Raw genomic sequence first — 49,885 nt, 5'->3', positions numbered from 1 at the left:
ATTTGAGTAACAAACTCAATTTAGATACCTCCACTGCATTTACGTCAATATCTACCCCGAAAATCTTGTTTATCAGAATTCGTTTTTTTTCGGCTGTGTTCAGGTTGCCCTCTGGGGTTAGTGTATTGTCTTTAGTGCCTTTTGAAATCTTACCATTTCCTGTATAGTAGTTTTTATGATAGTCAAGTAAATACTGATACGCTCCCAATAAAAAGCTGCCACTACCACAAGCCGGATCAACTATTTTTATTTTACTTATTTCTTTTGGTGTTTTTCCTTCAATCAATTTTCCCACTGTATTCTTTACGATATAGTCAACAATGTATTGAGGTGTGTAATATACTCCACCTGCTTTTCTCACTTCAGGCTTTTCCTCAACTTTCGCGTGATGACCTGCCGTAATACGGATTACTTTTCCAAGAAACTGCTCATAGGCCGTTCCAAGAATTTCCACAGGCATTGCATCAAAAGCATAAGGACTTGGGAAATACAAATCAGTTATAATATTCTTTATAACCTTGTTATCAATTTTAAGATGCTTACTGATTTTATCTTTATTGAAATCAAAAATCCCGGAATTATACTTTTCATCTGCCCTGTTAAACTGTTCAAAAAGATTTTTGTAATAATCCCCTTGCTTAGTTGCATCTTTTAAATTGCCATATGGTTCAACGCTTCTATCCTCGGCTATTCGCAAAAAAATTATCCTGTCAATTGTTTGCTGAACGGCAAAATTTATTTCATCCTCGTCAAGCTGTTTGTTATTTATAGCTATGCTTGTTGCAAGATATGTACGCCAACTGTCGAGTGATTGAAGAAACTCCTTATCTACGGTGGCTGTACCCTTCTTATGAGTATCGCTTTGTACGAACTTGTCAAAGCTGCCTTTTAAAACTCTCTCTTTGCTGAAAGTTTCCCAAATAAAATCAAACTCTTTGAGGTATTCCTTAAAGGTTAAATATTTAATCCTTGCGATTGACGCTTTGTCTGTCGGGTTCGGCTTTTTTGTGCAGTCATAAATAGAGAACTCCTCAAAATCTGTAATAATTGAAACAGGAAGTTTAGCACTCCAACCGTATCTGCGTATTTGGTATGCAGGTGGTATTTCTTCCTTAACTAAAACATTGGGTTTCTTTGCCTCAACAAAAAATAGGCGTTTGCCACCAACTAAGCGAAAGGAATAGTCAGGTGCTTTTGTCGCTCCGCCAACTTTTACTTTGTCTTCGTGAATTACTTCCCGATAGCTTTCAGCATAGCCTTGTTCATTGTCAATATCCCAGCCAAGAGCCTTGAAAAATGGGTCAATAAAATCCCTACGGGTAAGAGTTTCATTATAATCAGAAAGTTTGTATGAGTGGTATTGTTCTTCAAAACGGATAACAAGGTCAGAAATCTTTTGTTGGGCAGCTTCTTTATTATAAGTCATTCGCTTTTTTGTGTTTGGTAGCCACAAAAAAATCTGCGTGGGTCATTTCAACTTACTCCAGCGAGGTACTACCAATACCAACAGAGGAAATAAGAGAAAGCCCACGCATTACGTGAGCGTTTCGCTTTTCTCTCCTCTGTTTTGAAAAATTGGTAGTTTTCGCTGGAAGAAATTGCTTAACGCAAATCCTTATATGTCTTTAATTTTATTTTTTACATTCTAATTTTCTTATCTTTTACAAAGATACCGGTTTCCGGTTAAATCTCAGGCTTTAGCCCCCTCATTTAGAGTTTTTTGTTTTGTAAGCTCGTTTTGAATCGTAGCCTGGATAACCCAAAGGATATGGGAAGTCCGGTTTCTCTGATTACTTTTTTACGTAGTTCCTTTGTCCATTTTAAACTGCCGTAAAACTTGTCCATTCCTGATATATCAATGTAATGTTCATCAATGGAGGTTTTTTCTACCGCAGGGGATTCTTCTTCAATTATATCTGTTACCATGCGGGAGTAATTGGAATAAGATTCCATATCTCCCTTTATATAGATACCATGTGGGCATAATTGTTTTGCCAGTCTTATAGGCATAGCAGAATGAAGCCCGAATACTCTCGCTTCATACGAACAACTTGCGACTACTCCTCTGTCGGATGTGCCACCCACAATAACAGGTTTGCCTAACAGGGTTGAATCTTTTAATCGTTCTACGCTGATGAAAAAGCTGTCTAAATCCAAATGCACTATTTGCCTATCCATGTGATGATGATTAGCGATCGCTAAATTACTAATTTTTGTAGCATATAAATACTACATTTTATAGCAATTGTAAATAATAGATAAATGTCATTCCCTGTCAGTAGATCTGGACAGGTACAGTATATAGAGGAATTTTCCTGCTATTGCCATAACCCATCCTTCAGGGCAACCTTACCCTAAGTGATCAGGATCGGGAATTACCAGGAGGATAAAAGAGAGTTAGGATACCTGATATACACTTACTCGATTATCCTGAGAGCAGATTGCTTTTACAGTTTTAGTTTTCTTGCAGGAAGTGAATAAAAAGTATCAAAATAAAACGCCAGATCATTACCAAAATAGGGTGATATCAGTGAAAGATTTATAGATGATGTACCGGAGATCGTGGGTCAAATCCCGCCATCCGACTAAATTATTTTGAATGCTACTTTAACAAGGCTGCTTAATGGCAGCCTTAGTATTTAATAAATTATGTTGATTAAACTATTACATTTGTAAGTATGATAAAACAAGTACTCAAAAGCTATACTTTACCCTTGTTAGTTATATTGTTTTGCCATAATGTTAGCACAAATGCGCAGGACAAAAATCTATTTAAGAAATATTTTAATGAGGGCGACAAGTTGTTCCTTGAAAAAAACTACAATGAGGCTATCAATAGCTATTTAAATGCCTTTAAACTCGATTCCAATAATGCCAATATGCGTTACAAATTGGGCCTGGCTTATATGCACTCCCCGAATCAAAAAGATAAATCTATAAAATACCTTTTAAAAGCAAGTAAAAATACCACCGAGCATTATCACGAATATGATGCCTCTGAAGACAAAGCTCCCTTAATGGTCCATTACTACCTTGGACTCGCCTATCAACTGAACTACCAGTTCGATCAGGCCGGATTAAAATTTCAGTATTGCGTTGATCTTTTTAATGATAAAAAAATGCCAAAAGAATTAAAGCTTCATATTGACCAATGCAATTCAGGAACAACCTTATTAAAAAATAAAGTCGATATCAAAATAGAAAATATGGGACCCATATTTAACACCATCTACCCGGATTATTGTCCTGTTATTAATGCTGATGAATCGACCCTTATTTTTACATCGAGACGTCCGGGTGGAATTACGGATGACAAAACCCCGGATGGACAATACTTTGAAGACATTTACATCAGCTATAAATTCTCTGACGGCAATTGGTCGAAACCCAAATTAATAAGCCGGTACATCAATTCTGACGAAAGCGATGCAGCTATTGGCCTTTCAGCTGACGGCACTCAACTTTTTATTTTCAATAACGAAAATGGGGGAGATATTTATTACAGCAACTATGATGGAAACAGCTGGAGTATTGGCTTGCCTGTGGGTTCCGATATCAATACTAAACATTGGGAAACTCATGCCTGTGTATCGGCCGACAACCAGCATCTTTATTTTGTTAGTGACCGCCCGGGAGGATACGGAGGTCGTGACATATACAAATGCGTTAAGCTGCCGAACGGAAGCTGGAGTCTTGCTACAAACCTGGGCCCGACAATAAACACTGAGTTTGATGAAGATGCTCCCTTCATCCACCCGGATGGTGTTACCCTCTTTTACAGCAGCAACGGTCCTAAAAGTATGGGAGGATTCGATATTTTCTATTCGGTCAAAACTGAAGAAGCCGGCAAAAAGCGGACAAATATGAAATGGTCAAAACCAGTAAATCTGGGTTATCCTATTAACACTACAGGTGACGACATCTATTATGTTTTGTCTACTGATGGGCGACGGGCTTATTTTTCATCTGAAAGAGAAGGCTCGATCGGCGAAAAGGATCTCTTTAAAATGACACTTGCTTCAAGTGTGGTTGACCCTGTTACTTTATTGGTTGGTTATTTAACTTTTGACGGAAGCACTGCTAAAATCCCACGCGGTGTTATGATCACCGCTACAGATGATGAAACCGGGGAGGTTGTACAGGACATCAAACCTAACGTTAAAACAGGCAAATACCTTATGGTGCTTAATTCCGGGCCACATGGTAAAACGTATACGATAAAGTACGAAGCCGATGATTATCTACCCTCAACTGAAACAATAAAAATTGAACCGGGAAGCGCTTATCAGGAACTTAAGCGGGAAGTCCGGTTGAACCTGATGAATTTCGAGACCAAAAAGTCGGGCTACATATCTGTAAGCGGAGTAGTAAAGAACGCCGAAGGAAAATCCTTGTCCGATGTAAAAGTTATCATTAAAGACAATGCAACGGGTCAGATCGTAAAAACATACCAGGCCCTGAACGATTCGGGTCTGTATTACGCTTCACTGGAGAGCGGAAAAAACTACAATATGTCTTTTGAAGTAATTGGATATTTATTTCATTCTGAAAATATTGATATTCCAAAACAAGCTGACTTTTCCGAGATCAAACGTAACGTGCAGTTGGAAAAAGTTACCGCCGGATCCACAATAGTTTTAAATAACGTTTTCTTTGATACAGGATTAGCCACATTAACCAAGGAATCGAAAACAGAATTGGAAAAAGTATATGATATTTTAAGCCAGAACCCCGCAATAAGGATCGAAATATCCGGCCATACCGACAATTCCGGAAGCGAGGATGTCAACCTGCGTTTATCCCAAGCCCGTGCGCAATCTGTAGTTAACTACCTGGTAGAAAATGAAAGAAGCTATTATATTGCACCATACTATTATAAAGGTATCGACAAAAAACGCCTGGTTCCGCTGGGTTATGGTTCAACTAAACCTATTGCGGACAACGATAGCGCTGAAGGCATGCAAAAAAACAGGCGCGTGGAACTGAAGATCATTGGAACAAAATGATTTTGTTTAATTTCAGGAGTACTATTTTTTCTCGCCTGGTGTATCTTATGTATTTTGGCAATATTATTGCACAATTGGCATTACAACCCATGACACGGACAATTAACAATAGTATAAGATCGTTTTCCTCCCTCCTTTTGGTGGTTATAATGACCTGTAATGCCTACGCACAAAAGCCGGGTGGTCCATTCCTTGACCCGCGTGAAGCCAATGAACATTTTGAGCATCACAATTATCTGACAGCATTGCGCTCATACAAAGAATTGCTTAAACGCGATCCGGATGATATTGATTATAATTACAAAGTGGCACTCTGTTATCTGAATACACACCTTGATAAAACCCAGGCTATACAATACCTGGAGAAGATCACAAAAAAAGGAAAAGGTGATAATGAAGCCTGGTTTTACCTCGGCAATGCTTATCAGTATGCCAATCGTTTCGATGATGCGATCAAAGCTTATTCAACATACAAAGAAAAAGCCTCAAAAAAAGACATTCAACGGGCCGACCACGCTATTGAAACCTGTTATAATGGAAAACAATTTGTAAAATTTCCGTTGAATGTAACATTCGAAAATCTTGGAAAGGATTTAAACTCGGAGTTTGCCGACTATTACCCGTTTGCAACTCAAAACGAATCGTTTATGGTGTTCACAAGCAGAAGAAAAGGCGGCAAAAGCAGTGTGCTTGAAATGGATGGGTTGTATCCTTCGGATATTTATATGTCAACTGTAAAGGATGGCAACTGGGTAAAAGCAACAAACATCGGCGGACCCGTGAATACCCCCTTTGACGAACAAACTGTAGGACTTTCACCTGATGGCTCAAGCATGACTGTATATATCGATCATATAGACAGCCTCGGTAATATTTATGTTTCGAATTATGTGAATGGTAAATTTCACAAACTTTCTAAATTAAATAATAATGTTAATTCAGGATTTGAAACTTCCGGATGTGTAAGTGATAACGGACAGATCATTTTTTTTACAAGTGAACGTTCCGGAGGACTCGGGGGAACAGATCTGTATATGGCTAAAAAACTACCCAACGGACAATGGGCCACACCTCAAAACCTGGGCAAAACCATTAACACGCAGTACAACGAAGACTTTCCCCACTTTTCTGAGGATGGACAAACCTTATATTTCACTTCACAGGGCCACTCCAGCATGGGCGGGTACGACATATTCAAATCCGTTTACAATAATGAAAATAATACCTGGACAGAACCAAAAAACCTGGGTTACCCCATTAACACTAGTGATGACAACTACACCATTTCATTCACTGAAAAAGAAAGATTTGCATATATGTCAATCTCCCGACCAGGGGGAATGGGAGACCTCGACATCTGGCGGCTGCGCTTTAATGATTCTGATCAACTTTATACATTAGTTTCGGGCTTTGTTAATTTAAGTGACAGCCTGGCTCCCAAAAACGACCTTCTGATTACGGCAATTAATCTTTCAACCAAAGAAGAATTCCGCTATACGCCAATACCTGCAAGCGGAAAATATGTAATGGCACTGGAGCCGGGAAGATACAGCGTTTCTATTGAAGGAAAAGGATTTGCAACCTTAACAGAAAATATTACAATACCTGGCAAAGGTTCTTTTCAACCGGAAGTAAGAAAAAACTTTTTATTGATCAAAACCCCCTGATGCCCCTTTTGTATTTGTATTATAACATTATAGCATTTTTCTTTACTTTTATCCCGGTTTCAATTATTCAGTGATAAACCCCGTGAAAATAAAACACTTTATTCTCTGCTTTCTCTTTTCTCTTTTTTTACTTCCTTTTTCTCTTGCTCAAAACCGTAAGACCGCAGATCCTGCCCTGGCAAAAGAACACTTCTCCCACAAAAATTACATAATGGCTCTGCCGATCTACAAAGAGCTTGTGAAACAACAACCAAAAAATGTTGACTATAACCTTAAGACCGCCTTGTGTTACCTCAATACAAATATCAATAAAGCCGCTGCAATTCCTTTCATTGAATTTGTTTGCGCCGTACCCAATCATCCTGATGAAGAAAATATTTTTCAGCTTGGAAAAGCGTATCAGTATGCTTATCGTTTTGACGAAGCTATAACCGCTTATGAAAAATGCATGACCAATTCCAGGGGCGATTTGACGGAACAAGCCAGGCGCCAGATCGAAACCTGCAATAACGCCAAAGAACTTATTAAATATCCGCTGGATGTAAACTTTATAAATCTTGGCAAACAGATCAACACTGAATTTCCTGATTATAATCCGCTTATTCCTGCAGACGAATCATACATGATCTTCACCACAAGGCGGCCCAAAGGAGCCGGCGAACCTGAAATAGACGGGTATTACGCTTCAGATATATTCATTTCACTCCCGAAAGACGGCGTTTGGCAAAAACCAAAGGACATCGGAGTACAGGTAAACACCAGGTTTGATGAACAGGCCGTTGATATTACGGCAAACGGAAAAACAATGGTGGTTTATATTGACCATGTTGATACTGTTGGAAATATTTATTTTTCAGAGAACAATAAAAATTTGTTCTCCAGACTTGTAAAGTTCGGTCCCGATGTAAATTCGGGGTTTGAAACTTCCGGAACCACCACGCCTGATAGGGATGTAGTGGTTTTTGCCAGCAAGCGCGGAGACGGATTTGGGGAAACCGACCTCTACATGATAAAAAAATTACCGAATGGGAATTGGGCTCTGCCGCAAATTTTTGGCAACCAGATCAACACCAAATACAAAGAGGACTATCCGCACATCAGCGCTGATTGCAAAACACTTTACTTCGCTTCACAGGGGCATTCGTCAATGGGCGGGTTTGACATTTTCAAATCGGTTTACAATACCGAAACCAATACATGGTCGTATCCTCAAAACCTGGGGTATCCCCTTAATACACCTGACGATGATCTGAGTATATCATTTACAAACGACAGCTGTTACGCCTATATTTCTGCCTCAAGAGAGGGAGGCAGTGGTGACCTGGACCTTTACAAAATAAAATTCAACAAAGGGAAGAACAGGTATAGTATTGTAAGCGGTTATGTTACAACAACAGATACGCTGAGTCCCTATATTAAAAAACAGATCATAGCTGTTAAAATAGATTCGAAAGAAACACAGAAATTCACACCCGTAAAATCGACCGGTAAATATGTTATGGCACTCACACCCGGAAAATATACCCTTACAGTAAAAGCTGATGGCTACCAGGATTACAACCTGATCCTTACTATCACTGACGTTCCTTTCCTTCCTGAACAAAAGCAGGACTTCCAGTTAACTAAAGATCCTAACCCTAAATAATTCATCTTGTGCAATTAAATCTGACACGGCCAATCGCCTTTTTTGATCTGGAAACTACAGGAGTAAATGTAGCCTCCGATCGTATTGTAGAGATCTCCATACTAAAAATCAACCCGGACGGATCAAAAGATATTAAAACAAAAAAAATAAATCCTACCATCCCGATACCGCCTCAATCCAGCGCTATACATGGTATAAAGGATGAAGATGTTAAAGATTGTCCGACCTTTAAATCCGTTGCGCGTGAACTAAACACCTTCCTGGAAGGATGTGACCTGGCAGGATATAACTCAAACAAATTCGACATACCATTATTAGTTGAAGAATTTTTGCGTGCCGAAATCGATTTTGAAATGGCCGGGCGTAAATGCATTGATGTGCAAAATATTTTTCACAAAAAAGAGCAGCGAACACTTTCCGCCGCCTATAAATTTTACTGCAAAAAAGACTTGGAGAACGCTCATAGTGCCGAAGCAGATATCATTGCAACACAGGAAATACTGGAAGCGCAGCTTGATAAATATCCCGACCTGAAAAATGATGCTGCCTTCCTGCACGATTTTTCCATGCAAAATTCCGCAGTTGACCTGGCTGGAAGAATAATTTACAATAAAGAAGGCGTTGAAGTTTTCAATTTCGGAAAACATACTGGAAAATCGGTGGAAGTTATTTTTAAAACAGAACCGTCGTATTATCAATGGATGATGAACGGAGATTTCCCATTGTATACAAAAAAGATCATTACTCAGATTCGTTTACGGGGAGTGAGCAGTAAAACTAATTAGTTGTTGGTTGTTGATCCAACAAACCAACAACTGACAACCAATAACCGACAACATGAAAATCATCTGCATCGGCTTAAACTACGCCAATCACATTAAAGAAATGCAATCATTTAAAACAGACGCAGAACCTGTATTCTTTATGAAACCAGATACTGCGCTTGTCGTCGACAATAAACCCTTTTATCATCCTTCATTTTCGAAAGAGATACATCATGAAGTTGAGCTGGTATTAAAGATCTCGAAAACAGGTAAATATATTGATGCTGATTTCGCCAAAAATTATTACGATGAGATTGGTATTGGTATTGATTTTACAGCCCGCGACCTGCAGGCCAAATGCAAAGAAAAAGGCCACCCATGGGAAAAAGCAAAGGCATTCGACAGCTCCGCTCCGGTAGGAAAATTTTTACCTAAAAAAAAATTCGGTGACATAAACAATATTAATTTCCATTTAAATATTAACGAAACAACCGTTCAAAAGGGCAATACAGCCGACCTCCTGACTTCGTTCGATAATATTATTGCTTATGTATCCACCTTTGTAACACTCCGCCAGGGCGACATGATCTTTACCGGAACGCCTGAAGGTGTTGGCCCTGTAAAGATCGGCGATAAACTGGAAGCCTTTATTGAAGGTGAAAAGATGCTGGAATTTGAGGTGAAATAGGATTGGATTATTGTATGTGAAACTTCCTGCTGATAATCAATTCGCCATTCTGTAGCTGCAACAGGTAAATTCCCGAATTTAATCCGGCGAGATCAAATTCATCCATAAATTCGGTTTTGGCTCCATTATTCAGCACTTTACCAAACACTTCGCGACCGGAAAGATCGAATATATGTGCCTGAAAATTTTCCAGTGGCCTTTCGAAACTCATTGAAAGCTGAAATCTATCATTTCCCGGATTAAAAAACCGCAGGTTGCTTATAAACTCACTTTCCTCAATACCTGTAACTCCCTCAAAACATATATCATCAAACCATGCGTTAATACCGCCTGTATTGTGATTATTCAAAACCATCATTATAGCGAACGAATCGGGAATTGCGGCCGATTTGTATTTAAAATCAATACTAAACTTGGTATACGTACTTACTGATGATTTTTGCAACATTATAGCACTCGCTAATGCCTGACTTGTATCACCTCCAAAAATAAAATCCTCCGATGAGCCATTAACCAGGTACGCAAATACAGACAACGAGTCGGAAGCACCTCCATTATATTTAAAATATCCGGTGATCTTTTTGGGACGGGAAGTCATTGCTCCAAGTCCTATAAGATCCCCGTCATTATCCTTTGTCGCGATCATTTTCATCGCGTAACTTCCGCTGTTCTTATCAGTTGTTTTATTCAAGACAGGAGTTCCTGTACCTGAAAATAAAAAGCCAAATACATCTGCCATGGAGAACCAGGTATCTTTTGGATGCTCATAAACAAATGGCTGGCCAAACATCGTTGTATCGTTTTCAATTACCCAATTCTCAAAACTATTCTCAGTAAATGAAATGCATTGGGCGGGGGCAATGATAGCTGATGTTGAAATAAGTAAAAAGAGTATAGATTTTTTCATTGTAGCTAAGATATTTTGGTAATCGCTATATATATAGAATTAATGACTTACAAAAACAGTTATTGCACAATCAATTTATTTACCAAAGATACTCCATTGATCGTAAGCCTCGTGAAATATATCCCTTTAGCGATATCCGCTTCCTTTACATTAAACAGGTATGAATACGGTCCGGCTTGTTTTTTATCGTCAAGAAGTATTTGTATTGATCTGCCATATACATCAATCAGGTCGAGCCTTACAGAACAAGCCTCAGCCAGGATATAATTTACAGTTACACTTTCATTGGCCGGATTGGGGTACACCAAAAAATTACTACTCTCTGTTAATTCATTAATGCCGACTTTTGGAACTCCCGGACGAATACTATCACGATAAGCGACGCGTGTATTTGCAGATCCTGTGACATCAATTTCCAATACAGGGACCCTTTTGCCAGCCGCTAACCACTTGTATTCATATTGCTTTGGCAAGGGCAATGAAAGACCAAAACTTAATGTTGAATAATAGATAGTATCAGTAATATACAATGTTGATTTAACCTTAAGTGCCGGGAATGTACCATAGGGAGTTTTAACTGTCCCCCATCCTTCTACTTCATTAACGCGCTTTTTACGCTGTCCGAAATAACCGATCCCGGGAATCGAAAACACATATTTAGAAATGGTGGAATCCTTATTGCCGTAATTTATCGGAAACTTATAAACCACATCTACAGAATCATATTTCACTGACATTGGAACACTGTTGATTGTTGAACCAAAACCAACAATGGAATATTCAGCAGTACTGTTCTTAAAAAAATTGTATGAATTTTCAAGAGTAATCTGCGAAAAAGCATTAAAATCCGGCGCCTTTTGAGCAAAGTTGGCCTTATATTTCGGACTAAGTGGATTGTTAAAATACAACTGATAAGCAAAAAGAGTTGAAGTCACTTTTACAAAAGTATCAACGTACTGGATGGTTGGGTTCAATAAAGAATAATCCCAGGTATAGTTTGTTCCTGTAAGCGCCGGATCAGGGATCCCGCTAACCGTAGCGTTACTCATCCGAATAGTATCATCTTTAGATAAAAGATCGGCCGTTGTAATTGTTATTTGTGAAACACCGGTAAAAGCGACTAATAGCAACAATATAGTTACCTTAAAGTAATTTTTTTCCATATGATTTTGGGGTTACCGACAAATAACTAATATAATACTTTAAACACAAATTTCAAAACACACAAATCACCCCATTATCATGCAAAATGCCTTTAACATTGATAATTGAAGATTGATTTAGTAGGTTTGTACACGTAGCAATATATAGATTATGCGGGAATTAAATAAGTATAAATTGTGCGTATGGTAGTACACTGAAAAAAACAAAGGTTTTATGGCACAAACAGGTGAAAATAAAAAGACAGGTACCCGGGAAGAGTTATCGTTTGAACAATTCAAAAAAATAGTTCTCGATGATTTCCGGATTGTTAATGAAAGCCGCGAAGCGAGTTTAATGGGTCGCAAAGAGGCTCTTACCGGAAAAGCAAAATTCGGAATTTTCGGTGATGGAAAAGAAGTGCCGCAGATAGCAATGGCAAAGGTGTTTCGTGACGGAGATTTTCGTTCTGGCTATTACCGTGATCAAACCTTTATGTTCGCAACCGGCAATCTTACTTTACAGGAATGGTTCGCAGGCCTGTATGCGCATGCGGATTTAACCGCAGAGCCCATGAGTGCCGGGCGTCAGATGGGAGGACATTTTGGCACACAAAGCGTTAACCCGGACGGAACATGGAAAGATCTGATGAAAATAAAAAATTCTTCTTCGGATGTTTCTCCTACTGGCAGCCAGATGCCGCGTTTACTCGGCCATGCAATGGCTTCCAAATATTATAAAATAAATCCCGAATTACAGGCAGGTAAATTCAAACTATTCTCTGACCAGGGTAATGAGGTCGCGTTCGGAACCATCGGAGATGCAAGCACTTCGGAAGGTTTGTTCTGGGAAACCATAAACGCCGCCGGCGTAATGCAAATACCAATGCTTGTTTCCGTTTGGGATGACGGCCATGGCATTTCGGTTCCCAAAAAATATCAAACAACCAAGGAAAGTATTTCTGAAATTTTAAAAGGCTTTCAGCGAGATGAGAACGGGAAAGGATTTGAAATATTCAAAACCAAAGGATGGGATTATGCCCATCTCTGTGAAACCTATGAAAAAGCGATAAAGATCTGCCGCGAAGAACATGTTCCTGTGCTCATCCATGTGGAAGAAGTTACACAGCCTCAGGGCCACAGCACATCCGGTTCACATGAGCGTTATAAATCGAAAGAACGCATGGATTGGGAAAAAGAATTTGATGGGATAAAAAAAATGCGGGAATGGATTATTGAAAGCGCGATTGCAACCGATGAAGAATTAAATCAAATTGAAAACAATGCAAAAACAGCTGTAAGACAAGCTAAGAATGCGGCCTGGGCGGCGTACCTTAATCCCATTCTGAGTGAAGCACGTGACGTCGCTTCAATATTTGATGAAATTGCCGCGGAAAGTGCTTGTGCAGGAGACATCAGAACAATAAAAGCCCAACTGCTTGCCGATACCGAGCCCGCCCGAAAAGATATTGTCGGAAACGCTAAAAAAGTGTTGCGATTGATACGCAATGAAAATTTTTCATCCAGACAAAAACTGATTGATTGGCTGAATTTATCTAACATCGAAAATCACGATCGATACAATTCATTCCTTTACAGCCAGTCGCCTCTATCGGTTTTAAATGTACAATCCAGCGCCATCGAATATCCGGGCGACAACAAAGATTGTGATGGCCGTGAAATTTTACGGGATAATTTTGACGCTATTCTGAATAAATATCCTGAAGTTCTGATCTTTGGTGAAGATTCGGGGAAAATTGGCGGAGTAAATCAAGGACTTGAAGGTTTACAAAAAAAATACGGCGAAGACCGCGTATTTGATACAGGCATTCGTGAAGCTACTATCATTGGTCAGGCTATAGGTATGGCCATGCGCGGCCTTCGACCCATAGCCGAGATCCAGTACCTTGATTATTTATTGTATGCATTACAGATCATGAGCGATGATCTCGCGACAATCCAGTACCGTACCAAAGGCCGTCAAAAAGCACCTGTAATTATTCGCACACGCGGGCACCGCTTTGAAGGAGTCTGGCATAGCGGCTCACCGATGGGTATGATTATACATGCATTGCGTGGCATGCATGTATGCGTTCCCCGCAATATGACACAAGCAGCAGCTTTTTACAACACCCTGCTTCAATCGGACGAACCTGGCATAGTGATAGAGCCGCTCAACGCCTATCGTTTAAAAGAACAGGTCCCCTCAAATTTCGGAGAATTTAAAATCGCGCTTGGCATACCCGAAGTTATTTACGAAGGAACTGATGTGACTGTAATAACCTATGGCTCCTGCTGCCGTGTCGCACTTGAAGCAGCTGCACTGTTGAAAGAAGTCGATATAACTGTTGAAATTATTGATGTACGCACTCTTTTACCATTTGATATTCACAACACTCTTGTTGAATCATTAAAGAAAACAAACCGTGTGGTATTTCTTGATGAAGATGTTCCCGGAGGTGCGAGTGCCTATATGATGCAAAAAGTTTTGGAAGACCAGGGAGGGTATCAATACCTCGATTCAACTCCACATACATTAACTGCCAAAGAACACCGTCCCCCATACGGCAGTGATGGCAGCTACTTCAGCAAACCGAGTGCCGACGATGTATTTGATAGTGTATATAATATAATGCACGAGCTTGATCCGGGTAAGTTTCCTGCTATTTATTAAATGTAATTCGTATAGCCCTGGGCGCAAGCTCCCCTCTTGAGAGGGGCAAGGGGTGTGTAAAAAAAATAGTTAATCAACGTCGTTCAATTCCATGAAGAAACCAGCCTTCAAACGGAGAATTATACCCTATAATCAAGAACTAAAGGAATTAGCGAGACGACTCCGGAATAACAGCACATTGGGCGAAATACTATTGTGGAAACAACTCCGTAACTATCAAATTTATGGCTATGATTTTCACAGACAAAAACCACTATTGAACTACATCGTGGATTTTTATTGTGCCGAATTAAAACTGGTAATTGAAGTTGATGGCCAAAGCCATGATCATGAGACTGTATACCTGAAAGATATTAAGCGTCAGGCTGAATTAGAAGAGTATGATCTGCATTTTATACGATTTCGCGAAACGGAAATACGCCAGAATATTCATGGAGCTATAGATGTTATTGAAAACTATATCGAAGAATTTGAAAAACACACCCCTCGCCCCTCTCAAGAGGGGAAGTCAGACCCACGTGCCGAAAAAAACAACAGATGAAAAAAATTACCGAATCCGACTCCAAATACACTCAGCTTGAAAACATGAGTGTAAAGGAATTGCTCACCAATATTAACAAGGAAGACAAAACCGTTCCGCTTGCCATAGGAAAGATCATTCCTAAAGTTGAAAAGCTGGTAAACGCAATTGTAAAAAAAATGAGATCAGGCGGACGCCTATTTTATATCGGAGCGGGAACCAGCGGACGTTTGGGAATTGTGGATGCATCGGAATGTCCACCTACTTATGGTGTGCCACAGGGAATAGTAATCGGTTTAATTGCCGGGGGTGATAAAGCCATTCGTAAAGCGGTTGAATTCGCGGAAGATGACACTGAGCAGGGCTGGAAGGATCTGCAGCAGTATAAAATAAATACAAAAGATGTGGTGATCGGCATTACCGCTTCAGGTACTACGCCCTATGTTATGGGCGCGTTGAAAAAATGTAATTCAAAAGGAATAGCTACTGCCTGCATTACCTGTAACCCTGGAAGTCCGGTATCACAGGAAGCTAACTATCCTTTGGTGGCAGTAGTTGGGCCGGAGTTTGTTACAGGAAGTACCCGTATGAAAGCAGGAACAGCCCAAAAACTTTTGTTAAATATGATCTCTACCTCTGTAATGATAAAACTGGGTCGTGTGCGCGGCAACAAAATGGTTGATATGCAGCTTAGCAACAACAAACTGGTTGATCGCGGCAACAAAATGATCATGCGCGAGTTGAACATGAGTTATTCAAAGGCAAAAGTATTACTGCGTAAATATGGAAGCGTCAGAAAGGCTGTTGATGCGTTTAAGAAGAAGTGATTTACCCGCTACTTCATTGTTTCTGCCTCCAAAATCTATTTATCTTTTTCTTACCTTCGCAATACAACAATTTGAAGTTTCAAATTAGTAATCTTTAATTCCTCTTCCCATGCCAAAAGGATTTTATAACATCCCGACTGCCATTAATGAATCGGTAAAAAACTACGCGCCGGGTTCACCTGAACGAAAAGAATTACAAGCCATGCTGGCTCAATTACGTTCGGTACAGGTTGATGTACCCATGTATATTGGAGGAAAAGAAATAAGAACAAATAAAAAGATGCGGCTGGCTCCCCCGCACGATCACAAACATACACTTGGTCATTTTCACGGGGGCGACAAGTCACATGTAAAACTCGCGATCAAAGCCGCTCTTTCAGCAAAAAAGAACTGGGAAAAATTACCCTGGGAGCAGCGCGCAGCCATATTTTTAAAGGCAGCTGACCTTATTGCCGGACCCTATCGCGCCAAACTGAACGCAGCTACCATGCTGGGTCAATCAAAAAATGTGTTCCAGGCTGAGGTTGATTCCGCTTGCGAGATCGTCGATTTCCTGCGTTTTAATGTACAATACATGAGTGAAATCTACAAACAACAGCCCCTCACCGTTTCCGGTTCTGGTGTCTGGAACCGTGTAGAACACCGACCACTGGAAGGGTTTTTATTCGCGCTCACACCTTTTAATTTCACGGCAATTGCCGGAAATTTACCAACCTCATGCGCCATGATGGGCAATGTAGTGGTATGGAAACCCGCCAACTCAGCTATATACTCGGCAAACGTGCTGATGGAAATATTTATGAAAGCAGGCTTACCGGCAGGTGTTATAAACCTTGTTTATGTATCTGGACCGGAAGCGGGAGATGTGATCTTCTCCCATCCTGATTTTGCCGGAATACACTTCACCGGCTCAACCGAGGTATTCCGCAATGTGTGGAAAACCATTGGCAACAACATTCACATCTATAAATCATATCCACGTATTGTGGGTGAAACCGGGGGAAAAGATTTCATTATAGCACACAACACCGCCGATTTAAAAGTATTGGTTACGGCCTTATCCCGCGGTGCATTTGAATACCAGGGACAAAAATGTTCGGCGGCATCACGGGCCTATATCCCTAAAAGCATTTGGCCAAAAGTAAAAGAGTTATTGCTGGCCGATCTGAAGTCCTTTAAAATGGGGCCGACAGAAGAGTTTGGCAACTTCATTAATGCGGTTATTGACGAACGATCATTTGATAAACTGGCAGGCTATATTGACCGTGCTAAGAAGGACAAGAAAGTAGAAATTATTGCCGGAGGCAAATACAATAAATCGAAAGGTTATTTTATTGAACCAACCATATTACTCGCGAAAGACCCGTATTACGTTACCATGTGCGAAGAGTTGTTCGGCCCGGTATTAACCATTTATGTTTACGACGATAACAAGTTTGAAAAAACACTTGACCTCGTGAACAACACTTCCAATTATGCACTAACAGGTGCAATAATTTCTCAGGATCGCTACTCCATTGACCTCGCCACTAAAAAACTATACCAGGCAGCCGGCAATTTTTACATTAACGACAAATGCACCGGTGCTGTAGTAGGCCAGCAGCCATTTGGCGGAGCCAGGGGCTCAGGCACTAACGACAAAGCCGGTTCAATGATAAATCTCTTGCGCTGGGTTTCTCCGCGCACTATTAAGGAAACTTTTGTGCCTCCAACAGATTATAGATATCCGTTTATGCAAAGTGATAAATAAAAGAATGAATCATCAGACACATCTGTTCCAAATGGATGGAGTATGTCTGACTGCGTCAGGGGTATAAATGAGTTAGTGGTAAGTTATGAAAAAGAAAATATTCATTAGTTACTCGGACAACGACAGAAACAAAATGCGCTCCGTAGAAAGACTGATTAATGCTACAAATACGTTTACACCTATTATAATTGCCGACAACAGGCAAATTTTATTACAGCTCACAGAAAAAGTTAAGACCGGCATTTTTGAATCTGACTATTTTGTTCCAATTCTAACTCGAAATTCAATTTCATCGCAATGGGTGAATCAAGAAATTGGTTTTGCCAATGCAATAAATAGAAAAACAATACCAATCGTTGAAAAACAATTAATAGACATTTTAAAAGGTTTCATTCATAAACAACTTGATCTTTCATATTTGTTTGAAGGAAATGCAGAAAATAAAAGATCCGAAGCATCAAAATTTTCAAGCATAAGTAAGATATTAGTTACTGACTTGTTATTGGAAAATAATGTAACTCCAAAAGTAATATCACTTGAAAATCTATTTCCTGGAAAATGGCGAAATATTTATATGATAGCAGACGGAAGAACAGGTAGCGAAGAATTTGAAATAAGAGAGGGGAATAAATATATTATCAAGGGTAAGCATATGTTTAATTTAGAAAACATCTCTATTGACCTGAAGAAAAATAAAATTAAGTTTAAGAAAGTTGGAATTCCGCCAGACAATCGCTTCGCGAATGATGATATCAATATTTTAGAAATTAGCAAAAAATACGAAGGACTGGAAGATGGAACTACAAAAATTTCATATTACAGAATAGATTAACCTAATCGGGTAGGCGGCTCTACCATAAAATTCTGACTGAGTGCGCCTCTAACACCACAATAATTGCGGGCCTCATATAAAGCGGTTCATTAAATTACGGAGCTACTTTAAGGTAATGTTCGAGCATTGATTCGTGACCAGACTTTGCTAATCTTTTCTAAGTGATTGTTGTTGCCAAAACAAAGCATTGGGCAGTAGCCCAAACCGTTTGCTGGTAATAGCACGCCTATTCGCTCCAAAACAAAAGCGGGATGTAGTTAAACCACATCCCGCTTTATATTTTTTTTCGAAGAACCTGCTACTCCATCTGTATCATTTTGAAAGGAACGTTGATGATAGCCTGGTAATCTTCACCAGCCTCCAACATATCCTCATCATCCTCTTCGTAGTGCCAGTTAATGGTAACCGAACTGCCTCCTTTGTGAATGGCTTCCAGCTTTTTAAAAACGTCCAAAATACACTTCGATGAACTTGTATTGAAGTATTCCAACTGGATAATTACGCTGGTAGCGGATTGCGGTTTGCCCGCATATTTTTCAAGTGAGTCAACCAAAGGCTTGTAAAACTCAATTGAGTTTTCGGGTATAGACCTTCCTTTAATTTCCAAAAAACCTTTTTCTACGTCAAAGTTAATGGTTGGGGTCTTGGGACTTCCTTCAATAGATATTTTTTCCATAATTTTTTATGATTGTGCTATTTTAATATTTAATGTGAAAAACGATAAAGCGTCATCAACATGCATAAAGTTATAATTCAATTTCTGGCCTGTTTTGCGGGCAATATCAATCATACCCAAACCACCTCCACCCTTATCCGACATCATCCCGTTATCCAGAACCTGTTTGTAATAGTCTTTTAACTCCTCTTTCGAAAGAGTGTTAATATGATCCAATTTAGCTTTTAAAGAACTTACGTTAGGGTTTTGAATGTAATTACCCGTAATGATATTATACTGGCTGTCAACCTTCCCAATCATGAAAATGGCCGCCCGTATACGGTTGCTGCTATCTGTTGTTTGCTGCTCATCCATGTGATGATACAGGTTTTGCAAACATTCCACCAGCACATTATATACTTTTTTCTTAATCTTCGGCTCTTCCTGGAGGTTATCCAGCTTTGACTCCATAATCTGGAGGATCGATGTAAGCAATTCTGATGTAATATCTCCTTTGAATGAAAGCATAATATTATTACGCTCCATCCGGTTATAAAAATCGTAGATGTCTAACATCATAATTACCCCAGAATTGAAAGGACAAATATATAAAAGGTTAGATAAAAAACAACAAAAAACCTTTTAATCAATTTTAAAGATAAACGTATTGCCTTTAATGGTCAATGACACTGAATTATCGCAGGCATTGTTATGGGCTCCCGCAGCATCAACAGAATAGTCAATGGTGCGTGTAGCCTTTCCACTCGGGGTAATATCAATTATGCCGCTGCTTATGTATGTACAATTAGTTGCTTTAACCAGCGCAGTTTTAATAGTTGTTGTATACGTTAAACCGGATCTGTTTGTACCGGTTGCATTACCGGTAACATGCACTTCTTCATTGGAAGCACCCTGGTTAACAAGAGTGAAGGTGCGCGTTCCCGCCCATTTCAACCACCAGCTGGCATTTGCACAGGTTCCGTCATTAACTGTTGTAGTATACGAGTTTGATGTTTTGCTGATAATGATGTCGTGAGCATTGTAAGTTATACCATTTACAGAATATTTAACAAGGCTGTCAATAGTAACTCTAGCAGTGAGTGAGGTTGCCCATGCTGTATCAAATAACATTGAAAGACGGCCTTTTCTGAAACGGCCATCACTGTCTGTAAAACCTGTTGTCGGAAGACCTGTAGCATCTCTGTCATAATCAACCCACATCCTGCGGGGCCAATAACCGGTTGTGCCATTTGAATCAATATAAATATAAGGCCCGGCCCCAACAGCAATTTTACTGCCACTGATTCCTTTTTGTTGAACTGCTCTTGAATTAGTGGATGGCATTATCGCTGTAAACTCCGCCTCACAAAGAGCATTATCTGTGGCTGATTGAGTTTCCGTATCGGTTTCGGGTTTTTTACAGGAGTTTAAAACAGCTCCCACAAAAGTGGCTATAAGGAGAGTAGCAAAAATACTTTTTTTCATTTTACTGGGATTTGGTTGGTAGTTGGTAGTTAGACACTACCTTTTATAATTGGTTTAATAACCCAGCAAATGTATACGAAAAAAGGATGAATTGCAATATTTTTTTGAGTTGAAAAGAATAGAAATCGAATAGCTAATAGTCTAATAATCAACTTATAACTCTTATACTTTGATCCCAACAATAAGTACATCGTCCACCTGTTCGTTTTTACCCTTCCAGGCGCTAAATGCCTCTTCCAGCATTTCATGTTGTTTATTTAAGGGTAATTTCCATTGCCTGGTCAACATTTCAGCAAAACGCTTTACCATGAATTTCTTACCATTTTCACCGCCAAACTGATCGGCAAAACCATCAGTAAACATATAAATTACGTCGCCTTTTTTTAGTTGCCGAGAATGCTGTGTAAAGCTTCTCTCCTGCCCAAAATGCGAACCGCCGATAGGGAACTTATCTCCATTAATCTTTTGAATAACATCAGGAACATTATCACTTAATACATACAGCGTACGATAGGCGCCGGCATATTGCAGCTCATTTTTTTGCGTATCAAAAACACATAATGATACGTCCATTCCGTCTTTGCTTTCAACACCTATTTGCCCTTGTTTTAAGGCCGCCTGCACTCCTTTATGCAACTGGTTTAATATTTCAGCAGCCTCTGTTATCCCATTTTCAATCACTATCTGGTTCAGGAGATTGTGGCCTATCATACTCATAAATGCACCGGGGACGCCATGCCCGGTACAATCAACCGCAGCAATTACTTTCTTATTTCCCTTTTCATAAAACCAATAAAAATCACCACTCACTATATCACGGGGTTTATACAACACAAATGATTCGGGAAACGCCCGGAATATATCATTGAGCGGCGGCAATATGGCATCCTGTATTTTTCGGGCATATTCTATACTGCTGGTTATATCACGGTTTTTTTCGGCTAGCTGAACTGTTCGCTGCTCAACCATTCGTTCCAGCACACGCTTCTGACGGGCCACACGCAACCTATAACCCCAGGCACCGAAAAGTCCGGTTAATACAAATGAGGTATAGGCCCAACTGGTTTTATACCATGGAGGACGAACGGTTATATTGATATTTGTCCCTACATTATTCCAGACTCCATCGCTGTTGGAAGCTTTTACCCTGAAAACATATTCGCCGGGACTCAGCTCAGGGTATTCAGCAATGTTACGGTTAGTTGGGGGAGTCCAATCATTTTGAAGACCTTCCATTTTCCAGGAATACTTGTTACGGGTAGGATCATCAAAATCAAGTGCTGTAAATTCGAATGAAAAAGAGTTTTCTTTATTTGAAACTTCGATATGTTTTTTAAATGAAATTGAAGTGTCTAACTGAACTTCTTTATTAAACCTCTTATATGAAGTAATATACACAGGTGGGATATGACTGCTTGACATTAACTGATCAGGATAAAAAACACTTAATCCGTTGAGTCCACCGAAAAATAATTCTCCCCTTTTTCCTTTGAAATAGGCTCCCTGATTAAACTCTTCATCCTGTAAGCCATCATCAGGCCCATAATTTGTGAATGCCGAACCTTCAACATTTTCATCATTAGGATTAAATTTACTCAATCCACTATTCGTACTCATCCATAGATTACCATTATTATCAGACAAAATAGAATAGATATAATTATTAGGAAGTCCATCCTTTTTATAATAACGGGTGAACAAATTATTGGCTACATCAAACTTGTTTAATCCATTATCCGTAGCTATCCATGCGATCTTGTTCTTGTCGATGTAAATACAATTGACAATATTCGAACTTAATGAGTTTTTATTTGATTCGTCATGTTTATAAATCTGAATTCTGTTTGTTTTAATATCAAAAATATTCAATCCTCCCCCATTAGTTCCTATCCACAATTTATTATTAGAGTCGAATCCCAAAAAATAAATGCTATTGGAACTAAGTCCGTTGTTCATCGTAAATTTTGAAAATGTTTCATCGGTTTTATCTATTCTATAAAGTCCGTCTTCAAGCGAACCGATCCAAACACCATTCTTATGCTCCGCAAGGCAAGTGATATTTTGCCCGCTCAAAAAACTGTTCGCTGCTACAAATTGTTTAAATATATTCTTCTGCAAATTCAATTTAACAAGCCCACCACCCCAGGTGCCAATCCAATAGATACCATCCTTATCTTTAAGTAAACTAAGCACACCCTGCAGACTTCCATAATTAATATCCTTGGGTAAAGTGACCGCTTTCCGTGTTACCTGATCTATAATATTTAATCCTTTATTACTTGTTCCAAGAAAAAGTTTGCTTCCATCTACCAATACTGACATTATATCGTTACTCTTCAAAGCTCCACCTTCAAAATCCTGCATTGTAATAGTTCTAAACTTAAGTTTACCCGGCTGAAAAAAATCAACTCCCAGATCTGTCCCGACCCACATGTATCCGGACACATCAAAATATATGCATTGAATATTATTACTTGACAAACCTCCAGTCTTTTGATCACTGTTAATAGTTGTTAATTCCTTTTTCTTCTCATCAATAACAAGTATCCCTTTTCCTTCAGTGCCTAAATATGAAATGTTTTCAGGACTTTTATAAGAACATGTAATTTGAAAAGGTTCTCCTGGCTTATAGAATGATTGGATAAGTTTAACGAAATCATTATCAATGATATTAAGCGTATTAATATCAAGCACTTTTATTCCGCTTTTTCTTGTAGAAATGTAGACCCTTTGATTCTTGTCAAACACCGCCTTGGATATACTAAATTGACCCAAACCCAGTATGGGGATAGATTTAAACACTCCATTCTGCCTATCAAATTTACTCACGCCTAATGATGTTACAACCAACACTTGCTTATCGTATGGATTCTCTAATACTAAATAAATTTCACATTCACCAGCAGCGCTATTATAGCTTGAATCCAAAAAAAATCTCTTCACCGCAAAAGTTTTTGGATCTATTGCATTTAATCCATTTGCTGTTGCAACCCACACGGTATTATCACTGCCATAAAGCATCCCTTTAATCGTATTATCGCTTATGGTATTTTTATCCTTTTCAACATGAACAAGTCTTTTGAATTTGTCCGCTTGGGGGATGTAAATACTTATTCCGTTATTCACTGACCCGATCCATATTCGTTTCTCATTATCCTGAATCAGTGTTGTAACAGTACTTCCCGCTAAACTTTGCTTATTATCCAAATCGCTATAGTAGCTGGTTATTTTATTCCCATCATACCTGTTCAATCCATCCTGCGTACCAAACCACATAAAGCCACGGCTATCCTGGAATACACAATTTACAGTTGATTGCGTTAATCCCTGCTTGGATGTGATATGACGTAATTTAAAATTGTTCTTCTGAGCGGTTAAGGTAATTGCTGGTAAAAGAATAAAAAACAAAATGCGACCAAAGCATGAAGCTGCTCCGCAGAAATATTTATTAAACAAAATTAGTATACTCAGCTTTCGCATTTTCAAATTTACATTCTTAAACCGATTATCAGTATATCATCAACCTGCTCATTAACTCCGCGCCATTTTTTGGTAGCCTGGTCCAGCAACTCCTTTTGCCTGGGCATATCTTCCGCCTGAATGGACTGAAGCAGGCTTAACAGGCTTTTGTATTTAAATTTTTTACCGTTTTCACCTCCAAACTGATCGGCATAACCATCCGTAAAAATATAAACAGTGTCGCCTTTCTGCAATTGTACGGAAACATCGGTAAATACCTTTTTCATTTGACTATGTCCACCTATGGAAAGTTTATCGGGTTTATATTCAACAACCTCATTATTGCGTATTAAAACCAAGGGCCTGTTAGCTCCTGCATATTCAAGCGTATTCTTTTTGAGATTAATGGTGCAAAAAGCAATATCCATGCCATCCCTCACTTCATCTACTCCGCTCCTTTTTAAAGTTTCAAGCACTTTTTCATCAAGCGAATTCAAAACAAGCGAAGGTTTATTTATACTTCTATCTTTGGTTACCTGGTTAAGTATATTATTACCGATCATACTCATCAGTGCCCCCGGCACACCATGTCCTGTACAATCAGCAGCGGCAAGAAGCAGGTATTCCTCAACAAAGGCAAACCAGAAAAAATCGCCACTCACAATATCTTTGGGTCTGAATAAAATAAACGATTGCGGACACGTTCTCTTCAACACTTCCCGATCAGGTAAGATAGCAGCCTGAATACGTTTCGCATAATTAATACTGTCCAATATATCCTTGTTCTTTTGCTCGATCACAACACTCTGCGCCCGTATTTTACCTTCCAGACGTAAACGTTCCCGTATATCACGGGCATAAATCACAATGGCCGGACGGCCCGCAAATGGAGCCACTTTGGCACTGCACTCAACCGGAATCAATTCGCCGCCGGCAGTTAAAAAAGGAATGTCATCATAGATCATGCCTCCCTTTTCCCATACATCGGCTACAATACTGGAACTTTTACCGAGGTATTCTTTGGGATGCAGATCGAAAAGAGATTTCTCTTCCAATTGCTTTACCTGATACCCCAGCAATGCGGCAGCGCTTGGATTGGCCTGGTGTATACGACCATCAACTATATCAATAACAAGTATCGCATCATTGGCCTGTTCAATAATACTTTCAGAATTATTTTTCTCATTGGCCGAGGCTTTGACCTGGTCTTTATATTTTTTCACCTTGGTTATTAAATACAGATCCTTGGCAATGTAAATCGCCAGAAAAATAATAAGTGCTATGCTTAATGTGTTTAACATTTTATTTTAATGATTCTATTATCGGGAAGATCAATGCGGGATTCAAAAATTCACCTACCCGATCCGGTCGTGATACATAGCGCACAATACCGTTCTTATCAACCAGGAAAGATGCCGGAAGCGGGATCCCCTCCTCATACTTTTCGGCAAAACCATGATCATACTCTGAAAGCTGAACACCATAAGTCATTGCCGTCCGTTGACCTTCATCCGCCAATATTTTAAAATCAAGACCAAGTTTTATTACCATTTCCTTATTAACTCCCACCGGATCCGGACCAATGGCCAATACCATAACGTTCTTATCAATAAATTTTTCTCTATTCTTTTCGTATGTTCTCAACATCATGTGACAACCGGGACACCAATCGCCGCGTACAAAGATCAGCAGCAAATGTCTTCCTTTAAATTGATCGAGACTCACCTGCTGCTCATACTGATCCGGCAAAGAAAACCCGGGAGCCGGTATACCAATTTGCACTTTATAGCCTCCTTTAGTTGCTGCCAGTAACTGACGTTCATCTTTCAATATCCCATATGCCAATATCCCCGCAAAAATAATTACCGGCGATGGCAACACCCATGCCTGCCATGAAGCCATAAAAATTATATTGCCCAGTACCCAGGTTAGTATAGCGAGTATTAATACAAGAGGTTCGTACCAGGGGTAACGGGTGTAGGAAAATGTTTTAAAAAAAACGATCCTTACAATAGAGGCGCAGGCCGCCAAAAAGACGGCTAATGTTATGTATGGAAAAGTCAGGAATGGAAAATCAATAGAAACACCAAGCAGTATGGCCGAACCAAAAACGGTCGAAAATTGGTACCAGCTGGTGTATTTCGAAACTTCTTTCATGGCCGCAAAGTAAGCCCCCAAACACAACAGCGAAATGGCCAAACGAAAATCGAACCAAAAAAGAGGAACGGCAATAAGCAGAAAAATTATGCCTACGGTTGTAGACTTATGAATTTGCTTCATTATCTATAAAAAAACTTACAATCAAATATAGTAAAACGCTTTGTTATATCTACTTTAGCACTTTACGCAATTAACACAGTATAAATACTTTATGGACAAAAAAGTACAACAGGAGTGGTTTTGCAACTGGTTTAATACACCTTATTATCACATACTTTACAAAAACCGCAATACAAATGAGGCTGAAATTTTTATTGATAACTTATTAACCAAAATTGATCTGCCTCCAAATGCCCGGATCGTTGATGTTGCCTGCGGCAAAGGCCGCCATGCTATTTACCTGAATAAAAAGGGATTTGATGTAACCGGAATTGATATCTCGGAAGAAAGTATTAAGCATGCGAGAGTGTTTGAAAATGACACCCTTCATTTTTCCGTTCACGACATGCGTAAAACTTTTATTACCAATTATTTTGATGCCGCGCTTAATTTATTTACAAGCATAGGCTATTTTAAAACTGAACACGAGAACGGACTTGCAATAAGGTCAATGCATTCGGCACTTAAAAAGAAAGGAAAAGTGGTGATCGATTTTTTCAACGCTGTTACCGCAATGAAGAATATTGTTGAAAATGAAGAAAAGACTATTGACGGGATCGCCTTTAAGATAAAAAAGCAATTGGCTGGTAAAACACTTGTCAAACACATTGAATTTGACACAAATGGAAAACATTTTCAATTTAGCGAAGAAGTTTTGATGCTTACATTGAGCGATTTCGAAAAACATTTTAGTTCTATCGGTTTTAAAACTTTAAATTTGTTTGGCGATTATTCGCTCAACACATTCAGAACGGAACAATCCGAAAGGCTGATAATTGTTGGAGAAAAAATATGATATACCCGCTATATATTATTTTATTTTTTGGAGCCTTATTAAGCGGCCTCAGTGTTTTATGGCTAAAAATAAGCTCACGTAACCTTAAACTTATTTTATCCTTCAGCGGAGCCTACCTTTTCGCAATAAGTGTTCTGCATCTGATCCCGGATATATATTCCGGAGGCGACGGATCAATAGGCATTTATATTTTAGCCGGATTTTTTCTGCAGATATTCCTTGAGTTTTTCTCAGAAGGAATTGAACATGGGCACATACACATACACGCCGGTCATGGTAAAACTTTTCCTTTAACTATCATGCTGAGCTTATCTGTACACTCTTTCCTCGAAGGAATGCCTTTGTCACAAAATGCCGATCAGATCAGCGAAAGTAATAAACAATTGCTTGTGGGCATACTTCTTCACAATGTACCCATCGCTATAGCACTCATGACCATGCTGAAAGAATCAAAGGTCGGAAAGAGCATGGCACTATTCTCCCTCATCGCATTCGCGGCAATGGCACCACTGGGAGCGCTTGTGAGCCGGCTTATTGGAACATCCGTTATAAATATCGCGGATTATTTTAATAATATCATGGCTGTTGTGATAGGTATATTTCTTCACATCTCAACCACCATACTCTTCGAATCGAGTGAGAATCACCGGTTCAATTTATTGAAATTCCTTATTATCCTTTTGGGAGCTGGATTAGCTTTGTTCAGCTTGTAAAAACACCGATCACCTTCACTTCAACCCTTCCAACGCTTTTTTAATACCGTCAAAATCCGGATAGTCGCCGGCATTTTCAAGAATCTCAGCGAAACGAACAATACCATCTTTATCGATAACAAATGAAGACCGCTTGGCGACTCCTTTCAAGCCTACACTCCATACATCATACATACAACCAAAAGCGGCAATAGCCTCTTTATTAAAATCTGACAAAAGCGGGAAATTAAGATTCTGATCGGCCTTGAATCTATTCAGAGTAAAAGGCATATCAACTGAAATGCCGAAAACCTGGGCATTCATGTTATTATATAAAGTGAGTTCATCCCGTGTCTGGCACAATTCTTTTGTACATGTACCTGTAAAAGCCGCCGGAAAGAACAGCAATACTACATTTTTGCCCTTAAAATCAGCGAGTTTAACAATCTTTTTGTCAGAATCCGGTAATTCAAACAAGGGAGCTTTTTGACCAATTTCAACTTTCATTTTTGATAATTTATTAAAGTTTATACTCTATTTTAATTGAGGGTTTGAAGGTAGTAAAAGAACTTATTATTTATTAAATTTGTTGCAATAATAAACCCTTAAAATCAATAAACAAAATGATAACAACATTGGTAGGAAAACAAGCTCCTTCATTTAAAGCAAAGGCTGTCGTTAAAGGCGGAGAAATCATTAATGATTTTTCTTTGGAACAATATATTGGAAAAAAAATGGTGGTATTTTTCTTTTATCCGAAAGATTTCACCTTTGTTTGTCCAACTGAACTTTTCGCGTTCCAGGAAAAACTGGCTGATTTCGAAAAACGAAATACAGTTGTGGTTGCCTGTTCAACGGATACCGAACAAAGCCACTGGGGCTGGCTGCAAATGCCTAAAAAAATGGGCGGTATACAAGGTGTTACATACCCGATAGTCGCAGACACCACAAAAACCATTGCTGCTAATTATGGCGTGCTTACAGGCGATTATTACACTAATGAGTCAGGTGAGTTGTGCACAACAGGTTCAATGATCGCATACCGCGGTTTATTTATTATGGACAAAAAAGGTGTTGTTCGCCATCTATTGATCAACGATCTGCCGTTGGGCCGCAATGTCGATGAAGCAATTCGCATGGTTGATGCCATTCAGTTCAATGAAGAAAACGGAGAAGTTTGTCCGGCCAACTGGACAAAAGGAAAAGAAGCCATGAAAGATACACATGAAGGTGTTGCTGATTACCTGGCTAAGCATTGATATAGTTGTTGGTTGATAGTTGTCGGTTGTTAAAAATAAAACAACTGACAACTAACAACTGACAACATTAATAACTCATCAAAAGTTCTTCTCAAAAAAACTCAACACAGCCTCACGCGTTTAAGTTCATTATAGAACATAACGGTTTGATTAACAGAAACAACCTTGTCGGCTAAACCATGCCCCAAATATAGGGGGACAAGTACCTTTGATGCATTCAGCAAAGCATTATCCTCCCCCTCCCAACGCATTTTAAAATCTGCATAGTTTCCATAAAACCCTTTTATCAGGTTGTCGGCTGGCAATTTAGTCTGATCGTAATCGCCTGACAAGGCGGCTGCCGCTTTGAACAATATACCCGTGTACTCAACAATTAGTGCAACTCCCCTGCCTCCGGTGGATATTCCGAAAATATAATTCGATCGCCCCTCCTTAAATAAACCTGCTTGTTGCCGGAGATAAAACATGAGTGTGTCAGTAACCCATTTTAATTGCGGAAAACCAGCCCATTCTTTTTTTGTTTCGGGATAAATAACAGATGCATAAAGGCTCTTACCCATTTCCGGCAATACCAGAACATAACCCTTTTGCAGCGCGGCCTGACAAAAAGACGATTCCTTACAACACTTTTTACGGGAGTAATTCCAGCCCGGCAATACAAGTATTTGGCCTTTAATGCTACCGGCCGGAAACAAAAGATCAACCGTATCACCGTTCAATACGATAGTTGTATCTGTTGTGATCGCGTAATGCTCTTTCTCTGAAACAAGTGTATTGGCCAGGATGTCACTTAGAGCACCCTTTGCACCATTATTGTTATTATCAACACAGGATATGATGAAAAGCAAAGCACCAAAAGCAAAACTAAACGGGTTCGTTTTTTTCACAATCGCGAATGAATATGTTTGTAAATATGGGAAATTATTCAGAACCCGAATTGTAACAGAATACTAACTTTGTCCGTATAAATTATTTGTTATGATTGAATCGATTGAACATGTGAGATGTCTGATTATCGGCAGTGGTCCTGCCGGGTATACGGCTGCTATTTATGCGGCACGTGCTGCCCTTAAACCGGTTATGTACCAGGGCTTGCAGCCGGGAGGGCAATTAACTACCACTACCGAAGTGGAAAATTACCCTGGCTATCCCAAAGGCACTCAGGGTCCGCAAATGATGGAAGACTTTAAGGCTCAGGCCGAACGCTTTGGCACCGATATACGATGGGGCATCGCCACAAAAGTAGATCTTAAAGGCCCTGTACATAAAGTGATCATTGACAACACCAAAGAAATTCATGCCGATACGGTGATCATTGCAACCGGGGCTTCCGCCAAATGGCTCGGACTTGAGTCTGAACAGCGTTTTAACGGATTTGGGGTATCGGCCTGTGCGGTATGTGACGGCTTTTTCTTTAAAGGACAGGACGTTGCCATAGTGGGTGCCGGAGATACCGCCGCCGAAGAAGCCACTTACCTGGCTAAGCTATGCAAAAAGGTCTATATGATAGTGAGAAGAGGCGAAATGCGCGCATCAAAAGCAATGCAGGAACGGGTATTGAAAACACCTAATATTGAAATGCTGTGGGATTCGGAAACTAAAGAGATTATTGGAGATAAAGGTGTTACAGGGGCAAAGATCATTAATCTTAAAACCAAAGAGGAACGCACATTGAACATAAGTGGCTTTTTTGTAGCTATTGGGCATACCCCAAACACGCAAATATTTAAGGGCTGGATCGATATGGATGAAACAGGATATTTAAAAGCCATTCCCGGAACCAGTAAAACGAATATTGAAGGCGTTTTTGCGGTGGGCGATGCACAGGATAAAGTATACAGACAGGCGGTTACAGCAGCCGGTAGCGGTTGCATGGGAGCCCTTGATGCCGAACGCTATTTAGCCGCAAAAGGAATTCATTGATTTACTTTTTTGAACACATTTATTTTACTATACTTGCATTCCAAATGCAAAAATTGAACAGATATATCTGCGTTTTGTCACTTCTGATTGTGACTTCGTGTGCTTTAGCAGCACAGCAGATCATTAAAGGCGATGCCAAAACCAATAAATCATACATTGAAGCGAAGATCATGGACCCTGATTATGGGATATTGATGTATGAAAAACTAAACTTTATGCTCGGCGGAGACTCCGTACGAAACTCCCCTAAAGGCTATGCCTGCCAGGGATGGGTAGAAGACAGTTATGCGAACGGGCAATTGCTGCACCGTGGCTTTTATGTTGACGGACAATTAAAAATCTACAAGAACTACTTCGACAACGGCCAGCTGGAACGTGAATTTAAAATGACTGACCTGAAACGCTGCACCATGAAGATCTATTATAAAGACGGAAAGATTAAAGCAGATATAGAATACTACAACGGAGGCCCGGTAAAAGAACAGGACTATTATGCCAACGGACAATTGAAATACATTGAAGAGCACACGAGGAATATGGATTATTTAATTCAGATGAAATCATACGCCGAAGATGGCAAGCCCCAATCACTTTTTGAAATAACCGATGTGAAAAAGAAAGTGTTTTATAAAAAGGAATACGGCGAAAATGGCCTTTTAAAAGAAGAAGGACCGATGAAATACAGCAGTGATATTTTAGATTACGTAAAAGATGGGAAGTGGAATTTTTACGATGATAACGGAACGTTAAAATCTACTGACACATACGTGAACGGGCAAGGCGGGAACACCAATTGATCTGTCTGTTTTTTTATTTATTTCCGAAACATTTTAACAATTCCCCGGTTATATATTTAACCAAACCCAGGTTTACTCATTTCTCATACGCCTTAATTTCACTAATATTTTTACAAAAACAGCTCAAATGAAAAAACTTACCTTGCTATGTTCCCGAATATTTTTGAGTTTACTTTCCTTTTTTTCATTTCAGCTATTTGCTCAAACTCAGCTGCTAAAAGATTGCAACCCCGGCATGTCGGGTTCCGCACCCGACAACCTGAAAGTTTATGGCAGCAACCTGTATTTTACAGCCTATAGTCCCGGACAAGGTGAGGTTATATGGATGAGCGATGGTTCTCCTTCCGGAACATCAGTATTAAAAGATGTTAATCCGGACGTTGGCCTTACTAATGTAGTTTCCTCTTTTATACCCTGCTGGATCTGGATGTATTTTATCGCGGATGACGGCGTAAATGGAAAAGAATTATGGAAAACAAATGGCACCCCAGCTGGTACCGTTTTAGTGAAAGACATTAACCCCGGAGCAGCATCCTCTTCCATAGATATGCTGACCGACCTAAACGGAACTTTATATTTTGTAGCCGACAACGGGACAAATGGCCTTGAATTATGGAAGAGCGATGGTACCTCAGCCGGTACCGTAATGATTAAAGATATTTATCCCGGTAGTACTGGATCTAATCCCCTTTCATTAAAAAAAATAGGTACTCATGTTTACTTTAATGCAACCACTGCTGCAAATGGTGCTGAACTATGGAAGAGTGACGGATCTTTAGCGGGAACAACTATGATAAAAGACATAATGCCGGGCGCAGGAGGCTCTTACCCGCTTGAAATTACTGAACTTAACGGGAAAGCCTATTTCTCTGCAAACGACAACTCGGTTGGTGCAGAACTTTGGGAAAGTGATGGGTCTTCAACAGGAACTATACTTATTAAAGATATACGCACCGGATTCAATTCATCTAATCTTAAATATTTTGTCAACCTGAATAGTGTCATTTATTTCCAGGCTAAAGACGATACCTATGGATACGAATTGTGGAAGACTGACGGAACCGGTATTGGAACCATCCGTATAAGTGATATTAACCCTAATAGTGGCGATAGTTGGCCTATGTATATGACATACGTGAACGGATCGGTCTTCTTTTCAGCCGAAAGCTCCCTTAACAACAAAGAACTATATGTAACTGATGGAACCCTTTCGGGAACAAAACTTGTAAAAGATATTAATGCCGGAACCGGTGGTTCATCTCCTGCAATACTTACAGCATCAGGCAACCTTCTTTATTTTCAGGCATGCACAGCTGCCTCCGGTTGCGAACTGTGGCAAAGCAATGGCACAACAGTTGGGACAAAACTTACCGCAGATATTTATACGGGCTCATCATCCTCTATCATAATAGGAACCGACATTGTTGTTTTTGGCAATTACATTTTTTAAATGCCGACCATGTTGTTGATGGAATGGAAGTACGATACTTCGACCCTTTAAAAACCGGCATTAAAGAACACCTGAATAATATTGCTCTTGCCATTTATCCCAACCCTACCCGGGAAAATATAACCATTGAAGTGAAAAACCCGGGCACTTATAACGTAAAGGTATATAACCCTATTGGCCAAAAGCTGATAGAAATGAACAATATTAATACGCCTAAAACTAATTTAAATGTTAGCGCTCTGCCTGAAGGAATTTATTATGTTGAGATACGAACAGGAGAAATTACGGAGATAAAAAAAATTCTCGTTTCGAAGTAAGATTGAATGCTTCTCTGAAACAAATAAATATATAGAACGAGGCTCCCCAATCAGGACACCTTCTTCAACCACAACAACAATAAAGGCAGCAGCAACAATTCCGTAATTACCGCAACAAGCAATATCACACTCACCAGCAATCCGAAATAAAAGGTGCCTTGAAAATCAGACATCACAAGCGTTAAAAATCCTGCACTCAGAATTAAAGAAGTTACCACTACCGCCTTGCCTGTCGAAATATAAGTACGCTTTATAGCGTATAAGTAAGAATAGCCTTTATCCATCTCCAGCTTTAAACGGGCCAGCAGATGAATCGTGTCATCAGTGGCAATACCAAAAGCGATAGAAAAAATAATTGAGGTCGAAAGTTTCATTTCAATACCGGCAAAACCCATGAGTCCACCGACTAATATCATGGGAATAATATTCGGAATAAGTGAAATAAGTACAATTTTAAACGAACGATAAATAAAAGCAATGATCAATGAAACCACCAGCACTGACATAAATAAGCCCTGCAGCATATTATAAACAAGGTATTCATTGTTCTTGTCGATCATCACAGCACCGCCCGTAAGTTTATAATTGAACAAACGAGGTTGTATTTCTTTTCGCATAGCCAGTTCCAGTTTTTTATCCAATTCGCGGATAGCGGCGCTTCCCAGGTCGTGCATCTTGCCTGTTATGCGGACGTTATGCTCATCCGGCGATATGAGAACCTTCAATTCGACTTTCTTTTTATATTTTTTGATCGCCTGAATGACTTCTTTAAGTGCGGCTGTATCCTCAGGCAACTTATAATTTTCGGCATCACCCCCATTTAACGCCTTATTTATTGATTTAACAACAGTTACCGGCGACACAATAAAACCAACACCATATTCTTTCTTAAGAAGCTCCTCTACTCTATTCAGCTGCTGCAAAACATCCATGTCAAAAATTGATCTGGCGGGATCTTTTAATGTAACGGACATTTCGAAAGGCCGCACACCCGAAAAATGCTTTTCGAAAAAATAAAAATCCTGTTTAAGTGAATTGCTGTCAACAATATCTTCAAGAAGATTATTGTTCAACACAATGCGGCTCATGCCTGCAAATGAAAGAACCACAATAACAATAGTTCCCATTATTATTTTAACCCTATTTAACAAAACCCATAATAGCAAACGATGCAACCGTTTGTTCCAAAACGTATCTTCATTGCGCTCCTTAAATAAAATTGGCTCTTTGCGTAACAGAATAAGCGCGGGTAAAAAAGTAAACGCCAGGATAAAACAAACAAGGATACCAAGCGAAGTAAATATGCCGAAATCACGGATAGGTTTAATACTTGAATACAGCAAAGACAAAAAACCAACCCCGGTTGAAAGCAGCGTGATAAAGGTTGGAAAAGCGACATCGCGTAGTGTATTTTTAAACGCCTCCTGTTTTTCCTTTCCATTACGCAATTCTTCCATATACTTTGTTAATACATGCACCACATCCGACATGCCAACAACAAACATCATAGTAGGCAGCAATACCATCATAATGTCAAGCGGCTTGTGAATGAAACCCATAAAGCCCAATACCCATACAATGGCCAGCAGCACTACAACAATTGGTATACAAACGCCCCAGAACGAACGAAATGAAATGTACAGGAAAACCACCACCAATATAAAGGATGTAATCAAAAATAAAATAAACTCCCGCTTTATCTGATCGAGGTAAACATATTGCGCTTTTATTTTTCCGGCCACATGTGTTTTATCGAACCCGAAACTCCTGATTAACCGTTCAAGTTTAAACAACAGAGTATCAGACGCCACTTTGGCAATACCTTCTTTTGTTTTAATGAACAAGGCGACCGATCTCGCGTCATTGGCAAACAAACTCCCAACCAATTCTTCAGATCGGTAAATGCCCGCAGAATCATTCGCGTATTGATCCGGCAAATCAATATTCAGGTAAGGAACTTCGATCATTCCCAGGGGCGCAATTATTGTATTCTTAGCATTGGAGGGTGATAGCACGCGGGTAACATCCTTTATCGTTTTTACCGAATCGGTGAACGACCTTACCTTGTGTAAAAAATCTTTTTTAAAAATGCCCTCCTTATTCTCAAGACCCACTAAAATAAATTCATTGTCGTACTCAAACTGATCGCGGTAGTTTAAATAAAACTGCAGGTCCTTATCATCTGTAGGAAAAAAACTTTCGAAATCGTAATCAAACTTTATATTGGCAGTGAAAAATGAAGCAATAACCGTTATAATAATAACGGCAAACACAAGCAGTTTACTGAACAGGTAATTGTTTTTAAAGAAGAAATTCAAAGTATCCGGTTAAAATTAATATGATCCGAAATGACTTCACATTTTTTCGGGATCGGGCCCAAACTAAAAAGTCTCTCAAAATTTTGAGAGACTTTTTAGAAGAGAAAGATTTATATGTATTATACTTTTTTTACATTAACCGCATTTAAACCTTTTTTTCCTTCTGCAATTTCGAAGGTTACTTTATCGTCCTGACGTACCTGATCAATTAAGCCGGTTGCATGAACGAATACTTCTTGTCCTGTTTCATCGTCTTTAACAAATCCGTATCCTTTTGACACGTTAAAGAATTTAATGGTTCCTGTTTTCATTGTAATAAATAAATTATAAGTTAATAAATTGTTTAACCAAACAAAGATAATGAATGTTTTTAATGTAAAAACAGGCTTTTGAAATAATTTTAAGGGCCACACAACCCTAAATTTATATATTGCAAAGTATTTTAATTCTCAATAAAATGAAAATAATAGTAACCGGAGCCACAGGTTTGGTTGGGGCAGAAGTATTACGACAGGCCATATCAGATAACCAGATCGAAGAAGTGACAGCTATAGTCCGTAAACCTTTAGAGATCACTCATCCCAAGATCAAAACAGTCCTTCACCAGAATTTTACTGATTATTCAAACTTATCAGAATTATTTAAAAAGCACGATGCATGCGCATGGTGTCTTGGTATTTCTCAATCACAGGTAAATAAAGAAGAGTATCATGTTATTACTTACGATTATGCTTTAGCCGCGGCTAATGCTATGTTGCAGGCCAATCCTGCGGTTACATTTTTGTTTTTAAGTGGTATGGGGGCTGACTCGACAGAAAAAAGCAGCACTTTATTTGCACGCGTTAAAGGCAAAACGGAAAATGCATTAAAAAAACTGGGGTTTAAAAAACTTTTTATTGTAAGGCCCGGAGGCATAAAACCTATTCATAAGAACAGGAATACATCTTTCTTCAACAAACTGATGATACCGGTTTTTCCTTTGTTCCAACTACTAATGCCATCAATGGTAATCACATCAGTGGAGCTGGCTAAGGTGATACTTTATATTATAAAAAATGGTTCGGAAATAGAATTAATGGAGAATAAAGATCTGCGAAGCCTTATTGTAAAGACAGCTACGCAGCCCGCATAATGAATGCAGATTATTTCTCCATCCCAAAAGGCAGATATAGTAAGATCGGTTGCTCTTACTGCTGAGGTACACTGGTCTCGAGACGTTCGATAAACTCCTCAACTTCATTTCTGATCTCCTCGTCAAGGCCATCCTTATCGATCCATTCATGTCTTTTGTACCCGGTACGCATGTTAAAAACAATCAAAATATAATCACCTAGTTTTTTACCATTTGTAAAAAAGTCAGGGTGATTTGTTTCGATTTGCTTCTCTTCTAATATAAATTCGTCGTAAGTCATTTTTAAATGTGTTTGGTTTAAATTAACTGACGCTAATTTAATAAATAGTTAAGCCTTAGTAACGTATAACTATAAATAGTTATTAAAAGAAATTCAGGCCAGATTCGGACAGAATGTAAATTACTTGATCCGCTTTTCGATGTTTGGTTGTTCACTGAAAAAATAAGCTTTTCATAACTATCTGCTCATTATTCAACTTTAAATTCAATCATTACAGCGGTTGGGGCATATTCCAAACGAAAATAAACACATAAACATATTGTCTTTAGGATTAATTATATTTGTTGCATAAATAATATAATTAATTAAATATCAGATGTTTATAACACATTAATTGAAAAAAAATAAAGTATAAAAGTCATTAAACTTTTTCAATTTAAAAGAGTCTAATCAACCGGTGTTAGCTAAGAAATAGACTAACCCACTTACTCATCATCAATTCATTTAAATTAATTCAAATGAAAAAACTATTTACTCCTATCCTGCTTATTTTCAGCTTAACTTTTTTACAATCACAAACCTACGATTTTACCGCTATTGACAATTTACTCAACAACAATTCAAGTTCATTTCATGGTAAAGCGGTATGCATCGTACGACATTATGATACGCTTATATACTACAAAGCAATGGGTGGGATTGATAGTAATACGGTCTCTCAAATTGCTTCCGCCACCAAAACTTTTTCCGGAGCATTAATACTTCGCCTCGCACAGGAAGGGCTATTCGATCTGGACGATAGTATAGGAAAGTTCAGACCCAAAGCAACTTTAGTCGGTAAAGGAGGCAGTACGATACGGCAAAATTTTTCTCACACTGCAGGTTGGGATGGTTCGACAAACTACCAATCAAGCAGTACGCTGACATTACAGGAAGCCGCCGATAGCATTATTCAAAACGATCCGCAGATATATATACCCGGCACAAAATTTAAATACACGGGTGTATCTATGCACGTGGCCGGTGCAATTGCCGAACAAGTTGCCGGAATACCCTGGGACACATTATTTGCAAAAAAAATTGCAAAACCACTAGATCTAAGCAACACCGAATTTTGTCTTAAAGCAAATAATCCAAGGATCGCAGGTGGTATTTGTTCGTCACCATCTGACATAATGAAATTTGCAAGGTTCATTCAAAAATATGGTAAAAATAAAAGCGGTGTTCAGGTAGTGGACAGTATATGGATGCTTGAAATGTGGAAAGATCAGACGAATGCGGCTACCCAGTTAGCCTCACCTTACCCCACTTCACCCCCAAATAACAATCCATATAGCGCCACCGAAATATACTACGGCATTGGCGACTGGCTGGATATTTACAACCCAACGCAAATGTACCAGGAACAAATTAGTGGGGCCGGTGCATTTGGTACATCCTTTTGGATAAACCGCTGCAAAGGTATAACAGGTGTATTGTATACGGTCGCGCCTTCACTTTACGCCGTGGTTGAATCAACTTGGTTTCAAATAATGGATGTGGTGAGAAACACCGTTCCCAGATCGTGCTATTCAACAACAGGTACATATGATAGCAAGCTCCATTCATCGAATGTAACGATCTACCCAAATCCCGCAAATGACATCCTTTACACAAATAATAATAGTTCCGTGAATGAAATAACTATTTATGATCTAATGGGAGAAAAAATACTAAAACGAAACAATGTAGATCAATTTGATATCTCAGCACTCAGCAGCGGAATATATTTTGTGGAGCAAAAAAACAATAAAGGACAGGTATCAGTTTCGAAAATCATTAAGCAATAATTATGAAAACAATTTATATTGCAATTACAGTGGCATTAAATGTCGCTGCCTGCTTCGGTCAATACAATGATCCGAATATTTCAAAACCAACAAGCGGTTACGGGGCTGACGGAACTCATACCATTGCAATAGATTCATTACCAAATCCTGCCTATTCCGGAAAATATATTTACATCTATCATCCTTCTGATATCAGTACGAAAGTTCCAACCATCTTCTATAATCATGCCTTTGGAGGAAGCAACCCCGTAGGTGTTGCCGGCATGCTTGACTTTGTTGCCAAAAAAGGGTACGCTATTGTTTTTGTTCCCTATCAAACTGTTGGTGTAACAATATCCAACAGATACGACAACCTGTTAAACGGATTCCGGTTGGCTGCAAGAAATTATACAACTGTAATTGACACCACAAGAGTTGGATTCCTGGGTTATTCCTTTGGCGGCGGCGCAGCCTTTGGCAATTCATACCAATGCTTTAAACAGAATAACTGGGGACAAAACGGTCGCTTTGTATACGCTTTTGCCCAATGGTATTCATTTAATATTACTCAAACGGAGTTGCAATCATTTCCAACAGACACAAAACTTTTAATAGAGATCTGTAATGATGATGCTATTAATGATCATCGGATGGCAATTGATATTTTTAATAACATTAATATTTCCGTGAGTGAGAAAGACTTTATTCTCATAAAGTCAGATACTATTTCGGGTTATGCTTACAATACAGACCACGGAATGCCGAATACCTCTGGTGCATTTAACGCGTTGGACTATTATGCCTATTATAGATTACTGGATGCTTTATGTGACTATACTTTCAATGGGAGCTCAACCGGAAAAAATGTTGCACTCGGAAATGGCAGTTCGGCACAAATTACCATGCCCGGCGGACTTAAAAACCTGGTCCAATCTGATAACCCCACAGTCCTTTTTCCTGAAAGTAAATATTTATATCCATGCAGCGATCCGACAAATTTAAGATCAGGTTATTGCCCGGCTCTTACTGATATTGAAGACAAAAGTTATTCTGAAGATGAATTAAGAATATATCCCAACCCCGCTTCATCATCTTTAACTATTGAAATACCTTCTGACGATACAACTGAAGAGCTGAACATTTTTAATGTATTTGGGCAACTATTACTGACCGATAAAATAAAAAACAGATCATTAATAAATATTGATTTAACATTTTTGCCCCGGGGTCTCTATTTTATTTCTGCAGGCGAAAGGAAAACAAAAATGATAAAAGGGACCGATTGAATTTTCAACACGAATACATTAAACCCGAACGCCAATAACAGTAATGTCATCTACCTGTTCGTGTCCCGCCCGCCAGGTCTCTATGGTTTTATCTACAATCAGCTTCTGCTCACTCATTGGCTTTTGAGAAATAGATTTTATCAGCTCTTTAAATGCTGTTTTCTTGAATTTCTTCCCGTTTTTACCACCAAACTGATCGGCATACCCGTCTGTAAACGTATATATCCTGTCGCCTTGCAGAAGTGGGATGACATGCTGCCTGTACTGTATTGTTTTGCCTTCACTTAATCCGACCGGCTGTTTGTCGGCCGGGTATTCGATGAGTTCATCATTCCTCATCAACCATAAAGGATTATTAGCCGCGGCGTAAACAAGTTCATTGCTCTTTTTATTTAACCGGCAAAGCACTATATCCATCCCGTCCTTGGCATCTTTTTGTTGAAGCGCCAAAATGATTTTTACACGCAGCACATCAAGTATCTCTCCCGGTTCGGTTATTTTTTTATCTACAATTATCTGGTTGAGGAATGAATTACCAAGCATACTCATAAATCCACCAGGCACTCCATGTCCTGTACAATCTACGGTAGCATAAAAAATAAAGTCGTCGTATTCAGCCAGCCAGTAAAAATCACCACTTACAATATCTTTAGGTTTAAAAAATAAAAATGATTCTTTAAATTTTCCTTCAAAAGCATCGGGTTCAAGTAAAACAGAATTCTGTATCCTTTTTGCATAATTGATACTGTCGGTCATTTCCTTATTCTTTTCCTCCAACAATGCTTTTTGAAGATGTACCCTCTCCTTCTGTTCCTCTAACTCAATATTCTGTGAATTCACAATCACCAGGATCTTTTTCTTTTGCGAATAGCTCCTGTATAAAAAGAACGAGAAAAATATAATGAGAACAAACCCTATTATAAAAATATTCGCAATACGCTTTTGTTGATTCAGTTTTTCAGCGGCAATGGCATCCGCCTTTTCCTGTTCGGCCTTTTGAGTCAATTGCTGCTTGTCGAATACATATTGTAATTCGGCCCGCTCACTTTCCTTTGATTTCCTGTCATTGAACACACTATCTTTAAGCGCGATGTGTCTTTTGTAATAATCATACGCAAGTTCAACTTTCCCCATCTTTTCATACACCTTGCTAAGGTTCAGGTATTGCTGATTGGTAATATTCTTTGAACCGGAAATACGTGATATCTTAATTGACTTCAGGTAATATTCAATCGCTGTACTGTTGTTATTCATCATTGCATAGCAATCGCCAATATGGCCGTTCAATTCGGCCTGCTGGTAAGTATCCTCCTGCAGGTCGGAATAATCAAACGCTTTGTTGGCAAGGGCAAGAGCCTGTTTATAATCGCGCTTCTTGAAATAAACCTTACTCATATTGTAATAGATCTCTCCAAGATCATTTTTTACTTCATCTATCTTCAAACGCATTTCAAGTGTTTTATCCAGATAAAATAAAGCCGAATCAAGGTTATTGGAAAGCATGTGTGTATTCCCGATTATTAAATACGATTCAGCCTCTTGTGCCTTATCCTTTACTTGCTTCGCGGCTATTACTGATCTGAATAAATATTCAAACGCCTTTGGATAGTTGTTCTGAAATTTATTCGATTGACCTAAAAGAAAGAGCAGCCTGGTTATGCGATCTGAATCATTAAGGCTTTCATAAAATCGTAATGCCTGGAAATAATAATTATTGGCGGAAGAATAATCGGCCTGGTAATCGAGCGTATATCCCAATTGCAGCATTACATTGGCCATTTGATTGGTGTCACGCAACTCCTTATATACACCTAATGCTTTTAAATAATAGGGCTCCACTTGCGAATAATCGCCGGTTGTGGTATATGCCATCCAGTCGTATGAATAAGCTATACTCCTGTAAGCCCTTGCCATTCCCCGTTTAAATTTCAATTTCTCCGCAAGATCCCTGGCAGGAATATTATAGGCTAACGCTTCAGCGTATTTTTGCTCATCGTTCTTTAAATTAGCAATTGCCTGCAGTGTTTTTACTTTTGAGGTATCTTCCTTTGCTGACTTTAGAACAATCAATAATGAATCCAGCTCATGGGTTTGGGAAAATGCCCTGAACTGCATAACAACAAAAAACAACAGAAATACCCGGTTCATCATTACCCGATAAATTTAGGGTTTCTTGGTGGGTTTACAATACTGGCAAAGGGATAAAGGAATTTACTTGAAACTATTGGGGTCGAAACAGAATACAACCCATTGTGATGGTCAATTACGCGTGAACTACAATTTCCGTTCTATTAATTTCTATGAGCGAATTCTCAAGGAGTAATTTTGAAATAGCCTCCATATGGGCACTAAAAATTTCTATCAGTGCCGCATTTTTAATGTTGCCGGTTTTTACGAGTACAAGTTTTGAGGGCCGACCTGATAATAAAAATGATTCGAGAAAATCATTGTCCTTGCTTATAACAATACGGTTTTCTGTTGTTGAAACACTTATAATCTGGTTATCCTTTGTTCTGTTTTTAGCAGGCAGATCAAGTGTATGAATTGAATCATACCCCTTTAATTTCAACATGTCTGATAATGATTTGGGTAAATGTGCGTCAACAATAAATTTCACGAGGCAATTCTGTAAATACTTTTGATTTGTGTGAGCTTTGCTGCGTATTCAATACATGCTAAAAAATCTTCCTTTTCAAGGTCAGGGTAATCCTTCAGCAGTTCATCAATTGTCATACCTGATGCCAAAAGCTCCAGCATTGTTTCCACAGGATAGCGCAGGCCACGAATGATAGGTTTACCATGACATATCTCAGAATCAACTGTAATTCTATTTAATAAAACTTCTGTCATTGCTTCAATGTCGACTTGTTCAAAGATAATGAAAATTTAAAGAAAGATATTTTACACTAAACACTAAAGCTCATTGATCAAATCTTTAGCCGACCTCAATTTAATTTTGCCTTGCTTGTGCAATTTTACTTCTTCAACGGCTTCTTTTATGCCTTTCAATATTTCTGATTTGCCTGATGTAAGCGGTTCTGCTTTCACAAAAGAAAAATTTCTAAGCAGCTCCATTACAAAAGCAGCCTTACTATCTTTTATGTCTAATAATACTTTCATGTTGATAAATTTTTACATTACAAAGGTAGTGGAAATGGGGTGCTTATGCAAGCACCTAAATACAAAGAGGGCGGGTTGAATAACACGACCAGCGGACACCGTATGTTCAACTAAACAAATTTGCAGCTTAACAGTTTCGGGCTTGGCGAAGGGGCGATTTTCACCACAAATGTTGATACGGAGAACCAATGTTTGATTAACCATAAATGTGTCTGCGGAGCACTGAACCGCCACTTTTGCCAAACCCATGTAGCAGAGGTTTTTATTTCCGTTTTGTTTTCTCTTCAGGTTTTGGTAAGTCATTTTTATATTGCTCAACGTCCCACTTTATTTGCCAACGACTTACGTAGTCCGATAAAGGTCCAAGTCCAACTTCGGCTCTTCTCGTGTCAACATTGTCAGGGTCTTCCAATGGCGAAACATAATAAATTTGTGTTGCGGAGTCATGACCAATTTGACTTCCATAAATTTGTCGTTTCCCTTGTCCTAAAGCAACCCTGTCTTCAAGAAGGGCTAAACTACGTCCTTGTGCTTTACCACTTTTTACAGCTTCTCGCATCATTGGTAAATACTTTTCTTGTGTTGCTTGGTCAGAATGTTGGATTACAAGAAACAAAGTTGAGTTTCCTTGTCCTCCAACTACATCTGCACCCAACCAACCATATTTGTCAAGTATAGATTTTACTTTTATTAAATTTATAGAATCCTTTTCGTTTATGATTTTCCAATGGTCTTTCATTTCTTTTGATTCCCAACCATACTTTTTCTCAATTCCATCAATTTGCTGTCTATACTTTTGGTCTTCAATATAAATACTGTCAAGTATTGCAACTAAAGGCTTGTTCAAATTTGCTTCTGCTTTGTCTTTGTTCTGTTTGATTTTTTCAAGCAACGACTTCCATCGGTTGTCGTTGTGTAAAGAGATTAGGTCTGGGTCAGTCGTAATATGTCCATAGTTTGTGTAATTCATTAGTGTAGCAATTCTGTCAAGTTGGAAAAATGCACTGTCTGGAACTGATGCCAATGCCCAAGAACAAGCTGCATTATACCTGTCGTTTGAAAAACCCTTCCAACTATTAGCTTTAAATGCTTCCGAATACTTGTCTGCCGATTTCTTAAAATCTTTTGAATTGTAAAGTGAGTCTGCAATTTTTATAAGGTCAAAATATTTTTTTGGAACATTCTGCCCAAAAGTCAAATGTGTCAATAAGAAAAATGCGATAATTAACGCGGTCTGTTTCATAATTTAATGTTCCGTTGTCTGTTTAAAATCTCTGCTAACTTGCGGCTTGGTGCAAGTCCATTTGTAATCGATTGTAATTATTTACACTCATTTGTTGTCGAAAATACAAACTAAAAGCCCGCTAAATTTAACGGGCTCTTAGTTCATTCATTATTCAGTTATATTTACTTCTTATCATCCCTACCTACGCTCCGCTTCGGTAGGCAAGCGAAATCCTTATTTTTTGTCGTCTTTCACCTCTTCATAATCCACATCTGTCACAGATTCATCCTTGCCATTACCTCCCGGCGCACCTGCACCCGGACCGGCATTAGCACCTCCATCAGCACCCGGTTGAGCGGCACCTTGTGTGGCTTTGTACATCTCTTCAGACGCAGCGGTCCATGCGGCGTTAAGAGCAGTCATTGCAGTGTCAATCTTCGCGAGATCTTTAGCTGCGTGAGCGGCTTTCAGTTCTGTCAACGATTTCTGAATGGTATCTTTTTTATCTGCCGAAAGTTTATCACCGTATTCTTTCAGTTGCTTTTCAGTCTGGAAGATCAGTGAATCGGCCTGGTTGATCTTTTCAATTTCTTCCTTCATCTTTTTATCTGAATCGGCATTTGCCTCCGCTTCTTTTTTCATTTTCTCGATCTCATCTTTCGATAATCCCGAACTTGCTTCGATACGTATGTTCTGCGATTTACCTGTTGCTTTATCTTTCGCTGTAACACTCAGTATACCATTCGCATCGATGTCAAACGTCACCTCAATTTGCGGCGTACCGCGCGGCGCAGGTGGAATTCCATCAAGATGGAATCGTCCGATCGTCCTGTTCGCACTTGCCATCGGACGCTCGCCCTGCAGCACATGTATCTCAACCGAAGGCTGATTATCTGATGCGGTAGAGAACGTTTCTGATTTTTTGCTTGGTATAGTTGTGTTCGACTCGATGAGTTTGGTGAATACACCACCCATTGTTTCGATACCTAATGAAAGCGGGGTTACATCCAGTAACAACACATCTTTCACTTCTCCTGTAAGTACACCACCCTGGATCGCCGCGCCTATCGCAACAACTTCATCCGGGTTTACACCTTTAGAAGCTTCCTTGCCGAAAAACTTTTTCACAGCTTCCTGTATGGCAGGTATACGTGTTGAACCTCCCACTAAAATTATTTCGTTAATGTCATTTATAGTTAAGCCAGCGTTCTTCAATGCCGATTCGCATGGTTTAATTGTACGTTTGATCAGGTCATCAACCAATTGCTCAAACTTCGCGCGTGTTAATGTTTTTACCAAATGCTTTGGTATTCCATCAACCGGCATGATGTAAGGCAAATTAATTTCTGTTGAAGCGGAGCTCGACAATTCGATCTTCGCTTTTTCAGCGGCTTCTTTCAAACGCTGCAGTGCCATTGGATCCTTGGAAAGATCAAGTCCGTTTTCAGATTTAAACTCCGCAACCAACCAGTCTATGATCTTATGGTCAAAGTCATCACCACCCAAGTGAGTATCACCATCAGTAGATTTTACTTCGAACACACCTTCACCCAATTCAAGCACCGATACATCATGTGTACCTCCACCACAGTCGAACACAACGATCTTCATGTCCTTGCTTTTCTTATCAAGTCCATAAGCCAGTGCAGCTGCAGTAGGTTCGTTGATGATACGTTTTACTTTCAATCCTGCTATCTCGCCGGCTTCTTTTGTCGCCTGGCGCTGCGAATCGTTAAAATAAGCCGGAACTGTAATAACAGCCTCGGTTACTTCATGACCCAAAAAATCCTCTGCAGTTTTTTTCATCTTCTGAAGCACCATTGCTGAAACTTCCTGAGGAGTGTATTTACGATCGTCAATTTGTACACGCGGCGTATTATTTTCGCCCTTAACAACCTTATAAGGTACGCGCTTCACTTCTTCAGTTACCTCATCAAAAGTATGTCCCATAAAACGTTTAATTGAATAAACCGTCTTAGCAGGATTTGTAATTGCCTGGCGTTTGGCCGGCTCTCCGACTTTACGTTCACCATCATTAAGAAACGCAACAATAGAAGGAGTTGTTCTGTGACCTTCGCTGTTCGCAATAACCACCGGTTCATTACCTTCCATTACTGAAACGCAAGAGTTTGTGGTTCCTAAGTCGATACCGATAATTTTTCCCATAACAATTTAATTTTTATAGTGTTTATATTTATTTTCTTACTCCTGTAACCCAATGATTATGCCAATAGGATTTTAGAGCCAATAAATAGATAATTGTGCCAAAAAAGGCCATTTTAGGGCAAAAACTACTGACAAAACGACAGAAATCAATTGCAGTGGAACGGGCTGAGCGTGTTAGGATCGCAGAATATATTCCTTGTAAATAACCCGCCATAAAGAGAGTCGGTTGATATGAGGGTTAACTGATAACCGGTTTTGATTTTGGTGTACCTCGATGAAAATAAACCAAACCCATTTTTTAGATTAGTGTATTGTGGCTTTTCCTGGATAATTCCTGTGGAAGGTTGGCTAACCGCGATATAAGTACTCAGATCCTCCGCGCCGACAGAAAAGATCAGATCAACATGAGAGCCGCTGCCGGGTAAATACCTCTTTACATTATTATCAACCGGTATCCTACTCTGTAGGTATTGATAAAAAGCTTCACCCATAAACTCAACAAACATAACTTCACCGCCCTGTGTTGACAGCGTTGTTTGATTCCCGAAAACCCAATCCAATGTTTTGGGAGTAACGACAGAAGAAACCTTATCCTCTTCCAGGTAATGAAAACGCAGGGTCACTCCATACACCTTTCCATTCGGCGAACTGGTCCATTCTATCTTAAATTTAGTGACCGTGTTTGTAAAATTAAGGCTCGAAGAAAACGGTTTTGTCACGGTAAAATCATTCACCAGCCTGGTAGTACCCGTAATAACATTATTGGTTGTATTATTAGTGATGATCAGATTGTACTCACTGGCCTGGTCGAGAGCAGCCTTGGTTTTATACAGTATTTGCTTTGGTGATGAAAAAATGCCGGCCGGTTTGGCGATAGAGGAATCTTTAGTAAGCGTAAAGGTGTTTATTTTACTCCCATTCTTCCACTGCTCGAGTTGAACTGTAAGTTGATTCCGGTAACTGATGGAATCAAACACCTGCGCTATTTCAAGAGCATTTCCCGGGCCCAAAAATGCCTTATTGATCTTGATATACTGAGCGGTGTCGCTCTGGTTAAGGAGGCCATAAACAATAGCTGTTTCCTTGTAATCGTCCAACACATTCAGATCAGTTGAACATGATACTGAAAAGACAACAAGAGTCAATATGAGATAATGTAATTTTTTCATGTGGATGACAAAGTAACTAAATTTAAGGGAGAAATCTTAGTTTGTTTCATGTAATTGAGCCTGTTTTTTTCTCCCTCAAAAAAGCGTGTTTCTACGACTAATTTTAGAATCGGAAACCTCGCTTTCTCCATAGGTCAATCAAAATAAATCCTAAATTTGATTCCCCGGGTTTTCGGGGCAACAAACAAAAACAGCTATGCCTGCAGGTAAAAAAATAATAAAGAAGGTCACTACCCATGTTTTACAGGAAATGAAACAAAAGGGTGAAAAAATATCAATGCTGACCGCATATGATTATTCGATGGCACAGATCATTGATAATGCCGGCATTGATGTTATACTCGTTGGCGATTCGGCATCAAATGTAATGGCAGGAAATGAAACAACCCTTCCCATTACACTTGACCAGATGATATACCATGCTACATCAGTTGTCCGTGCTGTTGATCGCGCGCTTATTGTCGTTGATCTGCCTTTTGGTTCGTACCAGGGAAATTCAAAGGAAGCCTTACAATCCGCTATACGCATTATGAAGGAATCAGGTGCTCATGCTGTTAAGCTGGAAGGAGGACAAGAAGTAAAAGAATCTATTGAGCGTATTTTATCAGCCGGAATACCTGTTATGGGTCATTTAGGACTTACGCCGCAATCCATTTATAAATTCGGCACGTATACCGTTCGTGCGAAGGAACAAATGGAAGCCACAAAACTGATGGAAGATGCCAAAATACTTGAACAAACCGGCTGCTTTGCCGTCGTGCTTGAAAAGATCCCGGCTAAGCTGGCCGAAAATGTAGCAAGTGAAATTACCATACCTGTTATTGGTATTGGCGCGGGAGGCGGCGTTGACGGGCAGGTATTGGTATTACACGATATGCTGGGAATCAACAAGGAATTCAGCCCCCGCTTTTTACGCAGGTATGCCGATCTGTATGGCAGCATGACCACCGCTGTAAAAAATTATATTAAAGACGTTAAGACAAAGGACTTCCCCAATAAAAATGAGCAGTATTAAAACTGAATCACCTATACAGGTCCTCTTCGAAGATAACCACATTATAGCCGTTAATAAACGACCATCGGATATTGTGCAAGGCGACAAAACCGGGGATGCCCCAATGGGAGATTTCGTAAAAAAATACCTGAAAGAAAAATATGATAAACCAGGTGATGTTTTTTTAGGTGTCACACACCGCATAGACAGGCCAGTTAGCGGCGTTGTTCTGTTCGCGAGAACGAGCAAAGCATTAACACGACTCAATGAAATGTTTAAAACAAAAGAGATCAAAAAAACATATTGGGCTGTTGTGAAAAACAAACCACCTCAGGAAAGCAGCGCATTGGTACATTTTCTTAAAAAAAATGAAGCCAAAAATATGTCGAAAGCTTATAAAGAAGAAACTACTGGTACATTGAGGTGTGAACTGGATTATAAAATTTTATTCAGCTCTGATAATTATCATTTGCTTGAAATAAATCCACACACCGGCCGGCATCACCAGATACGTGTGCAGCTTTCGGCTATTGGCTGTCCCATTAAAGGCGATATTAAATATGGTTTTAACCGAACCAATAGTGACGCATCTATACACCTCCTTGCACGGGCAGTTGAATTCATTCACCCTGTGAAAAAAGAACCTGTAATTATTATTGCCGATCCGCCTAAGGAGGCGTTGTGGGATTATTTTATGGGACAAATTAAAAAATAATGAATAACCCCGAGGCAGAGTCTCGAGGTATCGCGTTACTCGAACAAGCTTAATTGATTTTTATGAAACCTTTTATAAACATTTTTTTCATTGCCTTGATTGTGAATATACTGTTGAATTACATCTTCGTTTGCATATTGACCAACTGTATTTACATAATA

At 39.2% G+C, this 49,885-nt stretch carries 44 protein-coding genes; 22 read left to right on the top strand and 22 right to left on the bottom strand.

The features are described 5' to 3' along the window. Both HYU69_05045 and HYU69_05040 read right to left on the bottom strand, forming a co-directional pair. On the bottom strand, positions 1-1,426 hold a 1,426-nt coding region (locus HYU69_05045), incomplete at its 3' end, for an N-6 DNA methylase (protein MBI2269710.1). A gap of 284 nt (positions 1,427-1,710) precedes the next feature. Next, positions 1,711-2,178: a hypothetical protein gene (locus tag HYU69_05040; protein MBI2269709.1), complete on the bottom strand. Its 468-nt coding sequence runs from the start codon at positions 2,176-2,178 to the stop codon at positions 1,711-1,713. Positions 2,179-2,678: 500 nt separating this feature from the next. Here HYU69_05040 and HYU69_05035 point away from each other — a divergent pair, with 500 nt between their 5' ends. From HYU69_05035 to HYU69_05015, 5 genes are all read left to right on the top strand, one after another. Next, on the top strand, positions 2,679-5,006 hold the full coding sequence (locus tag HYU69_05035) for a PD40 domain-containing protein (protein MBI2269708.1): 2,328 nt from the start codon (positions 2,679-2,681) through the stop codon (positions 5,004-5,006). Between the two features lie 89 nt (positions 5,007-5,095). Then, complete coding sequence (locus HYU69_05030) at positions 5,096-6,673, top strand: PD40 domain-containing protein (protein MBI2269707.1); 1,578 nt, start codon at positions 5,096-5,098, stop codon at positions 6,671-6,673. Between the two features lie 211 nt (positions 6,674-6,884). Then, on the top strand, positions 6,885-8,318 hold the full coding sequence (locus tag HYU69_05025) for a PD40 domain-containing protein (protein ID MBI2269706.1): 1,434 nt from the start codon (positions 6,885-6,887) through the stop codon (positions 8,316-8,318). A gap of 8 nt (positions 8,319-8,326) precedes the next feature. Beyond that, positions 8,327-9,103, top strand: coding sequence for a 3'-5' exonuclease (locus HYU69_05020; GenBank protein MBI2269705.1), 777 nt, complete (start codon positions 8,327-8,329; stop codon positions 9,101-9,103). A 52-nt stretch (positions 9,104-9,155) separates the two neighbouring features. Then, positions 9,156-9,770: a fumarylacetoacetate hydrolase family protein gene (locus HYU69_05015; GenBank protein ID MBI2269704.1), complete on the top strand. Its 615-nt coding sequence runs from the start codon at positions 9,156-9,158 to the stop codon at positions 9,768-9,770. A gap of 7 nt (positions 9,771-9,777) precedes the next feature. Here HYU69_05015 and HYU69_05010 read toward each other — a convergent pair whose 3' ends face one another. Together HYU69_05010 and HYU69_05005 are read right to left on the bottom strand one after the other, a co-directional pair. After that, complete coding sequence (locus tag HYU69_05010; GenBank protein MBI2269703.1) at positions 9,778-10,677, bottom strand: T9SS type A sorting domain-containing protein; 900 nt, start codon at positions 10,675-10,677, stop codon at positions 9,778-9,780. Between the two features lie 59 nt (positions 10,678-10,736). Beyond that, positions 10,737-11,840: a T9SS type A sorting domain-containing protein gene (locus HYU69_05005; GenBank protein MBI2269702.1), complete on the bottom strand. Its 1,104-nt coding sequence runs from the start codon at positions 11,838-11,840 to the stop codon at positions 10,737-10,739. A gap of 214 nt (positions 11,841-12,054) precedes the next feature. Here HYU69_05005 and HYU69_05000 point away from each other — a divergent pair, with 214 nt between their 5' ends. From HYU69_05000 to HYU69_04980, 5 genes are all read left to right on the top strand, one after another. Further along, a complete protein-coding gene (locus tag HYU69_05000; GenBank protein MBI2269701.1) occupies positions 12,055-14,490 on the top strand; it encodes a transketolase in 2,436 nt (811 codons plus the stop codon). Positions 14,491-14,581: 91 nt separating this feature from the next. Beyond that, positions 14,582-15,031 (top strand): endonuclease domain-containing protein, encoded by a 450-nt coding sequence (locus tag HYU69_04995; protein MBI2269700.1) that lies wholly within the window; start codon positions 14,582-14,584, stop codon positions 15,029-15,031. Continuing rightward, positions 15,028-15,837 carry an N-acetylmuramic acid 6-phosphate etherase gene (murQ, locus tag HYU69_04990; protein ID MBI2269699.1) on the top strand — a complete coding sequence of 270 codons (810 nt, stop codon included), beginning with the start codon at positions 15,028-15,030 and terminating at the stop codon, positions 15,835-15,837. Before HYU69_04995 ends, murQ begins: the two co-directional genes overlap by 4 nt. Positions 15,838-15,946: 109 nt before the next feature. Further along, positions 15,947-17,587, top strand: coding sequence for an L-glutamate gamma-semialdehyde dehydrogenase (gene pruA / locus HYU69_04985; protein ID MBI2269698.1), 1,641 nt, complete (start codon positions 15,947-15,949; stop codon positions 17,585-17,587). A 133-nt stretch (positions 17,588-17,720) separates the two neighbouring features. Further along, positions 17,721-18,419 carry a toll/interleukin-1 receptor domain-containing protein gene (locus HYU69_04980; protein ID MBI2269697.1) on the top strand — a complete coding sequence of 233 codons (699 nt, stop codon included), beginning with the start codon at positions 17,721-17,723 and terminating at the stop codon, positions 18,417-18,419. A gap of 298 nt (positions 18,420-18,717) precedes the next feature. On the opposite strand, the gene HYU69_04975 is transcribed toward HYU69_04980, so the two are convergent. From HYU69_04975 to HYU69_04950, 6 genes are all read right to left on the bottom strand, one after another. Then, entirely contained in the window at positions 18,718-19,095 is a 378-nt protein-coding gene (locus HYU69_04975; GenBank protein MBI2269696.1) for a DUF1987 domain-containing protein, read from the bottom strand. A 6-nt stretch (positions 19,096-19,101) separates the two neighbouring features. Continuing rightward, on the bottom strand, positions 19,102-19,653 hold the full coding sequence (locus HYU69_04970; protein MBI2269695.1) for a hypothetical protein: 552 nt from the start codon (positions 19,651-19,653) through the stop codon (positions 19,102-19,104). A 63-nt stretch (positions 19,654-19,716) separates the two neighbouring features. Further along, complete coding sequence (locus tag HYU69_04965; protein ID MBI2269694.1) at positions 19,717-20,559, bottom strand: hypothetical protein; 843 nt, start codon at positions 20,557-20,559, stop codon at positions 19,717-19,719. Positions 20,560-20,721: 162 nt separating this feature from the next. Continuing rightward, entirely contained in the window at positions 20,722-24,039 is a 3,318-nt protein-coding gene (locus HYU69_04960) for a SpoIIE family protein phosphatase (protein MBI2269693.1), read from the bottom strand. A gap of 8 nt (positions 24,040-24,047) precedes the next feature. After that, positions 24,048-25,319 (bottom strand): SpoIIE family protein phosphatase, encoded by a 1,272-nt coding sequence (locus HYU69_04955; protein ID MBI2269692.1) that lies wholly within the window; start codon positions 25,317-25,319, stop codon positions 24,048-24,050. A gap of 1 nt (position 25,320) precedes the next feature. Next, complete coding sequence (locus HYU69_04950) at positions 25,321-26,298, bottom strand: redoxin domain-containing protein (protein ID MBI2269691.1); 978 nt, start codon at positions 26,296-26,298, stop codon at positions 25,321-25,323. A 91-nt stretch (positions 26,299-26,389) separates the two neighbouring features. On the opposite strand from HYU69_04950, the gene HYU69_04945 reads away from it, so the two are divergent. Beyond that, positions 26,390-27,133, top strand: a complete 744-nt coding sequence (locus tag HYU69_04945; GenBank protein ID MBI2269690.1) for a class I SAM-dependent methyltransferase — start codon at positions 26,390-26,392, stop codon at positions 27,131-27,133. After that, positions 27,130-27,846 (top strand): ZIP family metal transporter, encoded by a 717-nt coding sequence (locus HYU69_04940; GenBank protein MBI2269689.1) that lies wholly within the window; start codon positions 27,130-27,132, stop codon positions 27,844-27,846. Before HYU69_04945 ends, HYU69_04940 begins: the two co-directional genes overlap by 4 nt. A 15-nt stretch (positions 27,847-27,861) precedes the next feature. Here the strand turns inward: HYU69_04940 and HYU69_04935 are convergent, their stop codons facing one another. After that, positions 27,862-28,332, bottom strand: a complete 471-nt coding sequence (locus HYU69_04935) for a redoxin domain-containing protein (GenBank protein MBI2269688.1) — start codon at positions 28,330-28,332, stop codon at positions 27,862-27,864. 119 nt (positions 28,333-28,451) lie between these two features. On the opposite strand from HYU69_04935, the gene HYU69_04930 reads away from it, so the two are divergent. Further along, positions 28,452-29,084, top strand: a complete 633-nt coding sequence (locus tag HYU69_04930; GenBank protein MBI2269687.1) for a peroxiredoxin — start codon at positions 28,452-28,454, stop codon at positions 29,082-29,084. 101 nt (positions 29,085-29,185) lie between these two features. Here the strand turns inward: HYU69_04930 and HYU69_04925 are convergent, their stop codons facing one another. Next, on the bottom strand, positions 29,186-29,971 hold the full coding sequence (locus HYU69_04925; protein MBI2269686.1) for a prolyl oligopeptidase family serine peptidase: 786 nt from the start codon (positions 29,969-29,971) through the stop codon (positions 29,186-29,188). Between the two features lie 91 nt (positions 29,972-30,062). Here HYU69_04925 and trxB point away from each other — a divergent pair, with 91 nt between their 5' ends. The 4 genes from trxB to HYU69_04905 all read left to right on the top strand — a co-directional run bounded on the left by trxB (position 30,063) and on the right by HYU69_04905 (position 33,571). Beyond that, positions 30,063-31,007 (top strand): thioredoxin-disulfide reductase, encoded by a 945-nt coding sequence (trxB, locus tag HYU69_04920; protein ID MBI2269685.1) that lies wholly within the window; start codon positions 30,063-30,065, stop codon positions 31,005-31,007. A 53-nt stretch (positions 31,008-31,060) separates the two neighbouring features. Further along, positions 31,061-31,804, top strand: coding sequence for a hypothetical protein (locus HYU69_04915; protein MBI2269684.1), 744 nt, complete (start codon positions 31,061-31,063; stop codon positions 31,802-31,804). Between the two features lie 127 nt (positions 31,805-31,931). Then, the gene (locus HYU69_04910) at positions 31,932-33,254 is read left to right on the top strand and encodes a hypothetical protein (protein ID MBI2269683.1); all 1,323 of its coding nucleotides are present in this window, start codon (positions 31,932-31,934) and stop codon (positions 33,252-33,254) included. 23 nt (positions 33,255-33,277) lie between these two features. Further along, on the top strand, positions 33,278-33,571 hold the full coding sequence (locus HYU69_04905) for a T9SS type A sorting domain-containing protein (protein MBI2269682.1): 294 nt from the start codon (positions 33,278-33,280) through the stop codon (positions 33,569-33,571). A 50-nt stretch (positions 33,572-33,621) separates the two neighbouring features. On the opposite strand, the gene HYU69_04900 is transcribed toward HYU69_04905, so the two are convergent. Continuing rightward, positions 33,622-35,889 (bottom strand): RND family transporter, encoded by a 2,268-nt coding sequence (locus tag HYU69_04900; GenBank protein ID MBI2269681.1) that lies wholly within the window; start codon positions 35,887-35,889, stop codon positions 33,622-33,624. 119 nt (positions 35,890-36,008) lie between these two features. Further along, complete coding sequence (locus HYU69_04895; GenBank protein ID MBI2269680.1) at positions 36,009-36,200, bottom strand: cold shock domain-containing protein; 192 nt, start codon at positions 36,198-36,200, stop codon at positions 36,009-36,011. A 146-nt stretch (positions 36,201-36,346) separates the two neighbouring features. Between HYU69_04895 and HYU69_04890 the strand changes: the two genes are divergently transcribed. Beyond that, entirely contained in the window at positions 36,347-37,021 is a 675-nt protein-coding gene (locus HYU69_04890; GenBank protein ID MBI2269679.1) for an NAD(P)H-binding protein, read from the top strand. Between the two features lie 55 nt (positions 37,022-37,076). On the opposite strand, the gene HYU69_04885 is transcribed toward HYU69_04890, so the two are convergent. Continuing rightward, positions 37,077-37,301, bottom strand: a complete 225-nt coding sequence (locus HYU69_04885) for a hypothetical protein (protein MBI2269678.1) — start codon at positions 37,299-37,301, stop codon at positions 37,077-37,079. 458 nt (positions 37,302-37,759) lie between these two features. Here HYU69_04885 and HYU69_04880 point away from each other — a divergent pair, with 458 nt between their 5' ends. Together HYU69_04880 and HYU69_04875 are read left to right on the top strand one after the other, a co-directional pair. Continuing rightward, positions 37,760-39,070, top strand: a complete 1,311-nt coding sequence (locus HYU69_04880) for a serine hydrolase (GenBank protein ID MBI2269677.1) — start codon at positions 37,760-37,762, stop codon at positions 39,068-39,070. A 2-nt stretch (positions 39,071-39,072) separates the two neighbouring features. Then, positions 39,073-40,335, top strand: coding sequence for a T9SS type A sorting domain-containing protein (locus HYU69_04875; protein ID MBI2269676.1), 1,263 nt, complete (start codon positions 39,073-39,075; stop codon positions 40,333-40,335). 18 nt (positions 40,336-40,353) lie between these two features. Here the strand turns inward: HYU69_04875 and HYU69_04870 are convergent, their stop codons facing one another. The 7 genes from HYU69_04870 to HYU69_04840 all read right to left on the bottom strand — a co-directional run bounded on the left by HYU69_04870 (position 40,354) and on the right by HYU69_04840 (position 48,015). Further along, positions 40,354-42,483, bottom strand: coding sequence for a tetratricopeptide repeat protein (locus HYU69_04870; protein ID MBI2269675.1), 2,130 nt, complete (start codon positions 42,481-42,483; stop codon positions 40,354-40,356). Positions 42,484-42,598: 115 nt separating this feature from the next. Continuing rightward, complete coding sequence (locus HYU69_04865) at positions 42,599-42,952, bottom strand: DUF5615 family PIN-like protein (GenBank protein ID MBI2269674.1); 354 nt, start codon at positions 42,950-42,952, stop codon at positions 42,599-42,601. Further along, positions 42,949-43,185: a DUF433 domain-containing protein gene (locus tag HYU69_04860; protein MBI2269673.1), complete on the bottom strand. Its 237-nt coding sequence runs from the start codon at positions 43,183-43,185 to the stop codon at positions 42,949-42,951. Before HYU69_04860 ends, HYU69_04865 begins: the two co-directional genes overlap by 4 nt. 63 nt (positions 43,186-43,248) lie before the next feature. After that, positions 43,249-43,455 (bottom strand): hypothetical protein, encoded by a 207-nt coding sequence (locus HYU69_04855; protein MBI2269672.1) that lies wholly within the window; start codon positions 43,453-43,455, stop codon positions 43,249-43,251. A 262-nt stretch (positions 43,456-43,717) separates the two neighbouring features. Continuing rightward, positions 43,718-44,698, bottom strand: coding sequence for a hypothetical protein (locus HYU69_04850; GenBank protein ID MBI2269671.1), 981 nt, complete (start codon positions 44,696-44,698; stop codon positions 43,718-43,720). Positions 44,699-44,914: 216 nt separating this feature from the next. Beyond that, positions 44,915-46,846, bottom strand: a complete 1,932-nt coding sequence (gene dnaK / locus HYU69_04845; GenBank protein ID MBI2269670.1) for a molecular chaperone DnaK — start codon at positions 46,844-46,846, stop codon at positions 44,915-44,917. Between the two features lie 146 nt (positions 46,847-46,992). Continuing rightward, positions 46,993-48,015: a hypothetical protein gene (locus tag HYU69_04840; GenBank protein MBI2269669.1), complete on the bottom strand. Its 1,023-nt coding sequence runs from the start codon at positions 48,013-48,015 to the stop codon at positions 46,993-46,995. A gap of 196 nt (positions 48,016-48,211) precedes the next feature. Here HYU69_04840 and panB point away from each other — a divergent pair, with 196 nt between their 5' ends. Both panB and HYU69_04830 read left to right on the top strand, forming a co-directional pair. After that, on the top strand, positions 48,212-49,030 hold the full coding sequence (gene panB / locus HYU69_04835) for a 3-methyl-2-oxobutanoate hydroxymethyltransferase (protein ID MBI2269668.1): 819 nt from the start codon (positions 48,212-48,214) through the stop codon (positions 49,028-49,030). Beyond that, entirely contained in the window at positions 49,017-49,724 is a 708-nt protein-coding gene (locus HYU69_04830; protein MBI2269667.1) for an RNA pseudouridine synthase, read from the top strand. The genes panB and HYU69_04830 overlap by 14 nt, the downstream gene beginning before the upstream one ends. Positions 49,725-49,885: the final 161 nt, after the last annotated feature.

Source organism: Bacteroidota bacterium (assembly GCA_016183775.1).
GTDB lineage: Bacteria > Bacteroidota > Bacteroidia > JABDFU01 > JABDFU01 > JABDFU01.
This window is presented reverse-complemented; position numbering and strand designations above follow the sequence as displayed.

Coding starts and splice junctions, on each gene's coding strand:
- HYU69_05040 (MBI2269709.1), bottom strand. CDS start 2,178: ATGGATAGGCAAATAGTGCATTTGGATTTAGACAGCTTTTTCATCAGC.
- HYU69_05035 (MBI2269708.1), top strand. CDS start 2,679: ATGATAAAACAAGTACTCAAAAGCTATACTTTACCCTTGTTAGTTATA.
- HYU69_05030 (MBI2269707.1), top strand. CDS start 5,096: ATGACACGGACAATTAACAATAGTATAAGATCGTTTTCCTCCCTCCTT.
- HYU69_05025 (MBI2269706.1), top strand. CDS start 6,885: ATGGCTCTGCCGATCTACAAAGAGCTTGTGAAACAACAACCAAAAAAT.
- HYU69_05015 (MBI2269704.1), top strand. CDS start 9,156: ATGAAAATCATCTGCATCGGCTTAAACTACGCCAATCACATTAAAGAA.
- HYU69_05010 (MBI2269703.1), bottom strand. CDS start 10,677: ATGAAAAAATCTATACTCTTTTTACTTATTTCAACATCAGCTATCATT.
- HYU69_05005 (MBI2269702.1), bottom strand. CDS start 11,840: ATGGAAAAAAATTACTTTAAGGTAACTATATTGTTGCTATTAGTCGCT.
- HYU69_05000 (MBI2269701.1), top strand. CDS start 12,055: ATGGCACAAACAGGTGAAAATAAAAAGACAGGTACCCGGGAAGAGTTA.
- HYU69_04995 (MBI2269700.1), top strand. CDS start 14,582: ATGAAGAAACCAGCCTTCAAACGGAGAATTATACCCTATAATCAAGAA.
- murQ (MBI2269699.1), top strand. CDS start 15,028: ATGAAAAAAATTACCGAATCCGACTCCAAATACACTCAGCTTGAAAAC.
- pruA (MBI2269698.1), top strand. CDS start 15,947: ATGCCAAAAGGATTTTATAACATCCCGACTGCCATTAATGAATCGGTA.
- HYU69_04980 (MBI2269697.1), top strand. CDS start 17,721: ATGCGCTCCGTAGAAAGACTGATTAATGCTACAAATACGTTTACACCT.
- HYU69_04975 (MBI2269696.1), bottom strand. CDS start 19,095: ATGGAAAAAATATCTATTGAAGGAAGTCCCAAGACCCCAACCATTAAC.
- HYU69_04970 (MBI2269695.1), bottom strand. CDS start 19,653: ATGATGTTAGACATCTACGATTTTTATAACCGGATGGAGCGTAATAAT.
- HYU69_04965 (MBI2269694.1), bottom strand. CDS start 20,559: ATGAAAAAAAGTATTTTTGCTACTCTCCTTATAGCCACTTTTGTGGGA.
- HYU69_04960 (MBI2269693.1), bottom strand. CDS start 24,039: ATGCGAAAGCTGAGTATACTAATTTTGTTTAATAAATATTTCTGCGGA.
- HYU69_04955 (MBI2269692.1), bottom strand. CDS start 25,319: ATGTTAAACACATTAAGCATAGCACTTATTATTTTTCTGGCGATTTAC.
- HYU69_04950 (MBI2269691.1), bottom strand. CDS start 26,298: ATGAAGCAAATTCATAAGTCTACAACCGTAGGCATAATTTTTCTGCTT.
- HYU69_04945 (MBI2269690.1), top strand. CDS start 26,390: ATGGACAAAAAAGTACAACAGGAGTGGTTTTGCAACTGGTTTAATACA.
- HYU69_04940 (MBI2269689.1), top strand. CDS start 27,130: ATGATATACCCGCTATATATTATTTTATTTTTTGGAGCCTTATTAAGC.
- HYU69_04935 (MBI2269688.1), bottom strand. CDS start 28,332: ATGAAAGTTGAAATTGGTCAAAAAGCTCCCTTGTTTGAATTACCGGAT.
- trxB (MBI2269685.1), top strand. CDS start 30,063: ATGATTGAATCGATTGAACATGTGAGATGTCTGATTATCGGCAGTGGT.
- HYU69_04910 (MBI2269683.1), top strand. CDS start 31,932: ATGAAAAAACTTACCTTGCTATGTTCCCGAATATTTTTGAGTTTACTT.
- HYU69_04905 (MBI2269682.1), top strand. CDS start 33,278: ATGGAAGTACGATACTTCGACCCTTTAAAAACCGGCATTAAAGAACAC.
- HYU69_04895 (MBI2269680.1), bottom strand. CDS start 36,200: ATGAAAACAGGAACCATTAAATTCTTTAACGTGTCAAAAGGATACGGA.
- HYU69_04890 (MBI2269679.1), top strand. CDS start 36,347: ATGAAAATAATAGTAACCGGAGCCACAGGTTTGGTTGGGGCAGAAGTA.
- HYU69_04885 (MBI2269678.1), bottom strand. CDS start 37,301: ATGACTTACGACGAATTTATATTAGAAGAGAAGCAAATCGAAACAAAT.
- HYU69_04880 (MBI2269677.1), top strand. CDS start 37,760: ATGAAAAAACTATTTACTCCTATCCTGCTTATTTTCAGCTTAACTTTT.
- HYU69_04875 (MBI2269676.1), top strand. CDS start 39,073: ATGAAAACAATTTATATTGCAATTACAGTGGCATTAAATGTCGCTGCC.
- HYU69_04870 (MBI2269675.1), bottom strand. CDS start 42,483: ATGAACCGGGTATTTCTGTTGTTTTTTGTTGTTATGCAGTTCAGGGCA.
- HYU69_04860 (MBI2269673.1), bottom strand. CDS start 43,185: ATGACAGAAGTTTTATTAAATAGAATTACAGTTGATTCTGAGATATGT.
- HYU69_04855 (MBI2269672.1), bottom strand. CDS start 43,455: ATGAAAGTATTATTAGACATAAAAGATAGTAAGGCTGCTTTTGTAATG.
- HYU69_04850 (MBI2269671.1), bottom strand. CDS start 44,698: ATGAAACAGACCGCGTTAATTATCGCATTTTTCTTATTGACACATTTG.
- dnaK (MBI2269670.1), bottom strand. CDS start 46,846: ATGGGAAAAATTATCGGTATCGACTTAGGAACCACAAACTCTTGCGTT.
- HYU69_04840 (MBI2269669.1), bottom strand. CDS start 48,015: ATGAAAAAATTACATTATCTCATATTGACTCTTGTTGTCTTTTCAGTA.
- panB (MBI2269668.1), top strand. CDS start 48,212: ATGCCTGCAGGTAAAAAAATAATAAAGAAGGTCACTACCCATGTTTTA.
- HYU69_04830 (MBI2269667.1), top strand. CDS start 49,017: ATGAGCAGTATTAAAACTGAATCACCTATACAGGTCCTCTTCGAAGAT.